The 57671-nt window shown below is 41.8% G+C and carries 53 protein-coding genes and 1 pseudogene (2 of these 54 cut by a window edge); 33 read left to right on the top strand and 21 right to left on the bottom strand.

Going from position 1 to position 57671, the window contains the following annotated elements; genetic code table 11:
* The 5 genes from recG to QQK00_RS00975 all read left to right on the top strand — a co-directional run.
* A protein-coding gene (recG, locus tag QQK00_RS00995) for an ATP-dependent DNA helicase RecG (protein WP_284215618.1) crosses the window boundary here: on the top strand, positions 1-669 show its final stretch. Its footprint begins 1407 nt before the window's first position; only the last 669 of its 2076 coding nucleotides appear in the window; the start codon falls outside the window, past its left edge; the stop codon is at positions 667-669.
* Complete coding sequence (locus QQK00_RS00990) at positions 662-1489, top strand: class I SAM-dependent methyltransferase (protein ID WP_284215617.1); 828 nt, start codon at positions 662-664, stop codon at positions 1487-1489. Before recG ends, QQK00_RS00990 begins: the two co-directional genes overlap by 8 nt.
* Before the next feature lie 32 nt (positions 1490-1521).
* Positions 1522-1995 carry a peroxiredoxin gene (locus QQK00_RS00985; protein ID WP_284215616.1) on the top strand — a complete coding sequence of 158 codons (474 nt, stop codon included), beginning with the start codon at positions 1522-1524 and terminating at the stop codon, positions 1993-1995.
* Between the two features lie 283 nt (positions 1996-2278).
* Positions 2279-2932, top strand: coding sequence for a LiaF domain-containing protein (locus tag QQK00_RS00980; protein ID WP_284215615.1), 654 nt, complete (start codon positions 2279-2281; stop codon positions 2930-2932).
* 41 nt (positions 2933-2973) lie between these two features.
* Positions 2974-3660 (top strand): hypothetical protein, encoded by a 687-nt coding sequence (locus tag QQK00_RS00975; protein WP_284215614.1) that lies wholly within the window; start codon positions 2974-2976, stop codon positions 3658-3660.
* 27 nt (positions 3661-3687) lie between these two features.
* Here the strand turns inward: QQK00_RS00975 and QQK00_RS00970 are convergent, their stop codons facing one another.
* Both QQK00_RS00970 and QQK00_RS00965 read right to left on the bottom strand, forming a co-directional pair.
* Positions 3688-4089 carry a hypothetical protein gene (locus QQK00_RS00970; RefSeq protein ID WP_284215613.1) on the bottom strand — a complete coding sequence of 134 codons (402 nt, stop codon included), beginning with the start codon at positions 4087-4089 and terminating at the stop codon, positions 3688-3690.
* On the bottom strand, positions 4086-5720 hold the full coding sequence (locus tag QQK00_RS00965; RefSeq protein WP_284215612.1) for a S41 family peptidase: 1635 nt from the start codon (positions 5718-5720) through the stop codon (positions 4086-4088). The genes QQK00_RS00970 and QQK00_RS00965 overlap by 4 nt, the downstream gene beginning before the upstream one ends.
* A gap of 364 nt (positions 5721-6084) precedes the next feature.
* Between QQK00_RS00965 and QQK00_RS00960 the strand changes: the two genes are divergently transcribed.
* From QQK00_RS00960 to QQK00_RS00930, 7 genes are all read left to right on the top strand, one after another.
* A complete protein-coding gene (locus QQK00_RS00960; protein WP_284215611.1) occupies positions 6085-7293 on the top strand; it encodes a helix-turn-helix transcriptional regulator in 1209 nt (402 codons plus the stop codon).
* Between the two features lie 213 nt (positions 7294-7506).
* Positions 7507-8580: an NHL repeat-containing protein gene (locus QQK00_RS00955; protein WP_284215610.1), complete on the top strand. Its 1074-nt coding sequence runs from the start codon at positions 7507-7509 to the stop codon at positions 8578-8580.
* Between the two features lie 24 nt (positions 8581-8604).
* Positions 8605-11769, top strand: a complete 3165-nt coding sequence (locus QQK00_RS00950; RefSeq protein WP_284215609.1) for a PSD1 and planctomycete cytochrome C domain-containing protein — start codon at positions 8605-8607, stop codon at positions 11767-11769.
* 16 nt (positions 11770-11785) lie between these two features.
* A complete protein-coding gene (locus tag QQK00_RS00945) occupies positions 11786-13306 on the top strand; it encodes a DUF1501 domain-containing protein (RefSeq protein ID WP_284215608.1) in 1521 nt (506 codons plus the stop codon).
* Positions 13306-14289 (top strand): c-type cytochrome domain-containing protein, encoded by a 984-nt coding sequence (locus QQK00_RS00940; RefSeq protein ID WP_284215607.1) that lies wholly within the window; start codon positions 13306-13308, stop codon positions 14287-14289. Before QQK00_RS00945 ends, QQK00_RS00940 begins: the two co-directional genes overlap by 1 nt.
* Positions 14286-15005: a cytochrome b/b6 domain-containing protein gene (locus QQK00_RS00935; protein WP_284215606.1), complete on the top strand. Its 720-nt coding sequence runs from the start codon at positions 14286-14288 to the stop codon at positions 15003-15005. Before QQK00_RS00940 ends, QQK00_RS00935 begins: the two co-directional genes overlap by 4 nt.
* Positions 14951-15892 (top strand): sialate O-acetylesterase, encoded by a 942-nt coding sequence (locus tag QQK00_RS00930; RefSeq protein ID WP_284215605.1) that lies wholly within the window; start codon positions 14951-14953, stop codon positions 15890-15892. Before QQK00_RS00935 ends, QQK00_RS00930 begins: the two co-directional genes overlap by 55 nt.
* Before the next feature lie 36 nt (positions 15893-15928).
* Here QQK00_RS00930 and QQK00_RS00925 read toward each other — a convergent pair whose 3' ends face one another.
* Positions 15929-16858 carry a histone deacetylase family protein gene (locus tag QQK00_RS00925; protein WP_284215604.1) on the bottom strand — a complete coding sequence of 310 codons (930 nt, stop codon included), beginning with the start codon at positions 16856-16858 and terminating at the stop codon, positions 15929-15931.
* A 184-nt stretch (positions 16859-17042) separates the two neighbouring features.
* Positions 17043-17324 carry a hypothetical protein gene (locus QQK00_RS00920; RefSeq protein ID WP_284215603.1) on the bottom strand — a complete coding sequence of 94 codons (282 nt, stop codon included), beginning with the start codon at positions 17322-17324 and terminating at the stop codon, positions 17043-17045.
* A 299-nt stretch (positions 17325-17623) separates the two neighbouring features.
* Here QQK00_RS00920 and QQK00_RS00915 point away from each other — a divergent pair, with 299 nt between their 5' ends.
* Entirely contained in the window at positions 17624-18817 is a 1194-nt protein-coding gene (locus QQK00_RS00915; RefSeq protein WP_284215602.1) for a BaiN/RdsA family NAD(P)/FAD-dependent oxidoreductase, read from the top strand.
* Between the two features lie 133 nt (positions 18818-18950).
* Positions 18951-19253, top strand: coding sequence for a PDDEXK family nuclease (locus QQK00_RS00910; protein WP_284215601.1), 303 nt, complete (start codon positions 18951-18953; stop codon positions 19251-19253).
* Here the strand turns inward: QQK00_RS00910 and QQK00_RS00905 are convergent.
* Positions 19226-19414 (bottom strand): annotated as a pseudogene (locus QQK00_RS00905) (IS3 family transposase); the annotation flags it as partial. The gene QQK00_RS00910 and the pseudogene QQK00_RS00905 sit on opposite strands and share 28 nt — an antisense overlap.
* Positions 19415-19571: 157 nt before the next feature.
* Between QQK00_RS00905 and QQK00_RS00900 the strand changes: the two are divergent.
* Both QQK00_RS00900 and QQK00_RS00895 read left to right on the top strand, forming a co-directional pair.
* Positions 19572-19874 carry a type II toxin-antitoxin system HigB family toxin gene (locus QQK00_RS00900; protein ID WP_284215600.1) on the top strand — a complete coding sequence of 101 codons (303 nt, stop codon included), beginning with the start codon at positions 19572-19574 and terminating at the stop codon, positions 19872-19874.
* Between the two features lie 15 nt (positions 19875-19889).
* Entirely contained in the window at positions 19890-20312 is a 423-nt protein-coding gene (locus QQK00_RS00895) for a helix-turn-helix domain-containing protein (RefSeq protein WP_284215599.1), read from the top strand.
* Positions 20313-20389: 77 nt separating this feature from the next.
* Here the strand turns inward: QQK00_RS00895 and QQK00_RS00890 are convergent, their stop codons facing one another.
* Complete coding sequence (locus QQK00_RS00890; RefSeq protein WP_284215598.1) at positions 20390-20560, bottom strand: PIN domain-containing protein; 171 nt, start codon at positions 20558-20560, stop codon at positions 20390-20392.
* A 229-nt stretch (positions 20561-20789) separates the two neighbouring features.
* Here QQK00_RS00890 and QQK00_RS00885 point away from each other — a divergent pair, with 229 nt between their 5' ends.
* Positions 20790-22295, top strand: coding sequence for a tryptophan halogenase family protein (locus QQK00_RS00885; RefSeq protein ID WP_284215597.1), 1506 nt, complete (start codon positions 20790-20792; stop codon positions 22293-22295).
* A 77-nt stretch (positions 22296-22372) separates the two neighbouring features.
* Here QQK00_RS00885 and QQK00_RS00880 read toward each other — a convergent pair whose 3' ends face one another.
* Both QQK00_RS00880 and QQK00_RS00875 read right to left on the bottom strand, forming a co-directional pair.
* On the bottom strand, positions 22373-25708 hold the full coding sequence (locus QQK00_RS00880) for a TonB-dependent receptor (RefSeq protein WP_284215596.1): 3336 nt from the start codon (positions 25706-25708) through the stop codon (positions 22373-22375).
* Positions 25709-25960: 252 nt separating this feature from the next.
* On the bottom strand, positions 25961-26860 hold the full coding sequence (locus QQK00_RS00875) for a LysR family transcriptional regulator (RefSeq protein ID WP_284215595.1): 900 nt from the start codon (positions 26858-26860) through the stop codon (positions 25961-25963).
* A gap of 93 nt (positions 26861-26953) precedes the next feature.
* On the opposite strand from QQK00_RS00875, the gene QQK00_RS00870 reads away from it, so the two are divergent.
* Genes QQK00_RS00870 through QQK00_RS00860 form a run of 3 tightly spaced genes read left to right on the top strand, consistent with a single transcriptional unit; the run spans position 26954 to position 28162 of the window.
* Positions 26954-27565: a glutathione S-transferase family protein gene (locus tag QQK00_RS00870; protein ID WP_284215594.1), complete on the top strand. Its 612-nt coding sequence runs from the start codon at positions 26954-26956 to the stop codon at positions 27563-27565.
* A gap of 14 nt (positions 27566-27579) precedes the next feature.
* Positions 27580-27945 (top strand): nuclear transport factor 2 family protein, encoded by a 366-nt coding sequence (locus tag QQK00_RS00865; protein ID WP_284215593.1) that lies wholly within the window; start codon positions 27580-27582, stop codon positions 27943-27945.
* Between the two features lie 13 nt (positions 27946-27958).
* On the top strand, positions 27959-28162 hold the full coding sequence (locus tag QQK00_RS00860; protein ID WP_284215592.1) for a 2-hydroxymuconate tautomerase family protein: 204 nt from the start codon (positions 27959-27961) through the stop codon (positions 28160-28162).
* Between the two features lie 102 nt (positions 28163-28264).
* Here the strand turns inward: QQK00_RS00860 and QQK00_RS00855 are convergent, their stop codons facing one another.
* Positions 28265-28636 carry an SDR family NAD(P)-dependent oxidoreductase gene (locus QQK00_RS00855; protein ID WP_284215591.1) on the bottom strand — a complete coding sequence of 124 codons (372 nt, stop codon included), beginning with the start codon at positions 28634-28636 and terminating at the stop codon, positions 28265-28267.
* Positions 28637-28730: 94 nt separating this feature from the next.
* On the opposite strand from QQK00_RS00855, the gene QQK00_RS00850 reads away from it, so the two are divergent.
* Positions 28731-29153, top strand: a complete 423-nt coding sequence (locus QQK00_RS00850; RefSeq protein WP_284215590.1) for an SGNH/GDSL hydrolase family protein — start codon at positions 28731-28733, stop codon at positions 29151-29153.
* 28 nt (positions 29154-29181) lie between these two features.
* Here QQK00_RS00850 and QQK00_RS00845 read toward each other — a convergent pair whose 3' ends face one another.
* The 3 genes from QQK00_RS00845 to QQK00_RS00835 form a co-directional block, all read right to left on the bottom strand.
* A complete protein-coding gene (locus QQK00_RS00845) occupies positions 29182-31245 on the bottom strand; it encodes a TonB-dependent receptor plug domain-containing protein (RefSeq protein ID WP_284215589.1) in 2064 nt (687 codons plus the stop codon).
* Positions 31246-31426: 181 nt separating this feature from the next.
* Positions 31427-32773, bottom strand: coding sequence for a GntP family permease (locus QQK00_RS00840; RefSeq protein ID WP_284215588.1), 1347 nt, complete (start codon positions 32771-32773; stop codon positions 31427-31429).
* Between the two features lie 152 nt (positions 32774-32925).
* Entirely contained in the window at positions 32926-34896 is a 1971-nt protein-coding gene (locus tag QQK00_RS00835) for a methyl-accepting chemotaxis protein (RefSeq protein ID WP_284215587.1), read from the bottom strand.
* 316 nt (positions 34897-35212) lie between these two features.
* On the opposite strand from QQK00_RS00835, the gene QQK00_RS00830 reads away from it, so the two are divergent.
* Positions 35213-35662: a YHS domain-containing (seleno)protein gene (locus QQK00_RS00830; RefSeq protein WP_284215586.1), complete on the top strand. Its 450-nt coding sequence runs from the start codon at positions 35213-35215 to the stop codon at positions 35660-35662.
* Between the two features lie 19 nt (positions 35663-35681).
* Here QQK00_RS00830 and QQK00_RS00825 read toward each other — a convergent pair whose 3' ends face one another.
* The 6 genes from QQK00_RS00825 to ppnP form a co-directional block, all read right to left on the bottom strand.
* Positions 35682-37205, bottom strand: a complete 1524-nt coding sequence (locus tag QQK00_RS00825) for an MptA/MptB family glycosyltransferase (protein ID WP_284215585.1) — start codon at positions 37203-37205, stop codon at positions 35682-35684.
* Between the two features lie 17 nt (positions 37206-37222).
* A complete protein-coding gene (locus QQK00_RS00820; RefSeq protein ID WP_284215584.1) occupies positions 37223-38167 on the bottom strand; it encodes a DUF547 domain-containing protein in 945 nt (314 codons plus the stop codon).
* 76 nt (positions 38168-38243) lie between these two features.
* Positions 38244-40961, bottom strand: coding sequence for an ATP-binding protein (locus QQK00_RS00815; protein WP_284215583.1), 2718 nt, complete (start codon positions 40959-40961; stop codon positions 38244-38246).
* A 24-nt stretch (positions 40962-40985) separates the two neighbouring features.
* The gene (locus QQK00_RS00810; RefSeq protein WP_284215582.1) at positions 40986-42251 is read right to left on the bottom strand and encodes an ABC transporter substrate-binding protein; all 1266 of its coding nucleotides are present in this window, start codon (positions 42249-42251) and stop codon (positions 40986-40988) included.
* Positions 42252-42323: 72 nt separating this feature from the next.
* Positions 42324-43400 (bottom strand): flavin monoamine oxidase family protein, encoded by a 1077-nt coding sequence (locus tag QQK00_RS00805; protein ID WP_284215581.1) that lies wholly within the window; start codon positions 43398-43400, stop codon positions 42324-42326.
* 73 nt (positions 43401-43473) lie between these two features.
* A complete protein-coding gene (gene ppnP / locus QQK00_RS00800; RefSeq protein WP_284215580.1) occupies positions 43474-43758 on the bottom strand; it encodes a pyrimidine/purine nucleoside phosphorylase in 285 nt (94 codons plus the stop codon).
* A gap of 161 nt (positions 43759-43919) precedes the next feature.
* Between ppnP and QQK00_RS00795 the strand changes: the two genes are divergently transcribed.
* The 4 genes from QQK00_RS00795 to QQK00_RS00780 are packed head-to-tail and all read left to right on the top strand — an operon-like array spanning position 43920 to position 46356.
* Positions 43920-44438, top strand: a complete 519-nt coding sequence (locus tag QQK00_RS00795) for a DUF2058 domain-containing protein (RefSeq protein WP_284215579.1) — start codon at positions 43920-43922, stop codon at positions 44436-44438.
* Positions 44432-45526: an MBL fold metallo-hydrolase gene (locus QQK00_RS00790; protein WP_284215578.1), complete on the top strand. Its 1095-nt coding sequence runs from the start codon at positions 44432-44434 to the stop codon at positions 45524-45526. The genes QQK00_RS00795 and QQK00_RS00790 overlap by 7 nt, the downstream gene beginning before the upstream one ends.
* Positions 45527-45583: 57 nt before the next feature.
* A complete protein-coding gene (locus QQK00_RS00785) occupies positions 45584-45868 on the top strand; it encodes a hypothetical protein (protein WP_284215577.1) in 285 nt (94 codons plus the stop codon).
* A 41-nt stretch (positions 45869-45909) separates the two neighbouring features.
* Positions 45910-46356 carry a tellurite resistance TerB family protein gene (locus QQK00_RS00780; RefSeq protein WP_284215576.1) on the top strand — a complete coding sequence of 149 codons (447 nt, stop codon included), beginning with the start codon at positions 45910-45912 and terminating at the stop codon, positions 46354-46356.
* A 26-nt stretch (positions 46357-46382) separates the two neighbouring features.
* On the opposite strand, the gene QQK00_RS00775 is transcribed toward QQK00_RS00780, so the two are convergent.
* Positions 46383-46673: a hypothetical protein gene (locus tag QQK00_RS00775; RefSeq protein WP_284215575.1), complete on the bottom strand. Its 291-nt coding sequence runs from the start codon at positions 46671-46673 to the stop codon at positions 46383-46385.
* A gap of 180 nt (positions 46674-46853) precedes the next feature.
* On the opposite strand from QQK00_RS00775, the gene QQK00_RS00770 reads away from it, so the two are divergent.
* Positions 46854-47975 (top strand): S-(hydroxymethyl)glutathione dehydrogenase/class III alcohol dehydrogenase, encoded by a 1122-nt coding sequence (locus QQK00_RS00770; protein WP_284215574.1) that lies wholly within the window; start codon positions 46854-46856, stop codon positions 47973-47975.
* Positions 47968-48837 carry an S-formylglutathione hydrolase gene (gene fghA / locus QQK00_RS00765; protein WP_284215573.1) on the top strand — a complete coding sequence of 290 codons (870 nt, stop codon included), beginning with the start codon at positions 47968-47970 and terminating at the stop codon, positions 48835-48837. The genes QQK00_RS00770 and fghA overlap by 8 nt, the downstream gene beginning before the upstream one ends.
* A 27-nt stretch (positions 48838-48864) precedes the next feature.
* Here the strand turns inward: fghA and QQK00_RS00760 are convergent, their stop codons facing one another.
* Both QQK00_RS00760 and QQK00_RS00755 read right to left on the bottom strand, forming a co-directional pair.
* Positions 48865-50757, bottom strand: coding sequence for an ATP-binding protein (locus QQK00_RS00760; RefSeq protein ID WP_284215572.1), 1893 nt, complete (start codon positions 50755-50757; stop codon positions 48865-48867).
* The gene (locus QQK00_RS00755) at positions 50757-51806 is read right to left on the bottom strand and encodes an ABC transporter substrate-binding protein (protein ID WP_284215571.1); all 1050 of its coding nucleotides are present in this window, start codon (positions 51804-51806) and stop codon (positions 50757-50759) included. The genes QQK00_RS00760 and QQK00_RS00755 overlap by 1 nt, the downstream gene beginning before the upstream one ends.
* A 392-nt stretch (positions 51807-52198) precedes the next feature.
* Between QQK00_RS00755 and QQK00_RS00750 the strand changes: the two genes are divergently transcribed.
* The 5 genes from QQK00_RS00750 to QQK00_RS00730 form a co-directional block, all read left to right on the top strand.
* A complete protein-coding gene (locus QQK00_RS00750; RefSeq protein ID WP_284215570.1) occupies positions 52199-52690 on the top strand; it encodes a hypothetical protein in 492 nt (163 codons plus the stop codon).
* Between the two features lie 37 nt (positions 52691-52727).
* Entirely contained in the window at positions 52728-54029 is a 1302-nt protein-coding gene (locus QQK00_RS00745; protein WP_284215569.1) for a hypothetical protein, read from the top strand.
* A 5-nt stretch (positions 54030-54034) separates the two neighbouring features.
* Entirely contained in the window at positions 54035-55474 is a 1440-nt protein-coding gene (locus tag QQK00_RS00740) for a hypothetical protein (protein ID WP_284215568.1), read from the top strand.
* Positions 55475-55540: 66 nt separating this feature from the next.
* Positions 55541-57559, top strand: a complete 2019-nt coding sequence (locus tag QQK00_RS00735; RefSeq protein ID WP_284215566.1) for an SUMF1/EgtB/PvdO family nonheme iron enzyme — start codon at positions 55541-55543, stop codon at positions 57557-57559.
* 24 nt (positions 57560-57583) lie between these two features.
* On the top strand, positions 57584-57671 hold the 5' portion of the coding sequence (locus QQK00_RS00730; protein ID WP_284215565.1) for a hypothetical protein. Its footprint extends 50 nt past the window's final position; the window shows 88 of its 138 coding nt (coding positions 1-88); the start codon lies at positions 57584-57586; its stop codon lies off the right edge, out of view.

Below are 57671 nucleotides of genomic sequence, written 5' to 3'. Positions count from 1 at the left end.
ATTGAACGAGTAAGAAGTGCGGCAAAAGAAGACAAACGACAAATTTATTGGGTGTGCACACTCATAGAAGAATCGGATGTATTGCAATGTCAGGCTGCGGAAGATACCGCCATTAGTTTACGTACCGCACTGCCTGATTTAGCCGTCGGACTGGTGCACGGCAGATTAAAAGCCTCGGAAAAGCAAGGCATTATGGATGAATTTAAAGCTGGAACGCTAGATTTACTGGTGGCAACAACAGTTATTGAAGTGGGTGTCGATGTGCCGAATGCGAGTTTAATGATTATTGAGAATCCAGAGCGTTTGGGGCTGGCGCAATTGCACCAACTCAGAGGTCGGGTAGGCCGAGGTTCCATCGAAAGTCACTGCGTGTTGATGTATCAAAACCCATTGTCAAAAACAGCAAGTAAGCGACTTGGTGTTTTAAGAGAATCAAACGATGGCTTTTACATTGCAGAAATGGATTTAGAAATTCGAGGACCAGGTGAGCTCTTAGGTACAAAACAAACTGGTATTGCCGATTTAAAAATAGCCGATTTGGTGCGAGACGCATGGTTAATCGATAGCATAAAAAATATGGCGGATACCATGTGGCATGCACATCGCAAACAATCACTTAAGCTTGTAGATAGATGGTTGGCGTACAAGGATGACTACAGTAATGCCTAAATCTGGTTGCGACGTCAGTAAAGATGATGAGATAAAAACCGTTATTCTCATTGAAGATACCGGCAGTCTTAGTGCTCATGAAAACGCCAAAGCATTGTCGACTAAAACGGGCTTTGAGGTTTTTCAGCTTGCACCAGAACAGCGTAAACACAAATTTGCAGGTAAACAATGGCAGTTAGTATTTACCAAATATGGACTAGTGTTACGCTTGTCTTCGGAGCCTTCATGGTCTGATATTCGCGTCGATTTTGCATCAGCGGCACTCGCTTATCGAAAACAACACGGTGGTGGGCGTAAAGAGCCTTTGGCCAAAGCTATAGGAATAAAAAGTAAAGAAGTACTTACTGTTGTTGATTGTACAGCTGGAATGGGGACCGATAGTTTTGTTATGGCCAGTGTTGGCGCCACGGTCACCATGCTTGAACGAAGCAAAGTGGTGGCTGCATTACTTGAAGATGGCATTCATCGTGCGAATGAGGCAGCACTAGATATTGCGTCACGAATGCAGCTACGACACGCTGACGCGAGTCAATATTTACAATCAATTGACCCTCTACCTGATGTTGTTTATCTAGATCCGATGTTTCCGCATAAAAAGAAATCGGCTATGGTAAAAAAAGAAATGCAGGCGTTTCAGATGTTGTTGGGCGCAGACACTGATAGTCATAAGCTGATTGATGTTGCGCTAAAACGCGCAAAACAACGTATTGTAGTAAAACGGCCAAATTACGCGGATCCCATTGATAATGCCGAAGCGCGATTGCCTGATATGGCGATAAAGTCCAAGAAACATCGTTTCGATGTGTATATTCAAAAATAATGACTAAATCTTTACATGCAAAAGGAGCATATATGATTGAAGTAGGTGCAACACTGCCAGAAGCAACATTTTCTCAAATAAAAGATGGCGAGATGATTAATCCACATACCAACAATTTATTCGCGAATAAAAAAGTAGTGTTGTTTGCGGTACCCGGCGCGTTTACGCCTACGTGCTCGCAAGCACATTTACCCGGTTATGTTGCATTAGCTGATAAATTGTCTGATAAAGGTGTCGACAGTATTGTTTGTCTATCAGTAAATGATGCCTTTGTAATGGATGCTTGGGGTAAAGCGTTAAATGCCGAGCATGTGATTATGTTGGCGGACGGAAATGCACAATTTACACAGGCCATCGGTTTAGATATGGACACCGATAGTTTTGGCGGCATTAGGTCACAACGTTACAGTATGCTGGTAGAGGATGGTATTGTGAAAGCCTTAAATTTGGAAGACCCAGGTCGCTTTGAAGTTAGCGATGCCGAAACGATGCTGAAATCGCTTTAGATGTAGATGTAAAAAAGTCGCTAAACTATTCAGTGTGGGTACACGGCTTAGTTTGCGACTTATCTTTGGTTTTGCTACACCAATATGATCAGGATTAACAAATGTGGCGAAAAAGTCTATATTTTGGCTTTTTTCACAGTGTAGGTATTGCGCTACCATACTTATTTTAGTAAAAACAATAACTTAAATAATGGCATATATACTGCTGTATATCGCAAGGTGCTACGATATTTGCCTTTTGTCGTATAATGTTTAGTTAAATTGACCAATTCGCGAGGATGCCATGCCTGTTATTCTGGAAGACCGACCCATTGAAAGTGTAAGAGAAGAAACCATCGATACACTTATTTATAACTACAGCCATGCAATTATTTCAGAATCGGCCTTTGAACGACGATTAGACGTAGCAACGGTAAGCACGAGTCATGCAGAAATTATTGAGCAAGTAAAAGATCTATCACCGCCCAAAGACGACTATATTAAGCAGCAACAAGAAAAACAATTTAGTATTAATTACGATGCCAACGCAGATGAAGGCGACATGAATGTTGTGAGTATACTCGGCGGCAATGAGCGCAGTGGACGCTGGATTGTACCCTCTAAAATCAATTTGGTTTCAATTATGGGCGGAAGCGAACTTGACTTTACCGATGCCGTATTTACTTCGCAAAAAGTGACTATTCGGGTATTCACCTTGTTTGGTGGCAGTGATATTTTCGTGCCAGAAAATGTAAATATTATATCTTCAGCGTTTTGTATTGCTGGTGGCATCGACAATAAAGCACCGTCTATTGCTGATAAACAAGCTCCTGTTATTCGAGTTGAAGGCTTAGTGCTTTTTGGTGGTCTTGATATTAAAATTAAGACAACAATAAAAGAAAAGTTTGTTGCACTAGCGCGCCAAATGCGTACCGTTTTTGATGGTAAAGATAAGTAGTAGAGTACTTTGCAACATAAGTATAATCACAATAGGAAAGCATGATTGCTAAATTGGTTACGCTTGTTCGCTGTATAAAATGGGCCAGTATTAGTTCGTGTATTTTTGTCGGCATAGGCTTAACCGCGTCCCCTTTTTGGCTATATCAGCAGTTTGACCAAGAAACACCGGTTGCAAGCGTATCGGCGTTTGCGGGCGTTAACAGTCAGTACCAGATCAATATGACCTTTTTGGATACATGCGACACGCAAGTATTTGATATTGATAGTAAACAAGTACAGATTGATGCTAGTTTTTTGAAATGGCAAAGCTGGTTAACGGTACTTGGCGTAAAAGCAATCTATCAATTTGATCGTTTATCAGCGCGAGACACTGTTTTAAATACAGTTGATACAGCGATTACCTCAAAAAATATGATGCAGCAGCGTTACGATTTAACACCGGCAATTGTGTTACCGGTGTTTAAGTCAAGTCCTTTAGATGGTGGGTCAAGCTTTTTAGTAGACACCCAGTATGGGTCGTCTGTGTACTTTAAGATAGATACCGCCTTGGTGTACACAATTTATGTGACAGAAGACGGGTTAATCTTAAAATCTATGCCGAAAAAGCCGGTTGTTGATGCTAGCGGCGCGTTGCTTATTGACATTGATAAGCGTTGTTCAGCAACTTATTCTAATTGGCATAGGGTACTAGACTGGCTAAATAAATCGATATTAGCCATGGTTTAAGCATCAAGAACGTAAATTTAATAAACACTAAAGAGACTGACAACCTGCGTTATTCAGTTTCACCTTATCTTTTGTATCATTACGTTGTAAGTAGCATTCACCATTCTCTAACCATAAAGAAAGCACAATGGCTGCAATTTCACGCTGTCGACCGTCAATTATCTTACCTTGTTCATTTTGTTTTGACCGACGTTCGACGAATACGGTATTTTGTTTACTAAATACCGTATTCGACAAGGTAATTTTTCGACCAAATAGCAAAGTACGTGCAGCATCTTGTAGCATTTTTTTGTCGTTAGTTGATAATTCGGTAATACGCGCGGGCGTTGGCTCTCCCGTATTGCCTTCGGTGCTTATTTCATTATGCGTGTGCATACAACCAACCCCCAAGAAAAGTAATACCGTGGATGTCAGTATGATTAACTTCATTGCTGACTATCCAATGTTTCTAGTTCGGTGTATATACTGTTTTCAAGCAAAAATGAACGATATCGTGTATCGAATATGTCACCTTTACTATTTGTAGACGATGACTTTTTCGAGGCATGGGCTGTAGTCGTTGCATTTGTCGCAGTCGGGCATGTGCCGTTGTTCAATTTAAACAGCGCGGCGGAAAGCATTCCTTCATTTTCGTCGCCTAATGATTTAGTAAAGTCGTCATTTACTTCACAACCCGGCAGCTCATCGTCAAATTGTGGATTACTCAGTGGTTTAAAACCGTCGGAAAATTCGCCAAAACCTTTATCATTTACGCCTTGGAATTGAATCGTAAAGTAGGTTGTGCCGCAATTGTCAGTAGCTTGAAAACCAAAAGGTTTTCCGCACGTTGTGCCACCAATTTGCACTACTTCAACGTCGATACCGCGTAGGCCATTGATTAACGATTCACTCGCTGAGCAAGTGTCTTCAGTGGTAATGACATAAACCCTCGTTAATCCTAGATTTGGCAAGGTGTTGTTAGTGAAGCGGCCGGATTCCCAGTCGATTTCGCGATCAAAAAAGGGAACTGGTCGAATAACATCCCCAGTCAGTGGGTCTATCGTAGGGTGTTTATCATTAAATTGAAATGTTTCAAAATTTCTATTATTTGTTTGATTTGGCCCGGCAATCATATAGCCAAGCTGTGCAGACATTGCGACCAAACCACCACCATTGTACCGAATATCCAGCACTAGCTCGGTCACGTTTTCGTCAATGAATTGTTGGAAGGTGTTAATTAATGGGGTTTGCCCCGGGCGTTGGAAGCCATCAAATCGCACATAGCCAACGCGTCCAGCATTGGTGTCAATGACTTTTGCGTTGTTCACAAATGAGGTAGAAAAGGTACCTGAGGTCAGTGTCACGTTAATTTCTGAACCATCTACTCGTTCGAATACGAATTCTGTCTCTACAGCGTCCTCACTCGGGCGCAATGCCGCGTTAATTGCGTCTACGTCACTATCAACACTGCTATCAACAAAGTCGATGCCATTGATGCTGATAAGTCGATCACCTCTCTGTAGCCCTTGTTCACTGCTTGGTGAATCAGCTTCTATTGTTGATATGGTCAGGTTGCGAGGCGGTGTACTAGAAATAAACGCCCAGTTAATCCCATAGCCCGAACTACTGCCCGTTTCGGAGAATGATTCAAATTCTTCTGTTGGTTGGGCAAAGTGAAAATTATCTTTTTGTGCGCCAGACGCGGTGCGTTGCTCAGTGACTAATATATCAAAGTAGTCGAGCGTTCTGGCAAAGTCATCTGGATTGCGGTCGCGTATTTCGTCATACCATAGGTAGGTATTGTTGCTCCATGAACGAAGCCACATTTTTTCGTCAAAGCTAGTGCCTAAGGTATCCGGATATGGGTTTCCGTCGATATCATTTGTCGTGCGTACGACTGCACATTTATCTTTGAACTCACTTTCATCAGGAAATACACCAGCCGTCCAGCGACTTTCTGCTGGTGGTTTAGGTGTTGGGTTAACAGGTGAAGGACGAGGTGCGCTGCCACCACCTCCACCACATGCAGAGATGAAAAGCGTGAATAAAATTGTTGATGCAAGCAAAGGAACTGTCTTCATGAAACCTCCATAAATCCTTTTGTTTGTACTTCCACTATTCACCACTTGTGAATATGGTCGGATGAGTATACTTAATTCTTTGGGCTAGTCCTACTGAAATTGGTTTTCGAATGTCCATCCTCGGGTTAATTAGGTTAAGATGGATACTTTACTTATTTTCAGTATCTTTTTAATGCCATTGATGACATGCCACAGTACTTAAACGTGTTTATATATGTATGACGATCCAATCTTTGCGATAAAAACCTTATTCTTGCCGCTATTATCGTCGCAACTTCTGCTTGTTGTTGCAGTGTACTTTGCGGTAGTTCGCAAACGCTTAGCTTCTCAATACAAATTCTATATTTGCTTTTTAGTATGTCTTGTGGCGTTTCAAATCGGTCCCATTTTGCAAAACTATTTACTTGGTAAAGATGCAAGTTTAATCCTATATCTAAGAATTAGTTTGTTGTTCACGGTTGGAATGCCTGCGTTGCTGGTCGCTAATGCAATGCAATGCGGTTTTAAAATGGGTAGGCTATTGCAAATACTCCCTTTTATTATCGGGGGCATATGCTCGATAATGTATGTGGTGTTCATGGACGCAAGTGAGCGGCATGCAATCTTTTCACCTGATGCGGCTGATGCCTTTCCATTTTCTGTTACGATTGCTTTAGCACACAATGTACAAATTACGGCGTCTTTATTACTTGGTACAGTTCCCAACATTATATTGCTTTACATTGCCGTTGTAAGTCATCAAAGCAAACAACTCATCGCGTTTATTTTGGGTTCGTTGGCGTTTTATTGTTTGTTTTCTATGGGGAGTTACTGGGGACACCTTTTCCTAATGTATTATGCCGGCTCTATTGTTACCGCGCTTTGTTGGGCATGGGCTGTATTTAGCGACCTTAGAGATATGAAGGGCGAAGCAGGCGCATTGATTGATGAGATGCAGTTTTTAGTGCAATCAAACAGTAGTGATTTTTCGCCTGAGCTAGACCGCTTATTGACAGACATTAATGCCTTGTCTGGTGGCGATCTTCCTGTATATAAATTGCGAGTAAGGCAGATACTCAACAGATTGTCTGAAGCGCAAATGAAGGCGGGTGCAGATCCGAAGGTCATTTTGGCTAAAAATGCGATTCAAACTCAAAAAATAGAGCAAAGCGAAAACATAGAACAAATCAGCAATTTAGTGAAAGCGCAGGCGGTCGAAGCATCAGTACTGATTAAAAATCCCCATGCTTCAACAACGGATGATGTTGTTGCAGAAACTAAGCAATACATTGAGCAACATTTTCAGCAAGAATTAGATATTGCGCGTTTAGCAAAAAGAGTCAGCATGAGTCGTTCTTATCTCATGCGCCTTTTTAAAAATGCTGAGGGAAAAACGATTAATCAATACCTGACAGATGTGCGAATTTCACGCGCAAAAAAACTGTTAGAAACACAGTCGGTAACCGATACCGCATTTGCTATCGGTTTTAATAATTCAAACTATTTTGGCACAGTCTTTAAAAAAGCAACTGGCCAAACCCCCTCTCAGTTTCAACAATCACTGTCACTGGATGGTGAAGTCTTGTCTAAGTAGATACTTATCTATTACAAAATAATAACAAATAATTGTATCTTAAGTTTTTGATATTAATAGCTTTACACTATTTTAATGGTGGTGTTTACACTATTTTAAAGGCTGGCTTATCGGTAACTTGTTATAACTTGTAGCATCTTAAGCGCAAAGCCGGATTTCTCATTTTCTTGTGAAGGCTTCGCCTAAATAATCGATGAAAGAATGAGTTAGTAAATGCTTTTAAGTCGCCAACTATGTAGTTTAACGTATCTGTTTGTTGCCTTCGCATTTTTGCACGGAAGTTTAGCGCTTGCCCATCAGCATGGCCAAAACGACAACAATCATGCGCCTCATCACGATAACTGGACACATGAAAATGACTGGTTACAGGTACCCAAAAGCCTCTCTCAAATTGGAAAGTCACATGGTGAAATTGCGGTTTCTTCTGACGGTGATATCTATGTGAGCGTTATGGGTGAGCTAGGAGGCCTGCAAGTTTATTCTCCAGCAGGCGAGTACTTGCACAATGTAAAAAATGCACCTAAGGATATTCATGGCTTTGTCATAAAACAGGAAAATGGCAGAGACGTAATCTATGCGCCTACATTATATGGGCAAAGCATTGTAAAAATGACAGTAACGGGCGAAATACTATTAACCGTTGACGCCTTAAGCAGCATTCCCAAGCAATACCATAGCGAGCCAGTGATTAAGCCTACATGGAGAGATGACCGCGCATTGAAACTTACAGCAATAGACGTCGCAGCAGACGGTACTATGTATGTTATCGATGGCTACGGCAAAGACTACATTCATACGTTTGACCAAAAGGGCAATTACATTACCACCTTTGCCGGACGCGGCGCTCCCTGGCATCTGCATAATTGTCACAAAATCGCTATCGATCCACGTTTTACGCCTAAGCGTATTTTATGTGCAGACCGCGTAAATGGGCGCTTGGTTCACATGAAGCTTGACGGCAAGCTAATTGGCAATCATGCCGAAGGCTTGAGAAGGCCGAGTGCGATTGCGTTTTATAATGACTTAGTGGCGGTTGCTGAGATTTCTGGCAGAGTGACCTTGCTGGACCTTGAGGGTAAGAAGTTGACTACTCTCGGTACTAATGAAAATAAAGAAGAAATTAACCATCCACGCACCCCCCCTGAAAAATGGAAAAACGGGGTCTTCACCTCTCCTCATGGGATTGCGTTTGATGCAGACGGTAACTTGTATGTGACCGAGTACAGTAACTTTGGTCGCGTGTTAAAGTTTAATGCCTCTACAAGCATCGATAATGCAGAAGAATAAAGACTAGTGCAGCGGTTTAACGGCATGGCTGTTTTTATTCAATATCATCGCGTTGTGGACATAAAAGCGATTGTTCGCCTAGTATTCAGTCTTTTTATAATGATTAGTTTGAGCGGGTGTACGACAGACGAGTCTCATAATTCTGCAGCAATAGATGGCGATAAAATCGAGTTTAACCGGGATATTCGACCCATTCTAAATGCTAGCTGCACGGGTTGTCACGGCGGCGTTATGCAACAAGCCGGTATTTCTTTTATTATGAGGGATGCTGCGCTTGGCCGAGGACATTCAGGCCGAAGAAACATTGTCCCCGGCGATCCTGACGCCTCTGAGTTGATTGCAAGAGTTGAGTCGACCGATCCCAATGTAAGAATGCCTTATAAAGCTAAACCGTTATCGCCCGCGCAAATTGCAACGCTTAGATCGTGGATAGCACAAGGGGCACAATGGGAAGAACATTGGGCTTTTGTGCCGCCTGAATCACAAGCAGTGCCCGACGCGGTTGAGTTTGTATCTGGTGACCCAACGAATCTCACTCGCAGTACCATCAACAATACCGTCAACAATGCCATCGACAATTTTGTACAAGAGAAGCTAGTTGAGAAAGGCCTAAGGCCGGCGAAGAGAGCAGACAAGTCTACGTTATTACGCCGTCTAAGTTTCGATTTGACCGGTCTTCCGCCATCACCGACACAAATAGACGATTTTCGATCTGATAAAAGCCCAAATGCGTTCGAGAAACAAGTGGACTATTTATTAGATTCTCCAGCCTTTGGGGAGCGTTGGGCAGCAATGTGGCTGGATATTGCACGCTATGCAGATAGCCAAGGGTATACCAGAGATGAGTACCGTGTTTCATGGCCTTATCGGGATTGGGTAATCTCAGCATTTAACGATAATTTGTCCTATAAAGACTTTGTGGTTAAACAACTTGCGGGTGACTTACTACCCGCGCGCACGATGGAGGATTTAATCGCGACTGGCTTTCATCGTCAAACACCAAACAACAATGAAGGCGGCACTGACGACGAAGAGTTTCGTGTAGTAGCCATGCTCGATAGAGTATCAACCACCTGGTCCGCGCTAAACGGCTTGAGCATGAACTGTGTGCAGTGCCATTCGCATCCTTATGACCCCATTGAGCATAGCGAATTCTACAAATTTTATAGCTTTTTAAATACGGCACAAGACGCCGATAGATATGCGGACGTGCCACATTTACGTATTGCAAGGGATGAAAATGAGCGTGAGGCGCTGTTTGAATTGCAGGAATACATGCAACAGATTGCGCATGAACAAACGACTAACATTAACGGTCTAGCCGACGACGCTGCGCAGTGGCAGCAATTAAATATTGTATCGGCGACGGCCAACGAAATCGCCGCGCTGAACAAATTGATTGTCAGTACTGCTAAACGTATTGCTGAAATAGAAGACAAAGAAAGTTGGCCATATAAACGCAATCAGCGACGACTTAAGCAATTTAAGGACGTAGTCGAAAAGCTTTCGGCGGAAAACGGCGGACAACATGATTTAGCCCTTGTCAATGGTGAATTGTTTGCTGATGAGTCGATACCGCCACAAGCTATTGTAGAGTTGAAAACAGACGTAAATACGTCTAAAAAAGTTAGCGCAATACGTGTTACTGCATTACCTGTAAATTTGTACGAAGCCGCGCATACGCCTGATTGGGCATTTTCAATCGACAACATAAAGTTGTGGTTAACGCTGCCAAATCAAGCACCTCAACTATTGCCTGTGCAAAGCTATTTGACCAACTCATTGGAAGTACAAGATGAGCAACTAAAGCGGCACAATGGTGTGAATGGCAATTTATCTAAGACTGAGAATGCTGCTGGCTTCTTCGCGCATCGCTTATTTAGACCTCGTTGGACCGTAGCAGTGCTACCCGAATCTATCGAGTTACCAAAAGGTGCGAGCATATCTATTGAGTTGGCATTTTTAGGGCATCGACGCTTAAATGACAAGCCGCCGCAGCTTAGGCGATTGCGCTTAGAAGTGACTGATAATGAAGATTGGTTGGTCTATGTAAACAGCCCTGAACGACAAAAATCAATAAACCAATATGTTGAGTATGCTAATACTGTTGGGAAAACAGATACTTATAATGCACCAGTTATACTAGAACAAAGCGAATGGGACAAGCGTGCTTCTGCACTTTTTTATCGAGGAAACTTTTTAGACAAGCAAGGTGAACATCTTGTACCCGATACACCGGCCATATTACCGAGCTTTCCGGTTGACGTGCCACGGAATCGATTAACTATGGCGGAATGGTTTTTTCATGACGAGCAGCCGCTTACTGCAAGAGTCGCTGTAAATCGTTTTTGGTTTCAGCTATTTGGGCGAGGTTTGGTGGATACACTTGAAGATTTTGGTGGCGCTGGGAATGAACCTAGTCATCCTGAGTTGCTTGATTGGTTGGCGTTACACTTTCAACATGAATTAAATTGGGATGTTAAAGCACTCATCAAATTAATGGTGATGAGCTATAGCTATCAACAAGATGCAAGTGCTACCGAAGCCGCGCTTGACACCGACCCAGCAAACATGTGGATAGCACGTGGCCCCAGGCAACGCTTATCCGCCGAGATGATTAGAGATCAAGCGTTATTTGCCGCGGGTTTGTTAAGCAAAAAAATGGGCGGTGAACCGGTTATGCCGCCACAACCTGCGGGTATTTGGGGGCGAAAGGGACGTTTAATCAAAGACTGGGAAAACGCGAAAGATGAAGACAGATACCGGCGTGCTATCTATACCTTCATTAAACGAGCTTACACTTACCCAAGTTTTTTGACCTTTGATATGGAAACGCGCGAACTGAGTCATCCTCGGCGCATACCTACCAATACGCCTTTACAAGCGCTTGTGACCCTGAATGACCCGGTGTTTCATGAGGCTGCCCAAGGTTTAGCGGCAAGAATGTTAAGTAAAAAGCGCGTAAGTCAGTCTGATGAGCAGGCGCTACGTTTGGGTGCCGAACTTGTATTGAGTCGTCCGCCTAGCAAATATGAAATGGCACGTTTAAATGCAGCGTTAGAAGCTCTACACCAAGAATTCTTTGATACTAAAGTGAATGCAGATACACCGGAAGATCAAAAACTGTCTGATGTGTGGACTGCTGTCGCAAGTATTTTGCTTAATCTTGATGCAGCCTTAACGAGATAGTGGGAGCGAAAGTAATATGTCTAAATTTCCATTTTTACATCTAGCGACACAGGCTAAAGATACGCAACGGATTGATTTAACGCGTCGAAACTTTCTTACAGGTAGCGGCGCTACAGTCGGTGGAGCAATGATGGGCGGAGCTGCATTAGCCTCAATTATTAGTAAATCTGCGATGGCAGGTGGTACACAGCTTGATTTTACTCGTCCAATGAATTCACCGTTGGCGCCACTTCCGCCGCAATATCCAGCGCGCGCAAAGCGAGTTATTTATTTGCATATGGCAGGTGCACCAAGTCAATTAGAGTTATTCGATTTTAAGCCTGAATTAAAGAAGTACGATGGTAAAACAGCGCCTGAATCTTTCTTAAAAGGTAAGCGTTTTGCGTTTATATCGGGTAAACCCAAATTGCTTGCGCCGTTATATGATTTTAAACAGCATGGGCAGAGCGGTGCCTGGATTTCTGATCGTCTACCCCACCTTGCAAAACATGCCGACGACTTGTGTTTTATCAAGTCAATGCAAACTGACCAGTTTAACCATGCGCCAGCACAAATTTTGATGCATACAGGGAATGCGGTCTCGGGCAATCCGTCGTTAGGTGCCTGGACTACTTATGGCTTAGGCACCTTTAATCAAAACTTACCCGGCTATGTGTCTCTTATTTCAGGTTCACGTTCGCCAGATGGAGGGAAGCAACTCTGGGGATCTGGTTTTTTACCGAGTGTATATCAGGGCGTAAAGTGTCGCTCTGACGGCGACCCCGTATTGTACTTAAGCAACCCTGATGGCGTTAGTAGGAATGCAAGACGCAAAGTATTGGACGCTATTGCAGATATAAACATGCAAACCCATGGCGCACTTGGCGATCCTGAAACGCTGACCCGTATTTCGCAATATGAAATGGCTTATCGTATGCAGGTAGAGGCAAATGACGCGTTTGATATTAAAAAAGAGAGTCAAGCCACACTTGCTATGTACGGTGCTCAACCTGGCAAAAAAAGCTACGCTAACAATTGTCTGGTGGCCCGAAGATTGGCAGAACGTGGCGTGCGATTCATTCAGTTATTTGATTATGATTGGGACCATCATGGCACTAATCAAAATGATTCCCTGAGTCACGGTTTTGTGAATAAATGCAAAAGCATCGACCAATCCACAGCGGCCTTGCTTAGTGACTTAAAGCGAACGGGCTTATTAGACGATACCTTAGTGGTTTGGGGGGGGGAGTTTGGGCGTACGCCCATGCAAGAAAACCGCGGCGGGCAAGACAATCAATTTGCTGGGCGAGACCATCACCCTCATGCCTTTACAACATGGATGGCTGGGGCAGGCGTAAAAGGTGGTTATACCTTGGGTGAAACAGATGAATTGGGTTATTCTGTGGTAAAAGATCCAGTCGAAATGCAGGATTTTCATGCGACGTTTTTATACTTGCTAGGGTTTGACCATCTCCAATTTACCTACCGATTCCAAGGTTTGGATCACAAGCTTACCGGTCTGAAAAAAGCGAAGATATTAGGGAAAATTTTAGCTTAATGGATGCAGAAGAAAAACAAGGGGTTGTGTCCGTCGGCCAGTATTTTACAGCTGTCGGCATACTCACCTTAATACTTATAGCGACGTGGATATCTTCACAACCTGCCATTATTCAAACGGTAAAAGAAGCGCTAGGCCTACGACCATATTTGCAAGCCGAAGATGATTCATTTTATCAACAGCGAGTGCATGACATTATGGCGCGCTATTGCATAGCATGCCATACCGACGATAAATCAAAAGGTGGTTTACGACTTGATAGTTTTAGACAGGCTTGGTTTGGTGGAAAAAGTGGCAGTGTGTTGAGCAATGGTGAACAAGCGATTTTATTGCAACGTATGTTGCTACCTGTCGATGATAAATTGGCAATGCCACCTTATGGACGAGACCGCCATACCGATGAAGAATTAGCTATCGTGACTCTATGGTTAAAAAAGGGCGCCTCGCACAGCCTAAAAGAAGAGGATTTTCCTGAAGCACCGGAAAAGGCTCCAGTGATCCATTTTGCCCCCATTGATTGGGCGCAAATTAACAATGACAGACAGACGTTTGCGGGTCAAGTAAGTGACTTTCAACACCGGTATCCATTTAGTCTAAATTACCAATCCAGAACAACCACAGCGTTAATCTTTAAAGCGCAATTGGTTGAAAAAGGCGAGGTAGCAACAGCGTTCGAATCGTTGTGTGGGATGTCTCCAGTGTTGGCCGAAGTGTATTTAAATAATGAGTACGGTTCTGAATGGCAAGGCGATACGGATTTCCACAAACATTATCAGACGGCGTTTACGTCTCGTCAATGGCCAGAGTTGCGGGTATTGGATATTCGGCATTGGCAGATATCACCTGCGCTTTCAGCGTTTTTAGTCAGCTTACCTAAATTACAGCGTGTAACGTTTAGACAAGGCTATGTTGGTAGTGAACTAATAGCATCGCTCGAGCAAAAGGGTGTTCGTGTAACCTTAATCGATAAGGAAGGTATATGAACAGCATAAACAGTCGCGCTACGCCTGCGCCCGTGCAAGAACACACATTGCCAGCAAATAGGCAGACTAAGGTGTGGGATAAGGGTATTCGAGTGTTTCATTGGGCGTTAGTCGTTTGCATAGTAGGCGCGTGGTATACCATCGAGCAGCGTATGATGGATTGGCACCGAGGGTTTGGATATGCAATAGCCGCACTACTAATATTTAGAGTTATATGGGGCGTGGTAGGCAGTACAACGGCTAGATTTACCGACTTTGTTGTTAAACCATCTACGGCATATGGCTACTTAAAAGACTCCCTACGATTAAAGTCATCTACGCATAATGGACATAACCCCGCAGGTGGTTGGATGGTGATTAGCTTTTTGGTGTTGCTTGCTTTTCAAGTGATTTCTGGCCTCTATAGCAATAACGAAATTGGCTTTAATGGGGCATTTTCTGACAGCATACCGAAAGCACTTTCGGACCAATTTACCCAATGGCACGCATTGAGCTTTGACATCATAACGCTAGCAATATGGCTACACTTAGTAGCAGTATTCTTTTACGTGTTGGTAAAACGCCAAAACCTAATAAAAGCGTTGTTTTCAGGCAAAAAACCAAGCGAACAGGCAAATCCCACGCAAACACTTCGTTTTTTCGAAAAAGGACGCTTGTGGCTATGCGTGTGCATGGCAATATTGCCGATAATTTATTTATTGTGGATATATGGATAGTGAAAAAACAACGCAGTTTGTTTAGTGAACAAGTAGGTGTAAGAGCAAAAGTAAGACGCAAAGGTTTTCACGTTTTTGTCATGCTAGCTTGTGTGTTTACGCTGTCTGCGTGCACCCACCATTCACCTGTGACGAATTCTCCATTAAGTAGTCATTCTGAGGGCAGTCTTCCTTTGGGCAGTAACGCGGTAGCCGAAAAAAATACGGGCAACGCAAATAATGAGCTGGATATCTATGTGCTAATTGGCCAATCTAACATGGCAGGCAGAGCGCCTATTCCAGACGCGCACAAAGCACCACTAGACGGTGTATTTGTATTAAATAAGTTAGGTAAATGGGTGGCCGCTAAACACCCCCTTAATCTGTATTCTACTATTCGCAAAAATGAGGGTATGCAAAAAGCGGGACCTGGGATTAACTTCGCTAAACATATGCGACAAGCACAACCAAACAAAAAAATTGGCCTTGTAGTGAATGCACGGGGTGGATCGACAATTGCTGAATGGTGTCGCAATTGCGAATACTATAAGCAAGTACTTACTAGGCTGAGTTACATTGAAAATAAAGACAGTATTAAGGGAGTGCTGTGGTTACAGGGAGAATCAGATCAAGCAAAACCGGCAGGCTATATTGATAAACTCAAGCAGTTAGTTGTCGACTTGCGCCGAGATTTAGCCAAAGAAAACCTACCGTTCATTGCTGCGCAGGTGAATAATATACCCTTGATCAACAAACAAATCGCAGCATTACCCACTGTTTTAGATAATACTGCGGTTGTATATTCAAACGACCTTACTGCGATGGATGCCTTGCATTATGATTTTGCCAGTATTCAAGCAATTGGTGAACGATTTGCGATTGAAATGCAGCGCTTAAACGGCGAGTAAGTCTTTTTCGCAATGACATTAATCTTTTCCGAATATTTAATCGATGTTTGATTCTGCGCATGCTGAAATAGCACGAATAACACTCTTTGCACTGTCTTTGGAGTAGCCTCCGCCGCCAAGTATCACAGTAGGAATACCACGTTGCTTGAGAGCAGTAAGAGTGAGTTTTTCTCGTTCTGCTACATCATCAATATCTAAGCAGAGGCCGCCAACTTTATCGCTCAATAAGGTATCCGTGCCTGCAACGACGAAAGCTAAGCGATAGTCATCTTCCAGCTTCCCCAAAGCGTCGTTGTATTTTCGTAGATAGGTTTGACCGTCTGTTCCCGGGGGAAGAGGTACCGGAATATCGACGCGATCACGGGTGTAACCTGACGTTGGATAAATGCCAGCATTGTAAACATCAAGAAGCGTTACGTGCTTATTCTCCATAAAGGTATAAGCATTACCATTGCCATGGTGAGCATCAGTATCGATAATCAGGATTTTGTCATCGGGTGCCAGTAAACCGCTTTTAACAAGTTGCTGATGGCAAATACCTATATCGTTATAGATGCAGAAGCCTTCCATATTTTGTTGCATGGCGTGATGATATCCACCAGAGATATTCCAGTAAACGCCGCCATTTTCTAATGCTTGAGTCGCACCTAAGATCGTACCAGCAACTCCCCATCGCATAGGTGTAAGAATTTTGCGGTCAAGAAAAGAGAAGCTGATGAATGGTATACGAGGCACTTCCAAGGCTTGGAAGATACCGTTTTTATTTCTTACCCGATGCTGCATGATGCTCGAAAGAAATTCATCGACAATATCCATGCTTACCGAATCTACTGGTTCAACAAATTCGATACCCTTGTTTTTCTTCAGTTCATTATAAATAGTTTGAAATTTAACTCCATCAAATGGGTGCAAGTAGTTCAGCAAGCCCAAATTTATGTTGTAGTGTTTACTATAAATGACTTTCATATGTCCGCCTTGCCAAAGACAGCAAGCTCTCTCGCGTAACGCAATATTTCGTTTGGCGTCCAAATGTCTCTACCAAGAAATTTTCCGAATTGACCATAGTCGTGAGCACATGGATGAAAGCTGGGTTCCTTTTCACAGGCAACTTTTAGACACTCAGCAACTACATGTGAACAGTTATACTTTGCTAATTGATACCTTGGCGTGTTGAAATAAGATCCGAAATAAATAGAGATAATTTTTCTTCATTTATGCGCGAGATTACTATTGTAGTAGGCTTTAGCCCGCCCTCTGCCTGAATATCTTCATGCAGAGCACTCCTAAACGACCCAGGATGGCTTCGTTTTATTTTTAGATCCTTTTTTCCGGCAGCGTCCTCAGGCCAAAAACTAACATAGTTCGCTCCAAATGATAGCGAGGCGTGTCCTACCATATCGCCATGAGGCGGCCAAACGTGAACTTTTAGCAAAGCAATCTCCGTTAAGTTTTTGTATGACGTTCAATTTCTCAAAAAATAGCCGTTCGATTTTCTCAGTATATTCGACTACAGCGAAATTCGCCAAAGTTATTGATTATCATAAAGTATACATACCGATAGACAAAGCCTAGAGTTGAGCATGATCGTGTTAGGTTTATTAGTCATGCATGAATAAAGTAAGGTCCGTATTTTATGTAGCATGTTTGTCGGGGGCCTGTTATCCCGTATAATCCCCCCATTATTTTGCAACGCCATCAAACTTTTTTGATTGGCTTACCAGAGACTTTGTTTTGACCAAGTCAGTCAAAAATTATGATGTAGTAGTATTAGGCGCAGGTGCTGCCGGCTTATTTTGTGCGATAGAAGCGGGTAAGCGCGGTCGCAAAGTGGCTGTGATTGACCATGCTAAGCGCTTAGGCGGTAAAATCCTTATGTCGGGCGGCGGGCGTTGTAACTTTACCAATATGTATGCGTCTCACGAAAACTTTCTGTCTCAAAACCCTCATTTTTGTAAATCGGCGTTGAGTCGATACACGCAGTGGGATTTTATTGGTTTAGTGAGTGATTACGGCATTGCGTATCATGAAAAAACGCTAGGCCAGTTATTTTGCGATGACACGGCAAAAGATATTGTCGATATGCTGTTGTCGGAGTGTAAAAAGGCCAAAGTAGAGATCATCAATCGGTGTGATTTCATTTCTGTAGATGCCCGCGAGATTGGTTACGAAGTGGAGGTTGCAACAGGCACGCTACATTGTGAAAGCTTTGTTGTTGCCACCGGTGGTTTAAGTATGCCTAAACTTGGCGCATCACCTATTGGTTACCGTATTGCGGAACAATTTGGTTTAGATATTGTACCGACTAAAGCAGCGCTTGTGCCTTTTACCTTACATGATACTGACAAAGCTGTATTGTCGACGCTCAGCGGCGTGTCGGCCGATGCGAGTGCGTCTTGCAATAATACAAGCTTTTCTGAGAACATCTTATTTACTCACCGTGGGCTAAGTGGGCCTGCGGTATTACAAATATCTTCATTTTGGGTGCCCGGAAACGACGTCTGTTTTGACTTATTTCCAAAGGGTGATTTGCAAGCAGAGTTGGCGTCTGCAAAGCTTAATCAACCCGATGCGCTGTTATCTACAGTGTTGTCAGCGCACTATTCAAAACGCCTAGTACAAACCCTATTGCCTTATTTTAAGATAGACAACAAACCGCTTAAACAATACAACGACAACGCGTTAAAACAAGTCGCCCAAGCATTTAGTCAATGGCATATAAAACCCAACGGCACGGAAGGCTATCGCACTGCAGAAGTGACACTTGGTGGCGTAAATACTGATCATTTGTCATCCAAAACGATGGAATGTAAAACCCAAGCAGGCCTATATTTTATTGGCGAAGTGATGGATGTAACCGGTTGGTTAGGGGGCTACAATTTTCAGTGGGCTTGGAGTAGTGGTTGGTGTGCAGGGCAGGTTGTTTGAGTTGTGTAATGACAATTTAGTTTGCACACTTCCCGAGTAGTTTGCACTAAAAGGAGAATATTTCCCTTAAAGTTTGCACAGTAGATGATTTGCTACTAGTATTTTCTTAAGCAAGGATTTACTGGAAATTTTTATGGCTCGGAGAAAGCTTGAAACATTTAACGACTTTAATCGAGCCTTAAAAAACAAGTATGGCATTGGTGAAGGAAGTTTTTACAAACCTTGGCTGCGAGTTCAGGATGTAAAGTCAAAAGGTGTTCGGTCGCAAATATTGGGGCTAAAAACAGGTAGAATTCACCACACACTTTCCTCAATAGAAACTGATTTCTTCTATCTAGCGGAGTATTCTGACTCCGTTACAGATATCAGGGAACAATTTCCCCTTCTGTGTTCTGGTCTAATCCAACCGGACACCTTCCAAAAGGAATATTCATAGTTAATCGGAGATTGGTCAGCGTTAGCTGAATGCAATCTTGTCATGTGGTAATACCGCATATACTCTGCGACATCGTTCTTGGTAAATTCTCTCGTGGGCTGAGGCACTTTGAATAGCCAATCATGTTTAAGGCTTCCAAAGAATCGGTTATGTAAGTTATTTAAGATGAGTCCCAGTAGCCATTTCAATGCTTCAAACCTAAAAGTGAATAGTCGATATTTTCAAGAACGCCTTATTGGGAAAAGTTTACCACTTGTAAACTTTTTAATTTATGCTAAGGTTTACTAACAGTAAATATGGTTAAGCATTCAAGCCAATATGCACGTAATATCAAAGCGCCCTTTTTTAGACGCGATTAAAAAATTTCCAAACGATCGCTTTGCTATAGAATCGACATATTCGTTGTTAAATAGGGGAAAGTTTAAAAGCCCCGAGGAACTTAAACGGCTATTTAAATCACTCGATAATTTCAAATACAAAGATAAGTGGTGGGTTATCGATATTGGTGGTAACAATCTAAGATTATTAGCCTTCATTGAATTTCGTCATAACCGTGTATTTGTTAAACACATCTTAACACACGCTGAATACGATAAACTTTGCAAAGCGTATCGAAACTGAAATATGGTAACTAATATGAATACTGCTATAGAAGTATCAAAAATCGTACATGAATTAAATTTTCATGCTCCGCTATTACGAGAAATACAAAGTAAAAGCGAGCACGAACAAGCGCTCGAGTTAATGGCCGAGTTACTTGAGGATTACGATAGTAACCAAATTGCTATAGACGCATTGACTAACTCCATATCAAGATATGAAAGTCAAAGTGCAGAGTTTATTGAATTTAACAAACAAATTGAAAATACTGATCCAGCGGTCGCAACTCTAAAAGTGCTGATGTCACAGCATAACCTTAACACATCCGATTTTGAAAATGAGATTGGTAAGAAAAGTATGGTTTCACAGGTGTTAAATGGTAAAAAGAAAATGAATAGAACGCATATAGAACTATTAGCAAAGCGATTTAATATAAGTCCAGCATTTTTCTTTAAGTAGTAGCAAAACCAAAACTTTAACGCCGGCTCCTCGCCTTAGGACTAAACCGCTCCGCGGTGTAATGGTCAAGCTTCATTCTACTCGCTAGCGTTAATCAACCTAATTCCATAAGCAGGAAAATATTCATCTTTCGTCAATATCTGCAAACCCTCCGCTTGCGTTTGGGCTATTAAAATTCGGTCAAAAGGGTCTTTATGATGTAAGGGTAACTTACCTGCCTGTTGACCATGAAATAAGCTAATAGCCAAAGCCGATGAAACCAGCTCCCTCTGCTGACGACTCTATATCATCTGGCGCAATCAATTTACCCATCTGCTGTTTAATCGACATTTCCCAGACAATACTGCGCTGACATAAATGCTGTTTCTGGGGTTAGTTTGCACACTAAAACACCTATTTACCCAGTAAATTTATTTTTAAGTGTTAATATATAAAAACAAACATTTATAAGTAAAGTTGTTGGCGTGTGGGCAATGTATGCGGTTAGACAATAGAGATAAAATTCAAAAATACGTAATCGTCGGGGGCGGCACGGCGGGCTGGTTTTCGGCGGCAATATTAGTGAGGGCCTTATTAAATACCGGTTGTAAAATTGAATTGGTAGAGTCTCCTAATGTGCCGACCATTGGTGTTGGAGAAGCAACAATACCGTCTATCGTCGACACGCTTAGATATTTAAACATCCCCTTACCTGAATTTATTCGTGAAACTAACGCCACTTTTAAGCTTGGTATTAAGTTCAGTGATTGGCATACAGTGGGTGACCATTATTGGCATCAATTTGGCTTTGTGGGTGGAAAAATGGACGATAGGCCGTTTTACCAGCATTGGTTGAAGTATGTGATGCATGGTGGCGAGCTAGACTATACCGATTTTTCTCCATCGGTTGCGATGGCAAAGCACAACAAGTTTCATATAGGTAATCCCAACAAACCAAATAACTTGTCTGCTTCTACCTATGCATTTCACTTTGATGCGGGCTTAGTGGCTAAGTATCTTACGGATTATTGTGTAAATAATGGCGTGATCCATACAAAGTCTCATGTGCGTGACGTTGTACTAGACGATCGTGGTTTTATAAAGTCAGTTATATCGGAAAAGGGCCAGCCCATTGCTGGCGATTTTTTCATTGATTGCTCTGGTCAACATGGTTTACTCATTGAAAAAGCGCTAAACGTAGGCGTTGAAAACTGGCAACAATATTTGCCGGTAGACAGAGCAATAGCGGTACAGTCAGAAACCTTATCGCAATTGCCGCCCTATACAGAATCTATTGCCCACGAACATGGTTGGCGATGGAAGATCCCATTACAAAACAGAACAGGCAACGGCTATGTTTATTGCAGTGAATTTTGCGATGAGAACACGGCAATAGACGCACTTAATCGCCACATTATCGGTGAAAAGTTAACTGATCCTAAAGTACTTTCATTTGTTACCGGTAAACGCGATAAAATTTGGTTTAAAAATTGTTTGTCGGTAGGCTTATCCTCCGGTTTTTTAGAGCCTTTAGAATCAACCAGTATCAACCTGATAGTTAAAGGCATGATGGACTTTGTCAATTGCATACCAGACAAGGATTGCAATCAGCAAACCATAGATGAATACAATCGTCTAATGGACATAGAGTATGAATGTATTCGTGATTTTTTAGTGTTACATTATTGTACCTCCGCAAGACAAGACTCCGAATTTTGGCGAAGTTGGCAACACCGCAGTATCCCTGACTCGTTACAAACTAAACTTGCGTTGTTTCGACAACAAGGACGGCTGTTTCAAAATGAATTGGATTTGTTTACGGCGGATAGTTGGTATGCGGTACTAGAGGGCATGAAAGTACGGCCTATCAGTTACGACCCCTTAATTGACGCGTCAGATTTTACTAAGATTAAACAGTCATTGCCGCAATATATAAAAGGCTTGCAGGACAGCGTTGATTTACTAATGACGCATGATGAGTTTTTAGCAAAAATTACTCATTAACACCTAACTTATCCAAGAGAAAATAAAAAGCGAAACTGAAAAATATCAGTTTCGCTCTGGTATTTACATTTTAAGACTTAAAAAGTCGCGCGTAAGGCTAAGCGGTATGTTGAACCGGTTACCCATTCACGAATTGTGCGTGACTTATTGGCTTCGCCATCTAATGCATTGCCCTCAATATTAAATCTGCTATCCGTGAGATTAGTATAATATTGCCTGAATACTCTCTCTCCCAAGTTTACAGCGTTAAAAGTAAGGGTGAATGTATCATTTATCTTATACGTCGCAGATAAATCTAAAGAACCTCCGCCTTCATTCCAAAGTGCGCCTTGCCTGAACGAGCGCCTCGCCAAAGAATCCGTGCGGTAATTGTAGGCTAGACGAACAAGATTACCGTCTTGTTCCCAAAAGGTGGATAGGTTGTACTGATGCTTGGACACGTTCTCAAGAGGAAGAGAAGACAGTTGAGTGTCAAAGCCAATGACTTCAGCGTCGGTAGTTGAGTCTGAATAAGTATAGTTGGCTGCAACACCTAAACCACTCCAGAACCCAGGTAAAAAGTCGTAGTTTTGATTGTAGCCAATCTCTACGCCTTGGTTTTTACCACCTTTACCATTTCTGAGTAGGTTAAGATCAATTGTGTCGCATTGTGTCACCCATTCCAGAGCATTGGATTGCCATCTATGACGATAGTTTGGCATACAACTTGGTTCGTCAAATACACTTTTTGCTGAACCATCTGCATTTGGCTGAATGAGTGCTTCAAGAGGATCTAAGGCTTCTAGTTCTGATTGATCCAACTTGGAAACATCTAGCCAATGGGAGCTGACCGTGGCGACTTCTTCAAAATTAGACATATCCTTATGGAAAAGTGCAACGCTAAGGGCGCCGCCTGCACTAAAATACCACTCATAAGACAAGTCAATATTGTTCGACTCAAGTGCGATTAAGTTAGGGTTGTTGATTGTACCTGCAGAGTTGCCGCCACTCCATAAATTATAGTTCAATGTATAGCTTGGTCTAAGCGAGTCGATTTTCGGTCTTGCCATTGTCTTAGACGCCGCAAAACGAAGAACGGTTTTGTCGTTTAATTGATAATTTAGCGTAATACTTGGCAGAACATTGTCATAGTCATTTGAACCTGTTGCTTGATATTGTTCAGGATTATCCACATCGGTACGCGCATCCCAATATCGTGAACGCGTATTGGCGCTTTGGTCAAAGTTTTCGTCAAAACAACTTTGACCAGGCGCAGGGCCCCAATTCCCATTTGCATCGAAAGCTCCTGCAAGGTTTGCACCGCCTACGCCGTCAATTTCAGCGTATCCGACACCGTTCGCGTATAGTTGTTCAGCCGTGCAAGGCGAAAGAGAACTGTCTGTTGCAATTTCAATGAGTCGGTAATCTGAGGAGAACTGGTTGAGGTCATATTTTACGCCAGAAAACCCAAGGCTATCTACGGTGCTATCCACATATCGCAAGCCGATGTTACCGGTTAAGTCATCATCTAAGAACGAGAAACTGGTTTTTAGATAAAACGCTTTGTTCTTTAGTTCTACCTGTCTGTCGTTAGACAAATCCGGGCGGGTTCTTACATCTCTGTTAGTAAACAATGCGTCCAGTGCTGCGCCGCCGTCGATTGTAAACCAGCCGTCAGTGGCATTGTCTCTTGCGTAACCTAATTTTGATAAGAAATCATCTCCATGAGGCGTTTGCCCTTTGGTAACGGTTGACAGTTGTATTGATGATACGCCTACGCCAAGCGATGGCGAAGGCGCATTTTCGCCAGGTACCCAAGCATTGTCGGCATTGTCAAAGAAGTTATTTTGGTTAAATACATCTTTATTCCGCTTTTGGTATTTGGCACCAAACTCAATGGTAGTAATAGGTCCCCAATCGGCGCCATAGTCAAAATCTAAAAAGACTTGTTTTTGTTCATCGCTCATATCTCGGTCACGCGTATTGACCTGTTGAAGATGAATTGATGCTAAGTCATCAGGGTTGAAACCAGTGGTTACCGTATTGTCAGAATTGTCTTCGCCTTGCGCACCGGTTTGACCCGGGCCGAAGTTTACAAGACCCTCGCCAAAACGAGCGACACAGCGACCCGAGGTACAATCATAACCGACGGGTTCCAGTGTATCTAATGGTAAGTTTTCAATGAGTTCGTCGTTAACATGCACAAAGTTGTTTGTGTTGATGTAAGTATAGTAATCATCATCCGCAACAGTTTTAGAATAACCGACTTTAAATTCCATGCTAAATGCGTCGGTAAAGTAATGACTAAGATCAACGCTATAGATGCGGTTGGTGGTTTCTACGCCGGATTCTCTTTGGGCAATACGCCCCCGCGATGAGCGCGCCAATACTTTTTCGAACAGTTGGTTCTCTGGATTGAAGACGAGCCAAGGGTCGTCTCCCGTCACAAGAGGATCTGCGTCTGTGTAAGCAGATTGAGGACCTAGCAATGTAAATGTATTTTCATCTGCCGTCAGAAATTGGTCCGAGACCGTAATATCTAATACCACTTCGGTCGCATCAGTGGGTTGCCACTGAATTGCAGATGTAAAACCTTCACGTTCTAGGCTGTTTTTAAATAGCGCATAGCCGTTTTGACCATTTACGTAGCCAGTAATAGGGCCATCGATAACTTCCCCTGATTGCGCATTTATCGCATGGGGAAACGTTTTTACTTCGTAGTTGTTAGTAAAAAACGAGTCTTTTCGGTAGCCTTGAGTTTCTGAAAAAGCGGTGACATATACACCTAAGGTTTCATCTAAAAATTTTTCAGAAAAAGACCCTGATATTTTGTAATCTGTTTCATCGGCAAAATCGCTGTAACGAGACTGCAATTCTAATACTCGTCTATTTTCCGTCGCATCTAAAGGACGGAAGGTTTTTAAAACGACGTTTGCACCTAAACTTCCTTCGTTTTGATCTGCGGTGGCCGTCTTTATTACTTCAATTGAGTTTAGAATGTCTGACGAATAAGCGCTTAAATCAACTGTCTGGTTTTCGCTGCTACTTGTCAGCGTAACGCCGTTCAGGCTTATTACGTTTAAGTCAGGACTCGCGCCACGAATACTGATGGTTGTGGAGTCTCCGCCATCTGTTGCGCCACCGCCTCGTTGAATGGAGACGCCGGTCACTCTTTGCAATGCTTCACCAATGTCTTGGTCTGCAGATTTACCTATGTCTTCAGAAAAAATCGAATCACTAATAGTATCACTTGCGCGTTTGTTGTTGAGTGACCTCAACAGACTGCCTTTAAAGCCTTTTACTTCAATGACTTCTAATTCGTCAGTACTCTTTTCTGCATCGTTTGTTTGGGCGTGGATAAAACTAGCGTTTGTGCATAGCAAGACGGGTATTAGTGCCTTTGCTAGTGGGCTTAACTTGAATTTATTCCTCATGCGTCATCCTGTTTTATATATTAATTATATTTTTCACTTATGATTGCATCGTGGATCCTATTCTTGTGTGAATTATATGTAAAGAAAATGTTTTTATGTGTAAATAATATTTTGTTGTATCGACCGTGATTATTGCTATAACCTTTGTTTTAAAAGGGTTTTTGTAGCTTTTGTTAGTATTTTTTATCGGTGAGATAGCGATTTTTTTGGTTTTTTTGTTAAATTGTGGTTTGAATATAAATTTTGTTTTTTTTATATGGAGTGATTGTGTTGCTTTTTCGCGTCACCCAAAAAAACGGGTATATTTTGTGTTAAATGCTTAGTGATCACTTTCTTACAAGCCACTATACGAGCAGAATTACGCAAGTCTACGTGATTGAGTAACCAAATTCCCCAACGTGACTGCGCCTGTTGTATTGGCAGTTTTATTACCTCAGGGCATTCCATAAAGTCTGGATAGAAGCAAGGCATTCGGGCTACCCCCATGCCAGCTTTTACTGCTTGGTGCATAGACGATAAATCATCAACGTACACGGCTGTGTAGGTTTGGCTGAAATTGTCTTTTGCCCAGTGAGGTACAGTTGTAATATGAGGCCACAGAACCAATGGCACGGGTTTTCCTTGAGATATAGTTTGCTGAACTTCGCTATTGGCATACAAAGCATGCTGAATGTAGGTAATACGCCTACCTATCAAATATTCAGGTGGCTCAGGTGTGATCCTTACCGCTAAATCTGATTCGCGGTTCGCGATGTTCTTTAATCCTGGTTTAACGGCAAGATTAAGTTGAATCTCTGGATATTGCAGGCAAAAGTCAGAGAGTGGTTTTGCTAAAAATAAATCAAAAATTTCATGTGGCATGGTTAATTTAATTTCACCACGCAGCCTATCATCATGACCACTAAGAAGCCGTGACGCTTGTGTCGTTGCTTCTTTCGCTTGCTCAATAATTTTAATGATGGATTGTCCGGCCTCGGTCAATCTATAGCCTTGCTGGGTGCGTTCGAGCAATTTAACGCCATGCTGTTTCTCTAAATTTTTTATGCGCCTAGATATCGTGGAATGGTTCACACCCAATGCTCTAGCGGACGCAGAATAACTCCCCGTTTCTGCCACTGATAAGAATATTCGAAAATCATCCCAGCTGTGCATTTTTGCATAGGCCTTTTGTATTTTTAGAGAATTTATCAGCAGTGAATAGCTTTGTATAGTGTGTTGCGGGATTAAACACAAAGAGGAAAACTTATGTATACCTTGTACTCAATGTCAGGCAGCTGTTCAAGTGCCATTCATGCACTTCTACTTGATCAAAACTTACCAGTGGAGATCATTTTTCACCAAGACGTAGAAAACTATTTAGATATAAATCCGACGGGACAAGTACCTGCGTTAAAAACACCTGACGGTGTACTTACAGAGGGCGCAGCCATTTGTCTGTATCTAATTGAAAAACATAATATTGCGTTGCAATGTGACCCATTAGAGTTTAACGGCCTGTTAATGTTTAACTACGCAACCTTACACCCAGCTTACTCTAAGATGTTCACAGCGCATTTTGCAATGCCATCGAGTAGTGAAAAAGATGAATTAATGAATCTGTTGGCGTCTAAAACAGCGGATCTATGGAAAATAGTCGACAAGCGACTCGCTAAACAAGACTTTTTGCTGGGCAAACATGTCAGTGTGTTGGATTATTTAGTCACTATTTATGCAAGTTGGGGTAGCGTCTTTCCATATGTTCACATTCCGCTTGGTAAAAATGTACGACGGTTAGTTGAGCACGTTTCTTCCTCATCAACATTTAAAACAGTCATAAAAAACGAAAACATGGCATTTGCCATTCCAGAAGCAGTGTAAAGGCAGCGTAGACTATGCGAGATTTTGATGCCGTAAGCGCCATACTCAATCAATATTTTACAGGCTTACACTATGCAGATACCAAACGCCTGCGTAGTATCTGTGCGCCTCAACTAACTTTGCGAAGCCCCGGTGTTTCTAAGACGCTCGAAGAGTGGCTAAGTTTGGTGGGCGCAAGGCCCGTTCCTGCAAAACTCGGGCATACTTTTCAATACAAAATATTAAGTCTAGATATAGTGGGTGAGCAGGCGATGGCAAAATTAGAATGTCCCTTACTCGACTACCATTACATAGATTTTATTGGCTTATTGAAAGAAAACGCGCAGTGGAAAATCGTGAGCAAAATGTATTGCAACGTACTGCCTTTACCGCAGGAATAACGAGGAATAAAAAATGCCATATGTAAATATCAAAGTTACCAATGAAGGCGTCACACGACAGCAAAAACAACGTCTTGTATCTGGCGTTAATCACTTACTAAAAGAAGTGCTTAACAAAGATCCTAAAAGTACGTTTGTGATAATAGACGAGGTTGAGTTAGACAATTGGGGAATAGGGTTTGATTTAGTCTCTGATATTCGAAAATCGCTTGATTAGTTTAGTGTGTCGTAACACTCGCGAGTAACGAGGGAAGAGAGTTACTTTCCGTTTTGATTTATAGATTTGTTTTGTCAAAACGGGTAACTCTTTCCGCAGTACTTAAATAGACAATTCTTTAGGGGCATGTTTTTTCATCAAACTCCCCATCATTTTCGTTAACAAGCTATTAGGCATTATTTTTTTCATTATCCTGTTGTGTATACCAGCAAGGTGAGTGGCCTTATCGTTGACTAAGGCGTTTAATCCTTCATTAACGACGTCCTCGGCAGACATCACTTTTCCTGGAAATTTTGATAAATCGATATCATTTCTAGCATTTAAGCCTGGTGTATCTGTTGGTCCAGGAATAAGCACAGAAACATGTATGTTCTTGTCTTCTAATTCGTGATGTAAGGCTTCGCCCATTCTTAAAATATACGATTTAGCGCCGGAATAATTACCACTATGAGGAACCGCTTGTAATGCCGCCAAATATTTTAATGCGGAAGCTCACTTTGAAGCATGGGCTGGGAAGGGGATTGTCCGCAATTACGGAAGTATAGGAACCACAGACCCAGATGCATTCATGGCGTATTTTCCTCGCACATTAACGTCTGAAAAGACCAGCCGCTGGGACATGGGGTCATGGCATGCAAATTATGTGGTGATTCAACTTGGGGGCAATGATTTTTCTACCAAACCCCGAGCAGAAGAGCAACGCTTTATCTCTGCTTACAATGCGTTGCTGAATCGTTTATTTAATGTATATCCTGATGTAAAGATTATCTTAATAACCACTTCCATCGGTATTGAGCAAAGGTATAAACAGAAAATAATTAAGCATCAAGAAGCGATACCTGAAAGGAAAGGACGTATAGCGCATGTGATGTTGCCAAATAACTTAGCTAAGACAGGCTGTAACTGGCATCCATCCACTCATGACCATCAAATTATCGCGAAATTGTTAATCGACAAAATTTTGAAGTTTGGTGAATGGACGCCGAATTAATGTCTTATTCGATTTATTGATTTGAATGTTAATCAAAATGTATTTTCAAACCGATGGCTGGAAAAGAGCCCATGCCTTCTTGAGCATCTATGATGAAATTGTCAGGCGTTTCATTGCCATCAGGTGCGAAATAATAACCTGATACATTTCTATTCCCTGTCACGTTTAAAATGGCGAAGTTCCACTCTGCATCATTACCAAAGATAGTCGTTTTATAGTTGGCTTGCAGATCTAAACGGCGGTAGGCCGGTAAGGTTTCGGAGTTTAAATTGCCATAAACAGGCAGATAATGCCCTGGGTGATCTGGGTTATCACGCAAACCAATGATTGGTGTATATTTTGCGCCACTGCGCACAGACAGCTTTAAACCAAAATCCCAGCGATCATTTAGTTCATAGTTAACAACTAGGTTCGCAATAACAGGCGTATCAAGGTAGTACTCAGTTGTTGTATTGGTAAATTCGTCGGTACGTTCGCTTTGAGACCAACTGACGGATGCCCAGCCATACCATCCATTTCGTTTGTCTCTTCTAATCAACCACTCAAAGCCATTGGCGTCACCAGACAAGTCATTGCTGTAGCGTAAATCTTCATTTGGTTCGCCATCATTAATTGACCGAGCTAGATTTTTTAAGTCTTTGTGATAAACGTCAAATGACGTTTGCCAAATATCTGCAAATTGATAGTTCATGCCTAGCGAGTAGTGTCTAGCTGTCGGCGCATTAAGCGCTGGATTACCAATTTTTTTGAGCACCGTATTAACATCAGGAAAGCGACTATATTCCCCCGCTTTTGCTGTTAGCGTTAAGGCTGGTGTTGCAAACCACGAGAGTGATAGGCGCGGTTGAATAAAGCGTTGTTTAATGTAGTCGTTATATTCGGCGCGGATGCCAGTTTCCAATTGCCAATTGTCATTTAGGGACCATATATCATTAAAGTACGCTGCGTAGTTGTTTGACACCAACTTGTCGGTGTCTTGAATACGATCGCCTTTTTTACTCTCGCAGTCGCGGTCATGGTCAGTACAAAAATAAATAATGGCATTATAACTATAGTTCGTTTCTTCTCTGTCCAGATCGATACCCGCTATCAGCTGATGGTCGTCAATCCAATTGAACTGATAAAGAAAACGTGCGTTGTAAACATCGTTATCAACATTGATAAACTGTCCTGCACCAAATGATTCTCTTTCTTTTTCGTTAGAGTGTCCTATGGTTAGATGCATGATCTTAAGATCATTGCCAAAATACTGCCAAGATAAACTTTGGCTATCAAATTTGTCGTTTATCTCATAATCTCCAATAATATCGGGATCTGCGCGGGCTTCTTCAGCATGTGCAGCAATGTTTGCGGCCCCGCTGTCGCTGGCGCCAGCGACAGTAAATGTTAGTTTATGATTGTTGCCAATTAACCATTGATATTTTCCTTGGTAATCGTCACTCACTGGTGCTTGGTAAATCACGAAGCCGGGATCTTCTTCATCCTCTTCCCCTTCATTAATAAACAGATGAATAAGACTACGACGATAGGTGAAATAAAACGCTTGGTCTTCGGTTATGCCACCCTCTACCATAAAACCGGTTTTCAACATACCGAGGTTAACCGTCGCGGCTAAATCTTGATTTTTAGGATCTCGCAGTTTGACATCAAAAACACCGCCAGTTGCGTTGCTATACTGACTACCAAATCCAGCGGGGTGAAGAGCAAAGTCTCTAATAACATTTTCATTAAATATGCTATCGCCAAAAAGGTGGAATACATAGTTAACCGGTATATCGTCGATGTAAAATGCGTTATCGTTTGGTGACGAACCCCTAATAGCAGGTTCGCCGCCGTCATCTCCCCCGGCATAGATAACACCTGGTAGGGAAAACACCGCGGCAAGCGGATCGTTGTCTAAGCCAGCGACTTTCATAAGTTTGCGGGTTTCAACGTTCATTTCGTCATTGGCTTGATTTCTAGCACCTCGGATTTCGAGTGTTTCAACGTCCTGTTTTTTTACTTCTTCGTCAGGCGTTTGCGCAGATATCGCTTGTAATGGTATGCATATAACTGCAGAACAAAGGCATAGTGGAAGGCGAGAAGGTTTCATTTATATACGTGATCCATCGGTATGTGATGACGTCATTATTTGAGATATCACTGTATGAATCAGTTGGAATAACGTTGTTAAAATGTTAAATAATGTGAGTAAGTGTAAGAGAGGGGTGACTTTTACAAGCGTATAAATTTTATGCCGCGCATATCAAATGTGATCTGGTGTGTTGATGTTTCTATTCAATCAACATTGATATGCACAAACAGGTGCTCAAGCCTACTAAGGCAATAATAGTGGTAAGTACTGTCCATGACTTCAGAGTGTCTCGTTCGTTCATACCTAGATAGCGACTTACTAGCCAAAACCCCGAGTCATTTACGTGTGACAAAATGCTTGCGCCCGAAGATATTGCTATGACCAATAGACCTAACATGGCTGGTGACTGCGGCTGTATAGCTAATAATGGCGCAATTAAACCCGCCGCTGTGATCATAGCTACCGTAGCAGAGCCTTGTGCAATGCGAGTAATGGCAGCAATTAAGAAGCCTAACAGTAGTATTGGGAGACTGGATGAGGCCATGATTTGTCCGAGCATTGCACCAACGCCTGAATCGATTAGCATTTGTTTAAACGCGCCGCCTGCGCCGGTAATCAAAATGATCACTCCCGCGGGCTCAAGGCCCTTATTGGCAATATTCAGTAGTTGCCTGCTAGACATAGCACATTCTTTACCCGTTAAAAACATTGCCAATATCGTCGCAAGGATGAGTGCGACAAAGGGATGACCTAAAAATGTCAGGACTGTAAATACTGTGCTGTTTTGTTCAAAAATAAACGGGCTCAGCGTACTTAACATAATAAGTACAAGCGGCAAGGTGATTACTAGCATTACTTGGGTGAAGCTCAACCCTCGTTGGCTGCCACTTTCATTGTCGAATGTTTGATGTGTTTCAGGGACCTCTACCTTGATACGTTTGGCAATGAATCGACCGAAAATCGGGCCGCCTAAAATCATGGCCGGTAAGCCAGCAATAGCACCAAAAAGGATTACCCAACCTAACTCTGCATTAATTAGTTCAGCGACTGCAATTGGACCAGGAGTGGGAGGAATAAAGGTATGCGTCACGGCTAACCCAGCCAATAAGGGTATAGCATAATACAAGAGCGACTTTTTGGATTTGCTCGCAAGTCCATAGATAAGCGGCGCTAGAATAATAAAAGCAACGTCGAAAAATACTGGGATGGCAACTAAAAATCCAGTAGCACCTAAACTCCATTGAATTTTTTGTTCGCCAAATTTATTGATCAATACTGAGGCAATGCGTTGAATGCCTCCAGAGCTTTCTAACATTTGTCCTAAGATAGCCCCTAAACCTACGACAACTGCAACGAAACCCAGCGTGCCACCCATTCCATTTTTGATCGCGTTAATAATATCGGGGGCAGCCATGCCTGTGCCTATCCCGACAACTAAACATGCTACTAGAAGGCTTATAAAAGGGGATATGCGCCAACGAATAACTAAAAGCAGTAATAAGGCAATGGCACCGACAGCGACGAGCAACAGGTGGACATCTAACATCCTATATCCAAATTTCCATTAGTATTTTTGTAAATTAAATGTAAACAGCATACTAAACATTAATACAGCTCAACGGTAGCTAATGTCAAGGAAAATACGAAGGGCACCCTAGGTGCCCTTGTGAATTAATACGTAAACGTTACTTCATTTAATTAACTTACTTTATAGCGTTTAATATTATCAAGCATGCCGTTGGCGACCTTTGATAGCTGATATGCTGCCGATGCCACTTGTTCTGAGCTTTTTGAATTGTCTTCAGAAACATTGTCGACCTCACGGATAGCATCTGTAATTTGTTTTACAGAGAAGCTCTGTTGTTGCGCGGATTGATCGACGCTGTCTGTGAGCGATTCTAACTCTCGCATATTGGATGCAACATTTGATAGAACGATATTGATTTCGTCCGCAAGGTTGACAGATTTACTCGCCGTTTTAGAACCTACCTCAATTGCATTGAAGGCCCTATTTGAGCTTTCGTTTAAGTCATCTACTACGCTGGCGATTTCTTCAGTTGACTCTTGAGTGCGCTTAGCTAATGCCCTTACTTCATCTGCGACAACTGCGAACCCTCTGCCTTGCTCACCTGCACGGGCAGCTTCTATCGCAGCGTTTAATGCGAGCAAGTTGGTTTGATCTGCAACAGAACGAATAACATCGACCATTTTTAAAATGTCGCCTACTTTTTCATTCAGTAACTCTATTGTCACGCCGACTTTTTTTACTTCGTTTGCTGTATCTCGAATGCCTATAACTGCACTTTTTACTACATCTTCTCCACTACTCACCATACTCGATGATGCAGATGCGCATTCTGCAAGCTTGGTTATACTTTCCATATCTTCATTTATGCCGATGTTCAGTGTCTCTGCGGATATTAGACTTGTCGAAATACTTTGTTTTTGAGCATGAATATTGTCATTTGTTTTTGCTGCAGATGCCGCCGATTGATGACTTGCCGAGGCGATGTCATTTGCTGCCATCTGAAAGGTATGAAGATCATCTTTAAATCGGCAAATAAGATCATTCGTAAGTTCAGTAACTCTGCCCAAATCGTCATTTGAAATTTTTTCGATCTCAAGCGTTAAATCCGAATTTTTAGTAATCGTTCTAAGTTTATATTGGAGCTCGGATGATTGTGCCTTGCGTATTTTTAATACCCAAAATGTAGCGCTAGCTAATACGAAGGTAAGTACTAATAACACGATATCCAAAATAACGATATTCAATGCTGCAGCGTGTTCTTCCTGTGCATGAATAATCAACTGATCAAACAAGCTGTCTGTTAAGCGAGCAATCTCGCCAATTCTGTCTGTTGCTGTACTAAACCACTCTTCGCCTGAAAATGTCAGTGCCTGATTTGGATAATTTGATATCTGGTCACGGAATTTAGCAATGGCTTTTTCTGCATCGCTTTGATAAAAAATGTCGAGTGATGACAAAAATTCTGCCGTCGAAAGCGTACCTAAGTCATTCAACGTCGATTGTTGAGACAGCAACAAATTCTCGAATTTTCGGCGCTGTTCATTCGTAATGTCTTTTGCACCGAAAACTGAGCTCAGTAGTGCTCGCTCCAAGCCAGACTTCTCTTGCAAGGCGCCCAGTTTATATAGTAGAACGAATTTTTGTTTTCCAAGCGCATTTTGCGAAATACCGACTAACTTGCCGTTATAATTTAATAGCAACCCAGTCTTGACTGAGTACTGCGCTACATTTTCCGCGGACGATATTTCTAGCTTGTCAACCTTAGCGCGCAATGACGTAATTTTGTTTATTTCAGCATTTAGTGGTGACAGCAGTAGGGCTTGCGTATCAGGGATTTCATCAAAGTATTCGAAGGCTTTTACCTTTGTCAGTGCATCATCAACCTTCTTGCGTTGTTCTTTTAGCTTTTCGCCAAACGCATTACCATTGCTGCCAATGTAACCTGCACTCATCCCTCTTTCTTTTTGTAATTCTGTTACCGCTGCATTGGTCAATTTCGCCAGATTTGCCGCGGTTTCAGTTAATGTCGCATTGCGCAGCGTTGTATACGAAACAACCAATGAAAAAATAATGAAAAGTACGAGTAATAATGCAGGTGCTAACGACAGGCTAGCTATCCTTTTTGAAAGCCATGATTGCATTTCAAAAATCCTTAAGGTTAGTTTGCTTACATAGATAAACTAAAGTACTACTTACTTTAATCGAGCTTGGTCTAAAGTATATCGGCAATAAGTCTAAAAAGTAGACAAACAAATTTTTTTAATGTCTTCAAAGACTTAAAATTGTAAACATTGGTGAACAGCTACTATTTTATGCCCTAAAATTGTGCAACGATCTTCATAAAAATGAAATAGTCATCACAAATTTATAACAATTGGATCTCGCTTGTATATTTTATCATTCATACTCTGTTACATTTATGACTCAATCACTTGTCACTACACCATGGATATAAAGATGAAATTGATACGTTTTGTAATATTTTCTTTCGCGCTAGTATTTTCAGGTAATTTATTTGCTGAGGAAGACGCTGTAGAAACAGGTACCTTTAACAATTACGCGATATACGGGTATGACACGGTAGCGTATTTTACTCAAAATAAAGCGGTAAAAGGTGATAAAAAAATTACATCAGAATGGCGTGGGGCTGAATGGCATTTTTCTTCGGCAGAAAACAAAGCGATGTTTGACGCTGAGCCAGAAAAATACGCGCCTCAATATGGTGGTCATTGTGCATACGCAATGTCGAAAGGCCGTTTTGTTGGAATAGACGAAGACGCCTTTACTATTCGTGAAGGCAAGCTTTATCTGAATTACAGCAAAGGTGTGCGTGAGGACTGGCTTGAAGATCCTGATGGGTTTATTGAAAAAGCAGACAAAGAATATGCTGAAAACGTTAAGTTATAGAGGGATTGAACTTTAAACCCTATTTATTTGTGGCTATCTGCGACCGCCTAAATAAATATTGCCAAACGAGTAGTGCAAGGACTGGCGCAAAGCTAAACGGTACGACTATGGCATCGAAATATACGCTGCTTGCTTCGGGGTAGCGTAGGTCATATAGGGGTAAACTGATGGTAAGTAGCAGCATTGCCCAGTTGGCGCGCGTAATTCCCAAACTAAGCAAGGGAATGAACCATATCGTATACCAAGGATAGCCGGTAGGTGAAAGGATAAACACTAAAAAGGCAATCGCCAACCACTGATTTACCAATTCCCTGTCAGCGTGAAACACATCATTTGGGGAGTCATGTTTTGGTATAACATGAGAATTGTATTGCATAAAGGCTTGACTAAAGGCAAACACAAGGACGGCCGTTGCGACAATCAAGCGACTCAATTCCTCTGGGGCTAGTATCCATTCAATAGGCGTCAGCTCATAAGCATATACCAATAGTTCATTTAAATACGTGAATAATAAACTATTTACTTGCCAGTATTGGCTATATTGATGCAAACCCGAATAGTAGCTTACACTTAGTAACTGAGGAAGTACTAACATACCTGTTACCGCACCAAATATCGCAATGAAAGTCACTAGCGAGCTTATCTCTTTGGTTGATTTGGCAGTCTGTAGAAGTCTTGCGACAACGACGGGGACAAGTAAAATCGGCCATAGTTTGATACCAACTGCACCAGCTAGCAGTAGGGCGGACAAACCAAAACGTCGGTGATGTAAACTTAGTAGTGTGCCAAGCAAAAATGGTGGCAGTAAAATGTCCATATGCGCAGCATTTATGCCTTCTGTGATAACCAGTGGATTTAACCAATACAATATCACTAGCACATTAGGACGTTTGTATAAGCGCAATAATTTGAGGCACAAGTAAAACGTTAGCACCTCCATAAACACAAGCAAAAGTCGCCATGTTTCTACTGAATAAGGCGATATAATTGTGCTGAGTGCAAAGAATGCTTGTGCGACTGGTGGGTAAATTGATTGGATATCGGGGTAGGCAACACGATGAATAAGCGGTGCTTTTGCTATATCTGACAGCGGCTCTACCTGATCTTCAGACTTAACTGAATCAATATTGTCATTGCCCAATACTTGTTTAGGTGATGTGCTGTATGGGTTTTCCCCATGAGTGACAACGCTGCCATCGAAGAAGTAACGGTAAAAATCATCTTCTAGAATTGCGTTGCTCGGGACAAATAATATTCTCGCAACTAAGCCAATGATAAAGATTGTACGAAGGGATAAAGTCGATGTTTGTGTTGGCGTTGTCCGTGCGCGCCGGTAGTGCGGATAAAAACAGAGCTGATAGGCAAGAAACAAGAAAAAAAGGCCTGTGGTGCACATTAAGGCGACATATAAATATACGTGGTCGTCTCGCAAAATCACGGTGTATTCAAATGTTGTACTCAGAAAAAATACCGCGATAAAGCTTGCGCTCAAAAACAAGAGCGCAATGTGTGTGAGACCTTTGGTTGTTACATTAAATGCCATTACTTTATGGCTTTTTGCTATGATCCACCTCGATATACTGGTGCACTGCTATTATTAACGTTGGATGCATTTGCTGTGCTCTGCCTAGGCGGACGTTGCGCCAGACTCTTCCAATCAAAATCATATTTATCTTGTATAACATTTACCGAGGCTAGCTGCAGCGCCTTGTTACCTGTCGCATAGGCTTGTATATGTCCAAGGAGTTTTTGCTCATCGTCGTTGAATACACTCTCTTTGTTCCATCCCAATAAGCTTGAGATAGCAACTTCATTGCCGTCAATCTCGATATTGCTGTCATTTTCTATGAATTTTTTTGCGAGGCCTTCTAAATGCGACGTAACGGACGCACCTGTGAAGCCTTGAGTTCCACTAAAGCCATGGCCTTTTACACCATAAAATAAGCCATATAAAAATAAGGGGTCATCCCAATGACGCACTAGTACGTTTTGTTCAATATCATTGATGGAGAGCGCAACGCCCTCAACATTCGTCACCTTTTCGCGCCACCATTTCCCAGCTTTTTGCGGTGTGCCACGTTTTTTATTGATGCGTTTTGCTTTTTTAAGGTTGTTGGCAAATTTTTCTATTACCAAAAGGTTATGTAGGTTTAACCAATAGGCTAACTGTTCGTTTTTATTCAATTGCGACACCGGGATCCTTTCTAGGTATCCTTTATAATCATTTAGATATTTAAGGGCAGCACCTTGTAGCCTGAAATAGCTGTATTTATCTTGGGCTTTGCTTGCATCGGTAATAAACCCTAAAATCTGACTCATTGGCTCGTGGTTGGGTGTAAACGTTTGACTTGGGTCATGTTCAGCCCATTGCTGATGAATATCATCGTTTCCAACTGCAAATGCAGACAAGAATATGAGTAATCCTGTCGTCACTATCGTTTGGCATATTCTGCGTATCGCATGATTGTTTGCGCGGTGGCAAGGTATAGATAAAATGAAGTGCATATGAATCTTCGCTATCTGTCAACTACTATTGGTTTGTATGTAGTAGAACGACGTTTATTGGCGTTTCTTTCAGGTACTATATCGTCGCTTCTTCAATTTTTTTGTTTAGATATTTAGATAAAACAGTTTTTAACTTTTCTCTTTTTACGGGTTTCGTTAAATAGTCATTCATGCCTGCCAATTTTGCATGACTCATATCTTCTTTCATTGCGTTGGCGGATAAACCGCAAATGATTAAATCTTCAAACCCACGTTCGCGTAAAAGCGTCGTAGCCGTATAACCGTCCATTTCCGGCATTTGCGCATCCATCAACACTAAATCATAGTGCGAAGAATTCGTGATTTTGGTCACTGCTTGTAATCCGTTTTCTGCTATCTCATATGTTAATCCTAATGAATTTAGCATCTCCCCTGCGACTACTTGATTTATTTCGTTGTCCTCTACTAATAAGATATGCCCTACCAATTGAGCACTGGGTGCCGTATTTTGAGGTGTATCAAAATCTTCAGCAAGCTCATTTGATTCTATGTTCAATAGTTCACTGTAAAACATTGTGAACTCGTGGGGAGAGAAGGGGTGGGATAATACATTTACTTGCCAATGTTTTTTTAATTTTTGCGCCAACAGCCCTGGTTGCGTATTTGTCACAAAACCGAGAGAGGCTTTACTGTCTTTTAGCGCCTGAATATGTATCAAAATATCTTTATAAGTACTTAACATCGGCGCATCAATTATTACGATGTCATTTTTTGATACGCTGAGACTGACTTTTTCGATATCAGACAGTGGTTTGTAATCTATATGTTTACACGCTGAATCGAGATATGACTGATTCAGTAGCGCTTTGTCGGTCAGATACGTAATGTTTTGCTTAGATGCGTCGAAAGATATGAGTGTCGCGTGATTTTGTGCGCGGCCAACAATAAAGTTAACTTTAAATTTACTGCCTATATTGGTCTTTGATTCAACATGAACTGAACCACCCATCAACATGGTGAGCTGTTTAACAATGGCCAGTCCTAATCCTGTACCACCATAGTTACGACTGGTGGATTCATCCGCTTGAGAGAAGGAATTAAACGCACGGGTCACTTGATTGTTGTCCATGCCAATCCCGGTATCTTCAACCTCAACCACAAGACTAAGCTTATCTTTAATGTCAACGTCTTCTCGATAAATCTTGATATTTACAGAGCCTGCGTCGGTGAATTTTAGCGCGTTATTACATAAATTTAATACGACTTGGGCAATCCTTAATGGGTCGCCTATTATTTTTGCGGGAAGAGAAGGCTCGGCAAAGAAGGTCAAGTTGAGGTTCTTTTGATTCGCCCTAGTGAGTGCCATCGTTAGCACGTTGTTTATTAGAGAATGTAGAGAAAATTCAGTATGTTCTATATCGAGTTTTCCAGCTTCAATCTTAGAGAAATCAAGAATGTCGTTTATAACACTCATCAATATTTCGCCAGATGCGGCGACCTGCTCAATATATTTCTGAAGCTTTTGAGGGCGAGTCTCCTTTTGCGCTAAGTCAATTAAACCGATAACACCATTCATTGGTGTTCGGATTTCATGGCTCATATTTGCTAAAAAAATACTTTTTGATTCATTTGCTTGTTCGGCACTGGCTTTTGCATCGAGTAGCTGTTCGTTCAGCTCATCCTTTTGTCTATTTAACTTTTGCGCTTCATCTAAAAGTACCTGCGTTTTAGTATTATTATCTCTAAAAACGCTTGCTGCATTTGCTAACTGTCCAACCTCATCTGTACGTTCATGCCCGGGTATATTGCCGTTAAATTTACCCGTGGTAAGTTTTTCAAACACTTCTGTAATGGCAGTAATGGGTTTGATAATGCGCCGACCTAATAAGACAGCGCACATTAAACTGAGTAAAATGCCGATGATGGCAAATGCATCACTGTTTTGTTTTGCTGCAATTACCCTTTTATTGACCAATTGATTAATATCATCAGATTGTTTTTCTGCTAACTCGGCGAGTTGAGATGCGAGGTATAATACCTCATTGGCAGAACCCGCCATTACTACGTTGACTAAAAATTGATAGCCTTGATTTATTTGAGTTAAACGAAGAAAACGCGCATCAATGTCGTCTAAGGTTTGCAAGACGTCATTGGCGTCTGATATGAGGGATACTGAAGATTTAACAACATTTCTGGTATCTTCAATATGTCGGGTAAATTCGTCGATATATTCTGAATCAAGTGATAACAAATAAGCAAATGCTGCGTTTTCTGCGGATGATACATGAAATTTTATATCTAAGTTAGCGATGGGCGTTGCTTTCGAGTATGGCGCAGTATAGCTATCTATATTTTTGAGAAAGGTTTGCATTTCAACAAGTAAACCTTCATCAAACATTTCTATTTGCTGTTTTCTGCCTGCGATCACTTGAATAAAGTTTGATTGGTAATCTGCTAAATGGCTTGCCATACTGTCAAGGATGTCGCGCTCTAAGTCGCTCGTAGCCGTGGCTTTATTATCAAGGGATTGACGAAGAAGCGAAATTTTTTCTTCAATACTCTTCATCAAGGTATTAAAACGTTTAACTGCGCCATCGCTTGCCGTTTGCTTATAGACTAAAACGTAGCGCTGTAAGTTAAATACATCACGCTCTAACTGTCGAACTAAGCCTAGATTTACAAAGTTTTGCTTTGAGGTTTCAAGGCTTTGTATCATTTCGACTTGCCCACTACGGGTTAAAAATACTAAGCCTATAAACAAAACAACCATCATTGATAAAATGACGGTTATTTGAGATTTGAGAGACGAGAACACTAATCGTTACCTGTGACGTCTAAGCTAAGAACTAATAAATTCATACCACTTCTGCAGTGTATATTCATAGTTGGGCATTACCGTATTCCAAACGGCGACATTGCTGAATCGTTTTTCATAGCTGCCGCCCGTTCTGACATCCCCTTTTTTAACCGATACTTTGCCGTCTGTCCCTCTTAAGTCAATGGTCGCTGGTTTACCTTGATACCAAAAATCCCATTCCGCCTGCGACAAATATGTTTTTGATCTAGACGGGTTGGAAATATAGTAGCCTTGACGAGCGATGAAAGCGCCAGCCCAGCCAGACAGCCACCAATTCATATATTCATACGCGATGTCTTTTGTACGGCCGTTTGTGGCCGACGATAGGCACATAACACCATGCCAGCCGCGGTAACCTTCTTTGGGCGCTGCGAAGGTGACGGGAATCCCTTGACCGTTCAATGCAGATACTGCCGGCGAAAACATACTTTCAATTACCACACGATTGGTACGCATAAATCTTACTGATTCTGGGACGGATGTCCAAAACCCACTAAAATGTCCGTCCGCTTTATATTCAGACAATACATTAAAAAGTGTATTTAATTCAGGCTTGGTCATGGCACCAATGTCGTTAAACGTTACTAAGCCTTTGGCCTGTGCTGCTAGTGCTAAATCAAACAAACCGATAGTGGGCTCGTTGACGATACCGACTTTGCCTGAGTGTGCTTTGTCCAATAACCAACCCCAACTTTCAGTCTCATATGGCACACCTTGTGAAATAATATTGGTGTTGTATCCAAATGAATCGACGTTATGAACGTAGGGTAAGAAGCTTAATTTATTGGTGTGATTCTCACCGAGGGAGTTATCATTCTGAATGTGTAATAATTTATATGGGGCATCGCCTGCACCGTACTTTGCAGAAGCACTCACTTTACCGGTTTTGGTGAGTGGATTTATTTCTCCCCAGTTGGTGATTTTCTTTTTATCAATTGCTTGAATTGCACCCGATCGCCAAAGAACACGAATACTATTTGACCATTGTTCATATAAATCAAAGCTTTGCGGATTCATTGACGCTTTTTGCAAAACTGCAGCGCTGCCACGAGGCTCGAATGCTAATTCAATACCTAAATCACTCATCGCCTGTTGACGAAGTTCTTCCTGCAGCGTGACATGCGTGCCTAGAATTCTGAGTTTAGGTTTTGATTTGCCGATGGCAAAGGGAGCTGCTGAAGCGACACACGCGGCGGTGCCTAATTTAACAGCACCTTTAAGTAATTCCCGCCGAGAAAATTTCGACATGCGAATCCTCACTTATCAATGATAGGTATAAAGTTTAGTACATTTTAGGTGTGCAGCAATTATACTTTAGCGTTAGAACAACGCGTTCATTGCTCTATTTACTGCTAGCAATGCGCCTTCTAAATACCCGGCGTCATTTGTCGAAAATTCGCTTCCTGCAAAATAAATGCGTTTGTCCTGTAAAGCACGTTCGAACTTCCCAATGTCTATATTAGGATGCTGCGACCCTTCTAATATGTCTTTATCGGTGCAAATAGCAGAATCTAAAGCCCAATCTTCAAGTGATATGCTTTGATAATCTGCGGCGATATCACCAAATATGTCCACTAATTGTTGGAGGCATGCTGCCTTTATGTCGTTTTCCGCGTATTGTTGCCTAATCTTACTGGGTACGCCGATGAATCCGAACAGGGCAAAGCCTTTGTCGGGTGTTGCAGTCGCGTCGTGAATTTCGACCATGGGACCTACTTGGCTCATCACTTGCCCAGCTAGCCCCTGCTCTCGCCAAAATGCATTTTTGTAGGTGATAACAAATTTAGCTTGTGCAGACATCCACGTTTGCGATGCATTTAAGGCATTTAGTAAATCCGCTGATAGCCATTCTGCGCTAGCAAAATCTCTTGCGATAATGCGCGGCGGCATGGCTAACAAAACGTGTGTACTGTTTATTTTAAACTCTTGCTTGTCATTCTCAGCGTCGATATCCCAGCTTTCAGTGTTGCGCGTGATAGTGGTAACGGTATGGCGCAGTTTGACCGCGTTTGGGTTTAATGTATTGACTAAAGCTTTTATTAGCTGATTGGTGCCGCCTTCAATTCTATCAATAGGAGCAACGCCTGCCCCTTGCATGCGCTTTGGGTGTGGCGAATTTTGCAGTTGATAAATAACATCGCCATCGGTGTATTGGGGGAAGAGTGTTAAGCCCAGTTCACCGATTAAGTTTTGCATATTGATATGATGTGGAAATACCCAAGTTGGCCCTACATCATGATGCAAACCTTGGTGTTCCGGGTTGGGTGTTGTTTTTATTCTCCCGCCAAGATAATCCTTGGCGTCGAGCAGCACATAAGGCAAGCCTTGTTTTTCACACAGATAGGCTGCGTATATGCCTGCTAAGCCTCCACCGATAATCGTAAGATTTGTTTCCATGAACAATGTTAAAATTCCTTATGAAGTAAAATCGCGGTATTAACTGTGGAGAAAGCTTGTACTCACAAGCTAACTATTTGCCGTAAGCACAAACGTAAGCGGTGTCTACAGAGACTTTTACATTAAAGCTTTGATTTGCTTCAACGGTAAAAGATTCTGTTGCGTTAAAGGTTTGCCAACTACTTTCACCTGGTAGTTGCACCGTTAATGCGCCACTAGCAACCGTCATTGTTTCGAATTCGCTGGTGCCAAACGTATATTCGCCAGGCGCCATTACGCCTAGTGTCGCTGGCAAAGTGTCGGTATTAAATGCGATTGATTTAACTTTACCTTCAAAGTATTCATTTACGTCAAACATTAGGGTCCTTAAATTTTATTTACAAGCAATGGCAGTGTCACCGTCATTGCAACAAAGTGGATGGCATTGTAAATCAAGCTAATCTGCTCGTATACAAGATTGGCTTTGATTTATGCCCTAGTATATTTAAAATACCTGTAATACATATATTAGGAAGTGTTATGGCAAAATTATCCTTGCAAGAGCAGATGCTAAAAGCAGGCTTAGTAAATGAAAAAAAAGTAAAGAAAGCTAAAAAGGGCTCAAAAAAATCGCGTCAGCTCGCACGTGAAGTGAAAGCCAGTGTCGAGGCAAGCAAAAATGAAAAAATTGAGCGCGATAATGCATTAAATAAAGAGCAAAAAGAGCTGTTACTTAGCAAAGAAGTTAAGGCGCAAATTAAGCAACTCATTGCCTCGAATACCGTCGACGGAAAAGGTGACATAAAATATAACTTTACTGACGGCACATTGATTAAAAGTATGCTGGTCGATTCATTGACACGCCAACAACTCCTCAACGGTATTTTGGCAATTGCTCGAGTGGAAGAGGCTTACGCTATTATTCCTGGTGTTGTCGCTGACAAAATAGCCACTCGGGATGCGTCACAAATTGTCGAGCATAAAACACCTGAACAAGAAGTTGCGGATGAAGATGACCCATATGCTGATTTCGTCGTACCTGATGATTTAATGTGGTAGGTGTTAGCCTGAGAGCCATACTGGTTTGCCTTGCCGCCTTCTTTGGTTTTAGCGGTACCTTGCTTGCTCAAGTCAATATTGGTAATGAATCGAATGTTAAAGACGGCTTTGATGTAGTTGCACTAGGTGTAAAAGGTGGGATTCAAGACGGTAACCTGAGTGCGTTTATGATTGCGCCTCATGGAGACAGTCGGTCAGTGCTTTGTGATGCTGGTACAGTGACCAATGGTATCAAAGTAGCGATTGAAAACGGTGCGTTTAATGACATTGTGGTACCGAGTAAATCTTCCTTGTCAAAAGTAGGGTATGTTAGTACTCACTTAATAAATGGATATTTAATTACCCACGCACATCTCGATCATGTTGCTGGTCTAATGATCGCGTCTGTCGACGACATCAACAAACCAATTTATGGTTTACCTTCTACCTTAACTGTACTTAAAAATAGTTTGTTTAACTGGCAAGCTTGGCCAAATTTTACAGACGGAGGAAAGGCGCCCCAGCTAAATAAGTATGCCTTGCAAGCGGTAAATACAAACGCTGTTTTTCCGATAAAAAACACTGATATGACGGCGCAGGCATTCGAGCTGAGTCATAATGGTGTGATATCTACTGCTTATTTGATACGGCAAGGCAATAGTAGCATGCTTTGTGTGGGGGATACCGGCCCAGATGTCATTGAACCGGGTAATCAACTCGCGACATTGTGGCAAGCTATTGCAGACGAATTAGTCGCTGGGCGTTTGAAAGCCATCATCATTGAAGTTTCCTACGTCAACGCTAGACCGGATAAACTGTTATTTGGGCATTTAACACCAAAACATTTGTTGGTGGAGCTTTCACATCTTGCGTCTTTAGTAGGACCAGCAAGTGTTAATCTAACAGGTGAGCTGGCATCAGGTGAGAAGGGTGGACGTTCTATGTATAATGCGCTTGAAGACTTGCCTATTGTTATCAGCCATATAAAATATTCGCTCAAAAAAGAGCAAAATTTAGCCCAAGTTATTGAAGCTGAGTTAGCAGAGAGGAATACCCTCGGCGTTAAGTTCATCATTCCTCAGCAAGGCGAGCGATGGCATTTTTATTAGCGGCTATTAGTGAACTAAATGACAATAAGATTTGTCTGTTTAAAAAAGGAGAGCTAAATGTATTGGATCGCATCAAGCGTAGCGTTATTTTTTTTGTGGAAATACATCGAACTGACATCAGGTTCGCTCATATTTAGTAAGTTGCTGCCTATCGTTTTTGTTTTTATTGTACTTTCTATGGCATTTAGAATCTTCAGTGCATTGAGAGCCTTTGCGTCTTCGGATGTTAGTAGTACTGGTAATATGAGTCACCGTCGTAGTGCGGGTAACGGTGGTTTTTTTGGAGGCAATGGCGATAACGGTAGTGGTTCATGTGGGGGCGATGGTGGAGGTTGCGCTTAGCGTTATTGGTTAACGGTAACAACGTTCTGGGAAATGTAGTAATGATTCAAACCTTAAGAGACTTATTTATAGCCAAACCTCAAGAAAATGAAGCACAGAAAACGCAGAAAGTGAGGCAGGCTGGCGTGGTATTGTTATTGGAGGTAGCACGTTCAGATTTTTCAGAAGACCCTAGTGAACGAAAACACATTGAAACGTTGTTAAAAAGCCAATATGACTTGTCTGATGGGGATTTACGCGAGTTGATATCGATTAGTGATCAGGGGGATACTGCGTCTATTCACCCCTTTACGTCGTTATTGAATGAACACTATCAGTACGACGAGCGAGTTGAGCTATTGCGTCAAATGTGGTCGGTAGCATATGCCGATGGAACGCTTGATAAATATGAAGACCACCTTATACGTAAAGTCGCTGATTTGTTGTACGTCAGGCACTCCGATTTTATCAAGACGAAGTTGAATGAAGCGACTAAAGTATCGAAGTAACTAAGTTCTCCTTACTATACCTATTGCTATTTTTCCTGTTCAACTGCTTTTGGTTTTAATACAGGTTTTGCGGTTTTTTCAGCGTTTTTTTGTTTAAGGTCTTTTTTAAACTCTCGAAAATCATCTTTGTATTCTTCAATGGTAACATTTTCGCCTTTTAAGCAGTCGTTCTGTGCCATCCCGACGTACTGTTCACATCGCTGCATACGTTGTTGGTGTTCATTGTTTACTGCGTCTTTATGCATACAAGCCTGTAAGCTTGTGATTGCACAAATACCGAGTAAGGTTTTTTTCACTGCGTGTGATGAAACTCTCATTTTTTGTCCAAGGTGGCTAAATTATGTATGGTCGCGTCGAAAATTTTTTACGTTCAAAAGTGATAGACAGTCCAAATGCATAATAATTTCATTATTTTCTTTGAACGTTCAATTTCGTTAGTGCAGAAGGTTTTGTCTATTGTATACTTTTGAAAAATTCAGAATATACAAGAGATTTACATGCCAACAATTAAAACTAAAGCTGCGGTTGCGTGGAAAGCGGGAGAGCCCCTTTCCATTGAAGAACTTGATCTTGAATTACCTAAAAAAGGCGAAGTATTAATTCGGCTTGTTGCAACAGGGGTATGTCACACAGACGCGTTCACGTTATCTGGTGAAGATCCTGAAGGTATTTTTCCGTCTGTTTTAGGGCATGAAGGTGCTGGCGTAGTTGAAATGGTTGGTGAGGGTGTTACGAGTGTAGAAGTGGGTGATCATGTGATTCCACTTTATACGCCTGAATGCGGCGAATGTAAGTTTTGTACATCAGGTAAAACGAATCTGTGCCAAGCGATTCGAGTCACGCAAGGTAAGGGCTTAATGCCTGATGGTACCACCCGATTCTCAAAGAATGGACAGCCAATATACCACTACATGGGCACATCGACGTTTGCTGAAAAAACGGTCGTCCCTGAGATTGCTGTGGCTAAAATTCCAAAAGAAGCGCCACTTGAAAAAGTTTGCTTGCTAGGGTGTGGTGTGACTACCGGGATTGGCGCAGTAATGAATACTGCCAAAGTGCAAAAAGGTGACACTGTTGCGGTATTTGGCCTTGGCGGTATCGGCCTATCCGTGATCATCGGTGCGCGTATTGCGGGTGCAAAAGAGATTATTGCCATTGATATCAATGAAGATAAATTTGATATTGCGAAAAAACTAGGCGCAACAAGTTGTTTAAACCCAAAAGCATATGATAAAACTATTCAAGACGTCGTGGTTGAGCACACTGATGGCGGCGTCGATTTCTCATTTGAATGTATTGGCAACGTTGACGTAATGCGCTCTGCTCTAGAGTGTTGCCACAAAGGTTGGGGCGAATCAGTCATTATTGGCGTTGCTGGCGCTGGTAAAGAGATTTCTACGCGTCCGTTCCAACTGGTTACTGGTCGTGTTTGGCGTGGTTCTGCATTTGGCGGTGTAAAAGGCCGTTCTCAATTACCCGAATATGTTCAACGGTACATGGATGGTGAATTTGAGCTAGATACCTTTATTACCCATACCATGGCCTTAGAAGGCATTAATGACGCTTTTGACCTCATGTATGAAGGCAAGTCTATTCGCTCGGTTGTCAGTTATGAGTAACGATTTGTTAATTAGCGATGTATCAAATAATGGATTATCACTGCTATCCGAAACTCGATGTTTTGGTGGTACACAAAAGCGCTTTTCTCACCAGTCAGACAGCTTAAATGGTGAGGCGGTTTTTAGTGTGTTTTTGCCACCTGAAAGTACACCCGTCTTTGGTGTCGTATTGTGGCTGAGCGGGTTGACTTGTAACGATCAAAACTTTGTGACTAAGGCTGGCGCTCAACGAACGGCGGCTGAACTAGGGTTAATCATCGTTTGTCCGGACACTAGCCCACGTGGGGACGAAGTTGCGAATGACGATGCTTATGATTTAGGCCAAGGGGCTGGTTTTTACGTAGATTCAACACAAGCCCCTTGGAAAACACACTATCAGATGTTCACCTACATCAATGTTGAGTTGATGGACATTATTAAATCAGTATTTTCTAAGGGCAAAAAAATTGCGATTTCTGGTCATTCAATGGGCGGGCATGGAGCACTCATTTCTGCGCTGAAAGCGACTGAACATTATGTGTCAGTCAGTGCTTTTTCACCGATTGTTAATCCAAGCAAATGTCCGTGGGGACAAAAAGCGCTAAGCACTTATCTCGGTAATAATAGCGCAGCATGGCAGGCATATGACGCGTGTGAACTGTTAAACGCAATGACGGAAGACTTTACGTTGCCGATATTAATCGATCAGGGTAAAGATGATGAATTTTTAGATAGTCAATGTTTGACAACGCCGATTGAAGCTGTTTCAAATTTATCCAATGTTGACGTAAGATATCAAGACGGTTACGACCATAGTTACTATTTCGTTACTAGCTTCATTGAAGAGCATTTGCAGTTTCACGCAAAGTATTTAGCGCAATAAGCAAACAAATAAACTGACGTGCTAGCGCTAGTGCGTCAGTTTTAGTACTTTCTTAAATTCTCGAACCAATGCTTGTTTGTCAAACGGCTTGCTGAGTACACTGTTCATTCCTGATGTCATAAATTCAACATGCTTCTCTTTAAAGGCTTCTGCGGTTAAGCCAATGATTGGTGTTTCTGCGTTTAGCGTTTGACCTTCACGAATGATTTTAGTGGCTTCGATACCATTCATATTAGGCATATGCACATCCATTAGAATAATATCGAACTGTTTTTTATTTGCGGCTTCAACAGCAAGTGAGCCATCACTTACATGTTCTACGGTACACGCAATATCCTCTAAATTGACACGCGCGACAGTGGCATTTATTTCATTGTCTTCAACGAGCAGGACATGCAGTGCTTTCGGTAGTTTGATTGAATCGAGCGTGTCTTGAGCGTTGTGGTGATATTCTTTGCTTTCCACTTTTACTGGCACTATGACTTTCACTTCGGTGCCTTTGCCAAGCGTACTTTTTAATGTAATCTTTCCGGCCATTGCCTTTACGAGTCGCTCAATGATCGATAGACCAAGACCGCTACCACCATATTTTCTGGTGATGGAGTTGTCGGATTGAGTAAAGGTGTCGAAGACAGTGTCTAATTTGTCTTTGGGAATACCAATACCATCATCTTTTACGATAATAATTAAGCTTGGTCCTTCTCCTGCTTCAGATATCTTAACGCTTAGTTTGATTGTTCCGTCATTTGTAAACTTATTTGCATTGCTGATCAAATTAATCATAATCTGTCTAATGGCCACAATGTCAGCAGATATGACTTTTGATACAGGCAGGTCTTTATCGATGATAAGCTGATTTTTGTGTTCACTAAATGCTACTTTAAAAATCGAAAAAACCTTACTAATCAAACGAGTAAAATCAATTGGAATGGATTCAAATTGTAAGTTACCGGATTCAATTCTTGCCATATCCAGAACGTCATTAACCAAGCTTTTGAGTCCTTCACTACTGGCTAATAAGTCTTTTAAGTAGCCTTTTTGCGTGTCGTCAACGTTTGTATCAGAGAGTAAGTTTGTCATGCCAATAATACCATTAAGTGGCGTTCTTATTTCGTGACTCATCACGGCTAAGAAGTCTGATTTAGCTTGGCTTGCCGAATCTGCTTTATCTAAAGTTTGACGTATTTTATGGGACATGATTTCCATGTCTGTCGCTAGTTGACCGATTTCATCACTTTTACCCATTTTCAGCGATACAACTTCTGAATTTTCAGCAATACGCTTAGCGGCATTTCGTAAGGTGATGATGCGAGAAAATATAAGTTTTTCTGAAACACTGCTTAACCCTAAAACAATGAATAATAAAGCAATAATTAGACTTATAAGAGTTGCTTTAGCTATGTTATCGAGCGGGCGCTTTAGTCTTTCATAGGGTTCGACAACGAATATCTCCCAATGCCATGGCGCAAACTCAACACAAGCAAAAAGAATGGTATCGGTTGTTGAAGACATTCTGCCAAAGTTTGCCTTTACCTTATTTAGCCTAGCTTGCTCAATGTTGTCTAAATTGTATGATTTAATGCTTTGTTGGAGTGTTTCAAAAATGACCTCGTTAGTTGACGTGTTGATAATGGCAAAGTCTTTACTTGTTTTACTGGCGAGATCTTGTAGTTCAGCATATACCTCTTGTTGGTATGAGGTTTTAAATACATCTACCTCTTCTAGTCCTGATCGCGCTAACAAAGCATATTTTTCATGTATCGATGCTAGGGTCGCTTGTTCTGCCAAAATACCTAACAGTTCGTATTCGTGTTTTTCCATTGATGATGCTGCAAATTTGTAGGATATGTATCCAATAGCCCCCATTATTAACAACAGAACCGGCGCAAAGCTGAGTAGGAGTTTGGATTTAATTTGCATTAGTGATACACATGCTCTTGTGCCATCTGCAATAGGTCGGACGGGATTGGCAGGTTAAACTCAACGGCCGTTGAGACGTTTACCGCGACGGTAAAATTCTTCAAACGATCGACAGGAATTGAATTTGCGGCTTCTCCGTTCAGGATTCTAGCACTCAGTTTTGCCGCTGATTGTCCGATATGTGAGGTTTCTGGAAAAATGCCAATCAAAGCGCCATTCTTTATCGCCTCTATGTCTTCAACATACAATTGCGGTATATTAAATTTGTTATAAATATTCTCGCGAAGCGTATCGTCCGGTCCTAACGGACCATTAGGTGACCAGTATCCAATGATTGGTTTGTTCAAATTTGTTAGGTGTTTGAGTACCTCTGTTTGCGTCGACATATTCTTTAGCACGCTCGGCGAGTATGGAAACTCCAAATGAAAAAACGCCAAGGCGTTCAACGTATGACTATTCTCTATAAGCTCAGCGACCTCTCGTATTGTTGATGGGTAGTCGGTTGATATAATTGCAACATTTGACGGACGACTGCTATCTGGCTTAATTATTCTGGTGAGAAATTCGAGTTTTTTGTCCGATGATATTACGTGTGAATTACCGGTGATATTTGCTTTGGATGTTTTACCAAAAGATTCAATAATACCTTCAGATATTGGATCGGCAACACTCATAAATACAGTGGGAAAAGTTATGTCATTTTGTTTTTTGAATGCTGCCTTTGTAGCTAAAGTGGCTACTGTAATAAGCAAGTCTGGCTGTATGTTAGCTGTAGCCAAGGCGTCTACTAACGCAAGCGCCCGTGTGTAGTTGCCTTCAGCGTTCATGCGTTGAAACTGTATCTTGTCGTCCGGAAATAGCAATTGTATTGCTTCTATGTAAGCGTTTGTTGAATTCTGAATGTGTGTTAGCGTCATTGTCTCGATGATCGCAATTCGACGTACTTTTTGGGTACGTTGTTCTTCAATTGCATACAATTTTATAGAGATACATTGTAACAAGACTAAAAGTAGGCACGTAAACGCGCTAGCTTTAGATAATGCTATCATTTTCATTTTCTCTTATTCATCCACATTTTGTATGTACGCATACTATCTCAGATTAGATGCATGCGCGAATATAGCCAAGGTGCATAGGGTCGCAAACTAATATTTGAGTACCGAAAGGTACTTTGCTTACAATTCCTCACAATTATCGAACATTTGTGCTATTGGTATTTGAGGCCTGTGCGATTAACATGAACCTTTGTATCAAGTGGCAATCTAATCGATAGTGCACTATACACCCTATTTACTATGCACTCTGTGTATTGTGTAAGACAATAGTAAGATAAGGGCTAACGTGGGGTGATGATTAGTTGATGAATGTGACTTTAGATAAAAAAACGATACCTGTTTACAGCGTTTTAGTTTTGTTCTTGTGTCTTTGTTGCACTTTAAATATGCCGTCAGTTTATGCGCAGCAAGCGCCTGTGGACAATACTTTAAACTCTGCAGCTTACGAATGTACACAGGTAAAAATTGACGAAGTGGATCCGACCTTGTTAACCCGCGCTGAACGCGTAAAACGCATGGAAATGAATTTGCATGAGTCTATTGATGGTTATGCTACTTGCATGACGTCTGTTCAAAAGAGCATGGCAGCAGGTGGTCAAGTGCAAGGTGGTGGGGAAGGCAATGGTACGACAGATGCAGATGCGAGTAGCGAAACTGACGCTAGTCAATCGTCTGAAGTAACGGCGAACAACTCGAGTACTCAAGACTCGGAAATTACGTCGACCAAGGCACAAACGATTAAACAGCCGCGAGGTTTGATAAAACCTAAAGACAATGATGCCATTATTTGTCGTTTACTTTGGGATGAGATCCAAAAGGCAAGCGCAGACAAGCGAACTGGCTTTGAAAAACAATATGCAGAGTACAAGTGTGGCTGAATAAAGCGAACGCTTAGAAGAAAAAGGATACTTGCGAATGAAAAAACCGTATTACCACACACTTTTCCTATTGATATTTTGCCTTGCAATGAGTGCGTGTGAAAGTACAAGCCGCAATCCAGGTGAACCGTTGCTTGTTGGGCCGACGAACCCTGAGGCAAATGAACGAACAAAATCGAGATATAACAAACTCCAAAATGCTGAAGTCTTTCTTGATGTTGCGATTCCAACGTTTTCACCAGGCTTTCCTATGGTCAAAAACACTGATGAAATTGATTATGAAGAAATGGATGATGATGGCATTTGGCCTCAGTTAAGGCGCACGGAAGCTAAGCTTTTCGCGATGGAAACAAAAAATTCACTAGAAAAAACGAAAGCGTTTAGTTCAGTAAGAGTGGTACCAAATGCCAATACTACGGCTGATATTTTTGTGCTGGGAAAAATTTTAGCGTCTGATAGTGAGCAGGTAGGCATGAAGCTGACGGTTGTAGATAGTACGGGCGAAATTTTGGGTAGCAAAGATTTTGAACATGAAGTGTCTGAAAACTTTTTTCGTGACCAACGAAACAAAGATAAAAATCCTTATCAACCAATGTTTGATCAGGGACGGGACTTTGTTCTCCAACTGTTGAGTAAATTAGATAAAGAAGAAAAGCAGAAAATAAAGAATACGGCACTAGTGCGTTATGCTAGATATTATAGCCCTGAGGCCTATAGTTCATACCTCTCGACAGATATAAAGAAGAAGTTTGGCCAGCGATTCTATAAGTTTGAACTCAACGGCATGCCTGCGCAAGATGATGTGATGCTGGAAAGAATTGAAGATTTGCGGGCTCAGGAGTTACTTTTTATAGATAGACTGCAAGACCAATATGATACCTTTTATGCGGAAACACGTGACGCTTACAGTGATTGGCAACGCGAAACACTGCCTGAAATTATTGCACGTAGAGAAGCGACTAGAGATCGCAATGTTAAGGCAGGTTTAGGAGTCGGCTTGGCCATTCTTGCAGGAATTTTGGCGTCAGAGTCATCAAGTGATAGCAATAGCGGTAAAACCGCCTCGTCAGGTGCGAAAGGCGCTGGCGCAGTTATCGCAGGTATAGGGTCTATGGTAGCGGTACAAAACGCATTTGAAAGTAACTCCGAAATGAAAGTGCAAAGTGCGATAATCCAGGAAAAGGGGCAGGCGATTGATATTGCAGTGAGCACGACTGAAATGAAATTTGAAGATCAAGTGGTAGAACTACAAGGCACTGCGTCTGAACAATACTTGCAATGGAAGCAGCATCTACGCAAAATCTATGAACTTGAAGCGACGCCAGATTTACAGTTGTAATTAAGATGGAACATCAGACATCTACGGATGACAAAATTGCTGAACGCCAGCAGGTGGCTCAAGCAAGAATAAAAAAGATAGTGTGGATATCATCTGGCCTCATTTTGTCAATGTTACTGGCGTTTGCCGCATGGCAGATGTTTACGCGAGATTCGTCATTCTCTCAAGTGCCTGCAGAACAAGCAGTTGAAACAGTTTATGCTGACACGTCAGATACAGAAGATAAACGTGCAGAGTTCATGCAAAAGATGGCAGATATTGAAGCCAATTTATTGCCAAAGCTAACGCAGGCGGATTTTCGTCATTGGGCAAGTGACAAACTACTCTCCCTTGAATCTAAGAAAAATAGCGCGTTAGCGCACTTTGCAAAATCACAATTTTTGCTAGCGGTAAACCAAGCAGAAGAATTTGATCGTGAGGCGAAGGGTTTACTAGATGCTTGGCATGAAGCTTTTGATGATGCTCTACAACAAGCATGGTTATATTTTAATGAGGGGAAAATAAATCAAGCTCGCCTAGCATACGGCCGTGCAAACAGTATTAAGCCGGACGCTCAAGAAAGTGAGTTGCTGAGCAGCAAACTCGCTAGTTTTGATAGGGTAATGAGATTGCAACAAGATTTACACGTTGCTGAAGTAGAGAATAATTATGCGAAGCAAGCAGAGATATTGAAAGATATGTTGGCTTTAGATGCTTCGTTGCTTGCGGCGGAAAACAAGCTAATTAATGTCCAAGATAAGTTAGATAAACAAGGTTTGTCGACGTTGTTGAGCCAGGCAGATACAGCATTACAAAATCAACAATTATCAAAGGCGCAAGCCTTACTCGAACAAGCGAAGAGTATTGATGCGAAGGCAGCGGGTATTCAAAGTATCACGGCAAAACTTCAGGCCTATAGACAGCAAAAAGATCTGGAAAAACGGACCGCGGAAATTAATGCATTGATACAAAATCAAGAATGGGAAAAAGTAACGCAAGCGGCAAAACGCTACAGGATAAATCACCCAAATGCGCAGACATTTATTGATGCGTTAGCGCAAGGTGAAAACATACTCAGCCAACAGAAAAGGATAAGCGCAATAACTAATCAACCAGCGCGGCTTGAAGATGCAAATATTCGTGCAATTGCTATATCAAGATTAAAAGAAGCATTGCCATTTTCTATATATTCTGACGCCTTAGCTGCTGATCTAGGGACCTTGTCGTCGTTATTAGATAAGTATACTGCTGAGGTAGAGGTAGATGTGCTGTCCGATGGCGAAAGTTATATTTTGGTGCTTGGCGTTGGGCATGTGGGTAAAGTACAACAAAAAACAATAAAGCTTACACCTGGTAACTATACATTTGAGGCGCGCCGCGACGGATACAAAACACAACGTATAAGTGTAGAAATTAAAAACAATACAAATAATGTTGTAGAAGTACTAAGCAATGAAAAAATTTAGTACGCAATACAAAGATACAAAAAATAGACGTTGTGTATAAACGACGTTTTGGAGAGCGAACAAAAAATGGAACTAGATAGCCGAATTAAACAAGCACAGCGTAAAGGCGCTTTTAGTTACATTGTTGTTGGCGTTTCTACTACGGCGCTATTGTTGAGCTTCTTTGTTTGGTTGTTTTTTGTTAAAGGGTTTACCCTAATCGTATTGCCAGAGGAAGTGGCAAATGACTACAACACGCAATCTGTATCAGGAAACACATGGCGCCGTGACAATAGCCTATATGTCTTTGGTTCAAATGCAACATTGCGTATCTCTGCGCCAACGTTTGAACCTGTAACACTTGTTATCACTGATGAATCACCGCCTAATATCGAAATAACGTTACCGCCAAGTCCTGCACAAATTGTTGCCGATATGAGTGCCGGCGTGCTTAAAAATAAAACCAGTCACCTTGAGAATGAAGCCAGTTGGTACATAGACAACCAATTGGTTCATGTGGGTAATACTATTGAGCACCAACTTCCCCATGGTGATTATACGCTGCGTGTAGAGCATCCGTTTTACTTGCCTTGGGAACAAAATTTATCTCTATCGCGTGCTGAAAATTTAGTCATAGCACCCGAACTAGTGCCAGTCTCGGGTGAGTTAACCGTATCTAGTAGCGTTAAAAGTGCAATCATCTCAATTGACCAGCAAAAAGTGCCAAATGCCACTAAAGCGCAGCCGTTTAAGCAGCGGGTGAAGGGAGGCCAGTATACCTTGCAGGTTAGTGCAGATGGTTATCAGCTTATCAACGATGTCATCGACGTAACATGGCAAAGGCCTTTGCAATCACGTCACTATTTGTTAGTGCCATTGCAAGGTAGTGTTACTGTAAATGCTACGCCCAATGGTGGCACTTTACTCATCGATCAATTGGAAAAAACGCAAGGAATACACCCTGTTGACGCCAATGAATCAATAAACATTGTCTATTCAAAACCGGGGTTTTATGACTATGCTGACACGATAAGTGTGGCGCCGGGTGAAAACAGAAACGTTGATATTAATTTAAAACCCGCCAACGGTCTTTTAGCAATAAAGACCAAGCCTATTGCTCAAGTGTTTATTGACAATAAATCGGTTGGACTAAGCCCTATTTCGCTACCACTGTCAGCTATTACACATAGTATTCGTATAGAAAAGCCTGGATATAGAACGATTACGCAATCTGTGAATATAAAACCTGAGCAACTTAACAACCTTGATATTACATTACCGACAGAATTTGATGCCCGAAGAACCGAAGGTAAGCCGCTATTTATTCAGCAACTGGGTATCAATATGCAGATGTTTATAGGCGATCAATTTACGATGGGTTCTGCGCCTAATCAACCTGGCAGGCGACGGAATGAGCACCCAATAAAGGTAAATTTAGCTCGGCCATTTTGGGTTTCACGACATGAAATAAGCGAGAAGCAATTTGCGGTGTTTTCAAAGCAAACGCAAAATTCAAACAAACCTATGACTAACGTGACGTGGATAGACGCCGCCAAATATGCCAATTGGTTGAGCGAAAAGGAAGGCTTACCGTCGTTTTATCAGTTTCGTGGGAATCAATTGATGACGGTGAATAAGGATGCAAGAGGGTATCGCTTGCCGACAGAAGCAGAATGGGAATGGTTAGCTAAAAAGGCTAGTCGCGCTGCTGAAACAACGTATGTATGGGGTAACGCAGATCGCATACCGACTAAAGCTGGTAATTTTGCAGACAAAAGGATGCAAGGTACGCAACCCATCTATTTGGCTGATTACGAAGATCAACACAAAGGTCTCGCTGATGTGGGGAGTTACAAAGCTGACCGTCTGGGTTTATTTGATATGGCGGGTAATGTAAGTGAGTGGGTGCACGACAAATATACTAATACGCTGCCAGACTTGGCTGTTAGTCATACCGATTATCTCGGTTCAAATACTGGTGATTTGCATGTGACCAAAGGCGGCAATTATAAGACCGGCAGATTACGTGACCTAAGAGCAGCTTACCGAGAACCCGCTGGCAATGGTAGTCCAACGATTGGTTTTAGGATTGCTCGGTACGAATAGTATAAATTAGCGTTAAGGAACGATATGCAAATAACTCAAGGTGTTAAACGTAAGGCTTTTGTAGCATTGGTATGCTTGGGCATATTTTTTGGCATTTCTGCGGTTGCAATAG

The organism is Agaribacter marinus (assembly GCF_030160655.1).
Classification (GTDB): Bacteria; Pseudomonadota; Gammaproteobacteria; order Enterobacterales; family Alteromonadaceae; genus Glaciecola; species Glaciecola marina.
This window is presented reverse-complemented; position numbering and strand designations above follow the sequence as displayed.

Bases quoted from the DNA above. Each gene is read 5' to 3' on its own strand.
- QQK00_RS00985 (WP_284215616.1), top strand. From the start codon at position 1,522: ATGATTGAAGTAGGTGCAACACTGCCAGAAGCAACATTTTCTCAAATA.
- QQK00_RS00965 (WP_284215612.1), bottom strand. From the start codon at position 5,720: ATGAAGACAGTTCCTTTGCTTGCATCAACAATTTTATTCACGCTTTTC.
- QQK00_RS00945 (WP_284215608.1), top strand. From the start codon at position 11,786: ATGTCTAAATTTCCATTTTTACATCTAGCGACACAGGCTAAAGATACG.
- QQK00_RS00795 (WP_284215579.1), top strand. From the start codon at position 43,920: ATGGCAAAATTATCCTTGCAAGAGCAGATGCTAAAAGCAGGCTTAGTA.
- QQK00_RS00850 (WP_284215590.1), top strand. From the start codon at position 28,731: ATGGCGTATTTTCCTCGCACATTAACGTCTGAAAAGACCAGCCGCTGG.
- QQK00_RS00835 (WP_284215587.1), bottom strand. From the start codon at position 34,896: ATGCAATCATGGCTTTCAAAAAGGATAGCTAGCCTGTCGTTAGCACCT.
- QQK00_RS00950 (WP_284215609.1), top strand. From the start codon at position 8,605: ATGGCTGTTTTTATTCAATATCATCGCGTTGTGGACATAAAAGCGATT.
- QQK00_RS00735 (WP_284215566.1), top strand. From the start codon at position 55,541: ATGGAACTAGATAGCCGAATTAAACAAGCACAGCGTAAAGGCGCTTTT.
- QQK00_RS00955 (WP_284215610.1), top strand. From the start codon at position 7,507: ATGCTTTTAAGTCGCCAACTATGTAGTTTAACGTATCTGTTTGTTGCC.
- QQK00_RS00775 (WP_284215575.1), bottom strand. From the start codon at position 46,673: ATGAGAGTTTCATCACACGCAGTGAAAAAAACCTTACTCGGTATTTGT.
- QQK00_RS00830 (WP_284215586.1), top strand. From the start codon at position 35,213: ATGAAATTGATACGTTTTGTAATATTTTCTTTCGCGCTAGTATTTTCA.
- ppnP (WP_284215580.1), bottom strand. From the start codon at position 43,758: ATGTTTGACGTAAATGAATACTTTGAAGGTAAAGTTAAATCAATCGCA.
- QQK00_RS00980 (WP_284215615.1), top strand. From the start codon at position 2,279: ATGCCTGTTATTCTGGAAGACCGACCCATTGAAAGTGTAAGAGAAGAA.
- QQK00_RS00970 (WP_284215613.1), bottom strand. From the start codon at position 4,089: ATGAAGTTAATCATACTGACATCCACGGTATTACTTTTCTTGGGGGTT.
- QQK00_RS00885 (WP_284215597.1), top strand. From the start codon at position 20,790: ATGCGGTTAGACAATAGAGATAAAATTCAAAAATACGTAATCGTCGGG.
- QQK00_RS00865 (WP_284215593.1), top strand. From the start codon at position 27,580: ATGCGAGATTTTGATGCCGTAAGCGCCATACTCAATCAATATTTTACA.
- QQK00_RS00820 (WP_284215584.1), bottom strand. From the start codon at position 38,167: ATGCACTTCATTTTATCTATACCTTGCCACCGCGCAAACAATCATGCG.
- QQK00_RS00895 (WP_284215599.1), top strand. From the start codon at position 19,890: ATGAATACTGCTATAGAAGTATCAAAAATCGTACATGAATTAAATTTT.
- QQK00_RS00805 (WP_284215581.1), bottom strand. From the start codon at position 43,400: ATGGAAACAAATCTTACGATTATCGGTGGAGGCTTAGCAGGCATATAC.
- QQK00_RS00925 (WP_284215604.1), bottom strand. From the start codon at position 16,858: ATGAAAGTCATTTATAGTAAACACTACAACATAAATTTGGGCTTGCTG.
- QQK00_RS00935 (WP_284215606.1), top strand. From the start codon at position 14,286: ATGAACAGCATAAACAGTCGCGCTACGCCTGCGCCCGTGCAAGAACAC.
- QQK00_RS00940 (WP_284215607.1), top strand. From the start codon at position 13,306: ATGGATGCAGAAGAAAAACAAGGGGTTGTGTCCGTCGGCCAGTATTTT.
- QQK00_RS00750 (WP_284215570.1), top strand. From the start codon at position 52,199: ATGCCGTCAGTTTATGCGCAGCAAGCGCCTGTGGACAATACTTTAAAC.
- fghA (WP_284215573.1), top strand. From the start codon at position 47,968: ATGAGTAACGATTTGTTAATTAGCGATGTATCAAATAATGGATTATCA.
- QQK00_RS00975 (WP_284215614.1), top strand. From the start codon at position 2,974: ATGATTGCTAAATTGGTTACGCTTGTTCGCTGTATAAAATGGGCCAGT.
- QQK00_RS00770 (WP_284215574.1), top strand. From the start codon at position 46,854: ATGCCAACAATTAAAACTAAAGCTGCGGTTGCGTGGAAAGCGGGAGAG.
- QQK00_RS00910 (WP_284215601.1), top strand. From the start codon at position 18,951: ATGGCTCGGAGAAAGCTTGAAACATTTAACGACTTTAATCGAGCCTTA.
- QQK00_RS00840 (WP_284215588.1), bottom strand. From the start codon at position 32,773: ATGTTAGATGTCCACCTGTTGCTCGTCGCTGTCGGTGCCATTGCCTTA.
- QQK00_RS00870 (WP_284215594.1), top strand. From the start codon at position 26,954: ATGTATACCTTGTACTCAATGTCAGGCAGCTGTTCAAGTGCCATTCAT.
- QQK00_RS00930 (WP_284215605.1), top strand. From the start codon at position 14,951: ATGCGTGTGCATGGCAATATTGCCGATAATTTATTTATTGTGGATATA.
- QQK00_RS00875 (WP_284215595.1), bottom strand. From the start codon at position 26,860: ATGCACAGCTGGGATGATTTTCGAATATTCTTATCAGTGGCAGAAACG.
- QQK00_RS00760 (WP_284215572.1), bottom strand. From the start codon at position 50,757: ATGCAAATTAAATCCAAACTCCTACTCAGCTTTGCGCCGGTTCTGTTG.
- QQK00_RS00845 (WP_284215589.1), bottom strand. From the start codon at position 31,245: ATGAAACCTTCTCGCCTTCCACTATGCCTTTGTTCTGCAGTTATATGC.
- QQK00_RS00860 (WP_284215592.1), top strand. From the start codon at position 27,959: ATGCCATATGTAAATATCAAAGTTACCAATGAAGGCGTCACACGACAG.
- QQK00_RS00785 (WP_284215577.1), top strand. From the start codon at position 45,584: ATGTATTGGATCGCATCAAGCGTAGCGTTATTTTTTTTGTGGAAATAC.
- QQK00_RS00740 (WP_284215568.1), top strand. From the start codon at position 54,035: ATGGAACATCAGACATCTACGGATGACAAAATTGCTGAACGCCAGCAG.
- QQK00_RS00880 (WP_284215596.1), bottom strand. From the start codon at position 25,708: ATGAGGAATAAATTCAAGTTAAGCCCACTAGCAAAGGCACTAATACCC.
- QQK00_RS00825 (WP_284215585.1), bottom strand. From the start codon at position 37,205: ATGGCATTTAATGTAACAACCAAAGGTCTCACACACATTGCGCTCTTG.
- QQK00_RS00990 (WP_284215617.1), top strand. From the start codon at position 662: ATGCCTAAATCTGGTTGCGACGTCAGTAAAGATGATGAGATAAAAACC.
- QQK00_RS00780 (WP_284215576.1), top strand. From the start codon at position 45,910: ATGATTCAAACCTTAAGAGACTTATTTATAGCCAAACCTCAAGAAAAT.
- QQK00_RS00900 (WP_284215600.1), top strand. From the start codon at position 19,572: ATGCACGTAATATCAAAGCGCCCTTTTTTAGACGCGATTAAAAAATTT.
- QQK00_RS00755 (WP_284215571.1), bottom strand. From the start codon at position 51,806: ATGATAGCATTATCTAAAGCTAGCGCGTTTACGTGCCTACTTTTAGTC.
- QQK00_RS00745 (WP_284215569.1), top strand. From the start codon at position 52,728: ATGAAAAAACCGTATTACCACACACTTTTCCTATTGATATTTTGCCTT.
- QQK00_RS00810 (WP_284215582.1), bottom strand. From the start codon at position 42,251: ATGTCGAAATTTTCTCGGCGGGAATTACTTAAAGGTGCTGTTAAATTA.